The sequence below is a fragment of the Dyella monticola genome, from assembly GCF_003363155.1.
In the GTDB taxonomy this organism is placed as follows: domain Bacteria; phylum Pseudomonadota; class Gammaproteobacteria; order Xanthomonadales; family Rhodanobacteraceae; genus Dyella_B; species Dyella_B monticola.
Genome location: NZ_QRBE01000006.1, coordinates 172,683 through 229,086, shown reverse-complemented (window position 1 = coordinate 229,086; position 56,404 = coordinate 172,683). Strand labels below are relative to the sequence as shown.

Sequence of the window (56,404 nt, the reverse complement as noted above, 5' to 3'; positions counted from 1 at the left end):
CGTACTTGATCGAAGACGGCAAAGTGATAGCGCCGGTGAAAGGCGCCACGTTGGTAGGCAGTGGCCCGGATGTGCTCACGCGCGTGTCGATGATCGGCAACGATCTCGCGCTCGATGAGGGTATTGGCGTGTGTGGCAAGGACGGGCAGAGCGTGCCGGTTGGCGTGGGGCAGCCGACGCTGCGCGTGGAAAGCATGACGGTGGGTGGTACCGCTTCCTAAGGCTTCGGAGGACAAAGTGCGCCGAAGGGCTTGGTCTCGCTAAAAGCGTAAATCCTGCCTCGACGTTATCCGGTCTTCGCCGGAATAACGTCGAGGCAGGATGAGGCATTCTTGCGATCTCAGATGATTAGGCTCGCATCTTCTGAAAACGCGTGAGCGATTACGCTTCGTCTTCCGACAACGTTTTCAGCAATTGGAAAATTTCCCGATAGGCACGCGGCGGCTTATTGCCATCGCGCTCAATGCGCGCCTGGCGAATCAACGAGCGCAGATGCTGCCGATCGATATCGGGATGCTGATCGATCAGCTCATGCAGCGATTCATCGCTATCCATCAACTTCTCGCGCAGCGCTTCCAGTCGATGTAGCGCGGCGTTTTCCTTGCGCTGCTGATCGCGATTCTCACCGAGCAGTGTGCGTGCGCCGTCGAAGGCTTCGTCACCGTGGCGACGCATTACCTTGGCGAGAAAGCCAAGCTGGCGCTTGCGGGCGATGTGCGACGTGATGCGGCGCAGGTGGTCGATTTCCCGCAGCACATCCTCAGGCAGGTTCGCGCGTGTGAGTTTGGAGGGTGGCAGTTCCGCCAATTGCGAGGCGAACGACAGCGTAGCCAGTGCCTCGCGCCGTTGTTGCGTGCGCGTTGGGCCGTAGTCGTGATCGGGGTCGTCGGTGTAAGTGCGGTTCACGGTGATTTCCGGTCGGTGGTGCGGGCGAACTCGGCCGGCATGGCTTCGATCAGGGCAAAGCGGGGGATGGGTTCGCCGTCCAGTTCTACGTTTTGGGCAAACATGGCTAAGGGTCGTGCCCACAGGCCGTAGTCGCCGTAAAGCGCCTGATAAATGACCAGCTCTTCCATGGTTTCGCTATGCCGGGCGGTACCGATCACGCGATAACTCTGGCCTTTGTAGTGGCGGTAGATGCCAGTGGCTATGGACATGGGCCGCTCCTGTGGCAACCTTCGGGATCAACTATTGGCAACGGGTCTGGGCGGCCCCACTTGCGTCTATTGTACCCATCAGTCCTACAGGAAACCCACGTGAGCGACATCGCCATCAGCCAGGATGCCAGCCAGCGCGAACTCGACCGATTAACCGAGCTGGCCCAGGACGTAATTCGTCGTGCGCGTGAGGCCGGTGCTAGCCAGGCGGAGGTCTCCGCCAGCATCGATACGGGCCTGAGCGTCAATGTGCGCCTGGGCGAAGTGGAAACGGTGGAGCACACGCGTGATCGCGGCTTCGGGCTGACGGTGTACTTCGGCAAGCGCAAGGGCTCGGCCAGCACGGCCGATCTGAATGCCGATTCCATCCAGGCCACGCTGGACCAGGCCTGCGCCATCGCGCGCTACACGGAAGAAGATCCAGCTTCCGGCCTGGCCGATGCATCGCGCATGGCCAGAGAATTTCCCGATCTCGACCTCTGGCATCCATGGGCGATCGATACCGCCGATGCGATCGCGCTTGGCCAGGAGATCGAAGCGGCCGGCCGCGCACACTCGGGTATCACCAATTCGGAGGGCGCCAGCGTACAGGCAGGCGAGAGCCTTTCGGTCTACGCCAACTCGCACGGTTTCGTGGGACGCGAGCGTGGCACGCGGCATTCGTTGTCGCTGTCGCTCATCGCGGGCGACGAAGCGGGTATGCAGCGCGATTATTGGTACGACACCGCGCGCAGCGCCGACGATTTCATCAGCGCGCGGGTGCTTGGCGATAAAGCTGCCGAGCGTACGCTTGCGCGTGTTGGCGCGCGGCGCCTGTCTACGCGGCAATGTCCGGTGCTGTTCTCGCCAGACGTTGCACGCGGTTTGATCGGTCATCTGATTGGCGCGGTGAGTGGTGGCGCGCTGTACCGTCGCGCGAGTTTTCTGCTTGATCACGCCGGCAAATCAGTCATGCCTGCATGGCTCACGATCGTGGAGCGCCCCCTTCTCAAGCGTGGACAAGGCTCCGGCGCTTTCGATGCCGAAGGCGTTGCAACGCGCGACAGCGTCTTGGTGGAAAACGGTGTGCTGGCCCGCTATATCCTCGGCAGCTATTCGGCGCGCAAGCTCGGTCTGGAATCCACCGGCAACGCTGGCGGCATTCATAACCTGGTGGTCGAACCCGGCCATGGCGATGGCGGCGCGGCGGACGATTTCAGCGGCATGCTTCGCCGCCTGGGCACCGGCTTGCTAGTGACCGAAGTGATGGGCCAGGGCGTGAACACCATCACCGGCGATTACTCGCGTGGCGCGGCCGGTTTTTGGGTGGAGAACGGCCAGCTGGCCTATCCGGTGGAAGAAATCACCATTGCTGCCAATCTGCGCGACATGTTGCTGGGCATCGTTGCGGTGGGTAGCGATGTGGACCGGCGCTCGCATTTGCTGACCGGATCGATTCTGGTGGATCGCATGACGGTCGCGGGCGAATAAGCGCTTATCCGCGCACATAATCATTGACGGCAAGTTCCTGCGGACCCTGCTACGATGCTGTGCGTCCGGCATGGGCCGGCGTTTGCACGACTTGAAAGGAGATGCCTATGAGCGTTCCGCCCGAGTCCGTTGTACCGCCTCCACCGAGCGAACCCATCGGTAGCGAGGCGATTCCCGCCGAAGAGCGCACCTGGGCCATGCTGGCGCACTTATCCGCACTACTGGGCGGTTTGCTGACCGCTTCGTTCGGCAGGGGCTGGGGATGTTTCGTCGGCCCGCTGGTGATCTGGCTGGTGAAGAAAGACACCATGCCCTTCGTGAACGATCAGGCCAAGGAGGCGCTGAACTTCAACATCACCGTGGCGCTCGCCTCGCTGGTGTTGCTGGTGCTTTCGATCATTACCTTCGGTATCGGCCTGATCATTGCGATTCCGCTGTGGATCATCATTGGCGTGGCATGGCTGGTGCTCACCATCATTGCGGCGCTGAAGGCCAATGAAGGCGTGCGCTACCGTTATCCGTTTGCGCTGCGCTTGATCAAGTAAATCGCGCGAGACGGCAACGTCGTTACTCGATCGTCGCCCGGCGAAAGCCCGGCGACGAAGCGGTGTGAAGTGCTCAGGCTTCCGGTGCGAACGGTTCGGCCGTGTCCGGTGCATCCGGGTCGAGCAGCAGGCGAACGCGCAGCTCGGCCTGGTCGAGCGCCTGCTGGCAATGGCGATACAAGCCAATGCCACGCTCGAAGGCGCTGAGGGATTCATCCAGACTCATCTCGCCCCCTTCCATGCGTGCCACCAATTGCTCCAGTTCGTCGAGCGAGCGCTCGAAATCGGCGACGGGAGTGGTTTGAGCTGGGGCGGAAGTGGGCTTGACCATGGCGGGCAACGCTAGCGCAGCACACGGGCGGAATCAATTGGCACCGAGGCCCCAAGGCGCCTGATCGCCTTTCCAATCACGATCGTCGCAGCAAGACGTGGTGCGGGCAGGGCACTTGATTTCGATATATCTAAAATATATCTTTAAGTATCCCCGCATCCGCATGGCATTAGGCGGCGGTTCGCCTCAGGAGTCTTTGTGACCAATACGTTGTCGCATGCTGCAGAGCCCGGCAGCACGGGTTTTTCCGGCTATCAAAAATTCGTGGTGGCCGTGCTGGCCTTTCTGCAGCTCACCATCGTGCTGGATTTCATGCTGCTGGCGCCACTGGGTGCGCTGGTTGTGCCGGCCTTGCACATCACGCCAGGGCAATTTGGTGATGTGGTGTCGGCGTATGCCTTTGCGGCGGGCGTTTCCGGTATTTGCGCGGCGGGCTTTGCCGACCGCTTCGACCGGAAAAAGCTGCTGCTGGTTTTCTATAGCGGCTTCATGCTCGGCACCTTGCTCTGCGGATTGGCCCACAGCTACATCACCTTGTTGCTCGCGCGCATGGTCACCGGTATGTTCGCCGGCGTGGTAGGAGCAGCCTCCATGGCCATCGTCACCGACTTGTTTCCACTGTCGATGCGCGGACGCGTGATGGGTTTCATCCAAACCGCATTCGCGGCCAGTTCCGTGCTGGGTCTGCCGTTGAGCTTGTTCCTGTCCAGCAGATGGGGCTGGAATGCGCCGTTTTTCCTGATCGTGATTGTGTGCACCGTAGTGGGCGGCACGATCATCGGGCGGCTGCGTCCAGTGAATGCGCATCTGGCGCTGCGCCCAGACAAGAAGCCACTGCATCACTTGGTACACACCTTGACCACGCGGTCGTACCTGCTGGGTTTCATCACCACCGGTATGTTGTCCATTGGCGGTTTTCTGTTGATGCCTTATTCGACGATATTCCTGGTGCACAACGTTGGCATTTCAGTGGATCAATTGTCGGTGGTTTATCTGGCGACGGGCCTGATCTCTGCGGCGATGGGACCGCTGATCGGCCGCGCCAGCGACAAATTCGGCAAGTACCGCGTGTTCGCGTTCGGCTGCGTGATGACCATCGTGATGGTGGTGATCTACACGCGCTTGTCCAACGTGGGCTTGTGGCCGCTGATCGGTGTCAGCGCCTTGCTGCAGATCGGCATTTTCTCGCGCATCATTTCGTCGTCGGCGTTGATGTCGGGGCTACCCAAACCGCCTGATCGTGGCGCATACATGTCGATCAGCTCCTCCTTGCAGCAGGTGGCCGGCGGTGTTGCTGCGGTGCTGGGTGGGTTGGTGGTGGTGCAAGTGGGCAACGGCCCGCTGCAGCATTTCGACGAGCTGGGCGATGTGCTGGTGTGTACGACCACGGTGACGTTGGCGCTGATGTATTTCGTCAATCGCCGGGTAGCGGGCACTGCGCCTGCACCCACGCTGGAACACAAGGCGCGGCAGGAATCCTGACGCTTAGCGTCCAGGCCGCCAGCGCGGCAGCGCGCCGACCTGGTCAAACAGCGCTTGCGCGCGCGCGCTCAGCCAGCGATCCGCCACGGCGACAAGTTCGTCGCCTTCATACAGCAGCGGGCAGGCTTCTCGCCGCCATGGTGGGATGGCGCCGGTCTGAAACAGTGCGCGAAGTTCGCGGGTGTGTGCATCACCGGCTGGTTTGATCCGTTCGCCGCCACGACGCGATCGCACGGTTAACGTAATGGGAAGCGTTGCGGCTGGCTCGAGTGTCAGCCTGCCGCCATCGGGCAGGTCGAGCGTTTCGCCGTGCCATGGCGCGTCCATGGAGCTCTTGCGTGGCTTGGCAGGCGCCATCGCCCATAACCGGTTTTTCCACACGTGCACTTCGGCACCAGGCCATTGAATGCATGGCAGCTGGCCGTCCTGCGAGGTGCATTGGCGCTCGATTTGCTGGCGCTGTGCAGTGGTCGGTGCGGACAAACCTTGCGCGTGCAACCAGTGGGCGAGCAGTGGATCGCGTAGCGCGGACGGCAGCGCGAGCCAGCCGCGCGCATCCAGGCTGTTGGTCTCCATGTCGCGCAAGACTTCCAAGGCGACGAGCCAATCCTGTTGCAGCGTATCGGCCGCTGCGCGGCAGAGCATGGCGCTGTGCGTGACCGAGATCGCCGCATGTGGCCAATGGGTATTCAAGAGTGGAATGACGTCGTGACGCAGGTGATTGCGTGCGAGCTGCCGGTCGTCATTGGAAGGATCGTGAATGCAGGGCAGTTTGTGCGCTTGCACGTAATCGCGGATCGCATGCCGCGGCAAGGCAAGCAGCGGCCGCCATAGCGCACCGGCTCCCAACGGGCGCTCCGCACGCATGCCGCCGAGGCCCTCCGGACCGGCGCCGCGCAGCAGCTTCAGCAGTACCGTCTCCACTTGATCGTCTTGATGATGGCCCAGCACCAGACGCTCGCCTGCATGTAAGTGTTCCGTAAACACGGCATAGCGCGCGTGCCGTGCGGCAGCTTCAAGGCCGATGCCGCTGGCGCGATCCACGCTGGCGACATGCACATCACATGCAATCCCGATCGTTGCGCAGAAGGCACGACAATGCGCGGCCCAACGCGCGCTCTGCGCATGCAGGCCATGATCCACATGCATGGCGCGCAAGCCACGCGCGCGCGCTTCGGACATGTGCGCGAGCGCGTGCAAGAGCGCCGTGGAATCGGGGCCGCCGCTATAGGCTACACACAGCGAAGCTTGCGGGTGCGCGCGCAGCGCTTGTTGCAGGGTATCGATGAGCGCCGAATCAGGATTCACGTGCCACCGGTTTGCGCTTGTTGCGCACATAGATCGCTTTGGGACGACCTTCACCAGGGCTGCGCCGATCGAGCTCGAACCAGTCGATCGCGGCAATCAGATCGCTCAACTTGCCGTAACCATGGCTGCGCGAATCGAAGTTCGGACGCTGCTTGGTGATGATCGAGCCGACGCCGCCCAACCCCGCCCAGCCTTCGTCGTCAGAGGCCGCATCGATCGCGTTGCGCAGCAGATTGATCAAGCCGCTGTCTTTTTTCAGTTGAGAAGGCGCGCGTGGCTTGAGCGGTTGTTCTTCGTCCGGTTTCCCGGTGAGGATTTCGGTGTAGATGAATTTGTCGCAGGCCGCGACAAACGGTTCGGGTGTCTTGCGTTCGCCAAAGCCGTAAACGATCAGGCCCGATTCGCGAATACGCGCAGCCAGGCGCGTGAAGTCGCTGTCACTGGAGACGATGCAGAAGCCATCGAAGCGGCCGGCGTACAACAGATCCATCGCGTCGATGATCATGGCCGAGTCGGTTGCGTTCTTGCCACTGGTGTAGCTGAATTGCTGGATCGGCTGGATGGATTGCTTGAGCAGGTGTTCCTTCCAGGTTTTCAGCTGATTGCCCGTCCAATCGCCGTAGGCGCGCTTTACATGCGCCGTCCCGTACTTGGCGACCTCGGCCAACAGGCCATCGGCAATGGAAGGCTGCGTGTTGTCGGCATCGATCAGGACGGCGAGCTTGATGCTGTCGCTGGCCATGGCGGCCTCCTGCGTAATGGGCGGATCGATGATAGCGCCTTAATGTGTGCGCTCAGGTAGCGCCCAGAGCGGCCGGTGTTCGGAAATTCAATTCCACCCCGGTGCCTGCGGGGTCGTGAAGGAACAGTTGTACTTGCTCGGGCATGTCGACGATGTCGACGCGGTATGGAACGCCCGCGGCGTCGAGTCGAGCGCGGGTGCCGGGCAGGTCCGTGCAGGCAAAGGCGATGTGATCCAGCCAGCCTGTCGGTTTTGCACTGGCATCGCCGTCACCGCGGACGGTCAAATGCATGACCGCCTCTGTGCCGGCATACAGCCAATAACCGCGCGAGCCGGAGCGGAACGTGGGGCGAGGCCCTTCGACCAATCCGATGACGTCGATATAAAACCGACGCAGGTGCTCGAGCAGTGCGGAGGGGGCGCTGAGATTGACGTGATCGAGTCCCTGCACGCCGCTCATCATGCGCTTACTCGTTGTACGCCCCAAAGCTGCGCAGACGGTGGTAACGCTGCTCCAGCAACGCCGGCACGGGAATGCTTTCCAACTTGTCGAGCTCGTTCAGCAGCACAGCCTTGAGGCGCACCGCCATCGAGTGAGGATTGCGATGCGCGCCACCGAGCGGCTCGCGTACGACTTTGTCGACCAAACCCAGATCGAGCAAGCGCGGAGCAGTCATGCCCAGCGCTTCAGCGGCATCTTTGGCGCGCTCGGCGCTCTTCCACAGGATGGAAGCGCAACCTTCGGGCGTGATCACCGAATAGGTCGAATACTGCAGCATGACCGTGCGGTCGCCCACGCCGATCGCCAGCGCGCCACCGGAGCCGCCTTCGCCGATCACCGTGCAAATGATCGGTACTTTCAGTTCGGCCATTTCCAACAGGTTGGTGGCGATGGCTTCACTCTGGCCGCGCTCTTCGGCCCCGACGCCCGGATAGGCGCCGGCGGTGTCGATCAGCGTGAACAGCGGAAGTTTGAAACGCTCCGCCATCCTCATCAGGCGCAGCGCCTTGCGATAACCCTCCGGCCGGGGCATGCCGAAGTTGCGGCGAATCTTGCCCTTGGTATCGCGCGCCTTCTGATGGCCGATGATCATCACCGAGCGCCCATTGATGCGACCGATGCCGCCCACGATGGCCGCGTCGTCCGCGTAGGCGCGATCGCCGGCGAGCTCGTGGAATTCCTCGCACATCACGCCGATGTAATCGAGCGTGTAGGGGCGTGCCGGATGACGAGAGAGTTGCGTGACCTGCCAGGGCGTGAGCGTGCGGAAGATGTCCGCCGTCTTGAGCTTGAGCTTCTCGCGCAGGCGGGTGACTTCTTCGTCGATATTGAACGCTTGGCCGGAGCTGGCATGCCGCAGCTCCTCGATCTTGGCCTCCAGCTCGGCAATCGGTTGTTCAAAATCGAGGAAATTGGGATTCATTCGGTCACGTACGTGGCACAGAAGCGGGGCAGTATACCCGGGGCGCGTGGCGGGGCGGGAACGGCGGCGTATGGCAGCGCTACGGTTCCCTCTCCCCTCCAGGGCGAGGGCTGCGGTGAAGGGACACTCTTCGAGAATGCTTCATCGAAGCATTGCTCTGTTTGAGATGGGGCAAGCCTTGGCCCCTCACGCCAACGCTCTCCCTGCAGGGGAGCGGGGGCTGCTATTCGGCGGATTTGACGATCCGTAGACCTGCGCCCAGCACTCCCGGCATGCCGCGTACCGTGCGCAGCAGCTCCGGAATGGCGTGCACTTTCCACTCCTGTCCGAATTCGAAATCCGCCTGTGCCACCGCGTTGTGGTAACCGCTGAGCAGTACGGCGGCCGTGCCGCCGCGATGACCGGCGAGGGCCTGCCGGAACTGGCTGATGAAATCCGGCCCGATGCCGTTGACCTTCACGCGCAGCAGGCGGGCATAGCGTCGGCACGCGTCGGCCATGGAAATGGCGCTGCGGGCGCGCAGCTGAAAACCGCCGCCGGAGAAGTCGTCGATGCGCAGGCCGCCTTCGACCACCAGCAGCTCATCGCGGGTAAGCAACGGTGCGACCTGCTGGTAGAGCTCGCCGAAAAAGCTCACCTCGATGCTGCCGGTGCTGTCTTCCAGACGCACGAAGGCGTCGCTGTCGCCGCGTTTGCGCACGGCCACCACCATGCCGGCGACGGTCCACGGCGTGTCGGGGCCGCGGCGGAAGCGGTTACCGTCGTCGCCGTCGTTCTTGCGCGGGCGGGGCGGTTGGTAGCGGTCGGCGATCTCGCCCAGTGGGCAGGTGGAAAGCTGAGCCAGCTCCTCGCGCCAGGGGTCGGTGGGGTGACCGGAGAGGTAATGGCCGAGCGTATCGCGCTCACCCTGCAGCTTCTGCTCGAGTGGCCATTCCGGCGCGGTGGGGAGCTCGACCTGTACCACCGGCGCGACCGCCCCAATCATTGCGCCGAACATGTCGTTCTGGCCGGATTGGCGGTCGCGCAGGTGCTGTTCGGCGGCTTTGATCGCATTGGGCAGCTGCAGCATCAGGCTGGCGCGGGTGGGCGCCAGGGCGTCCAGCGCGCCAGAGAGGATCAGCGCTTCCAGCACGCGGCGGTTGAGCTTGGTGGGATCGACGCGGCGGCAGAAGTCAGCCAGATCTTTGTACGGGCCACCTTTCTTGCGTTCCTCGGCGATGGCCTCGCAGGCGCCCTGGCCCACCCCCTTGATGGCGCCCAGGCCGTAACGGATGACTTTCGGCTCGACCGCCTCGAACATGAACACCGACGCATTCACATCCGGTGCAAGAACGGTCAGAGCGATCGCGCGCGATTCGTCGAGAAAGGTCACCACCTTGTCGGTGTTGTCCATGTCCGAGGAAATCGTCGCGGCCATGAATTCGGCGGGGTAGTGTGCCTTCAGCCATGCGGTTTGATAGGACACCAGCGCGTACGCGGCAGCGTGTGACTTGTTGAAGCCGTAGCCTGCGAATTTTTCCATCAAGTCGAAGATGGCGTCGGATTTCTCCCCGCTGAGGCCGTCTTTGGCGGCGCCTTCGCGGAACTTGGCGCGCTCCTTCGCCATTTCCTCGATTTTTTTCTTGCCCATCGCGCGACGCAGCAGGTCGGCGCCGCCGAGCGAGTAGCCGCCGACGATCTGCGCCATCTGCATCACCTGCTCCTGATAGACCATGATGCCGTAGGTCTCTTTCAGGATGGGCTCGACGCGCGGATCGGGGTATTCCACGTCTTCGCGACCGTGTTTACGTGCAACGAAGCTGGGAATCAGATCCATCGGGCCCGGGCGATACAGCGCCACCAGCGCGATGATGTCTTCGAAGCGGTCAGGCTTTGCATCCTTGAGCATGCGCTGCATGCCGGAGGATTCGAGCTGGAACACCGCAACCGTTTGCGCGCGTTTCAGCAATTCATACGTCGGCACGTCATCGAGCGGGAGCGCCGCGATATCCAGTGGCTCTTCGTCACTGTTCGCGCGGCGCGCGTTGATCGCCTTCACCGCCCAATCGATGATGGTGAGTGTGCGCAGGCCAAGGAAGTCGAACTTCACCAGGCCGACGGCTTCCACGTCGTCCTTGTCGTATTGCGTCACCACGCCGGCGCCACCCGGTTCGCAGTACAGCGGCGCGAATTCGGTGAGCGGCCTGGGACCAATTACGACGCCGCCCGCGTGCTTGCCGGCGTTGCGTGTGAGGCTTTCCAGTTTCAACGCCAGATCGATCAGCGATTTGGCTTCTTCGTCCTGCGCGTAGAGATCGCAGAATTCCTTGACGACGCGATCAGTTTCTTTCTGCGATTTTTCGGAGCGACCCAGCGCGTCCGAAAGGGTGAGATCGAGCGGCCGCGGGGGAATCAATTTCGCGATCTTGTCGACCGCGTTGTAACCCATGCCCAGCACGCGGCCCGAATCGCGCAGCACCGCCTTGGCGGCCATCGAACCGTACGTAATGATCTGGCTGACGTGATCGCGACCGTATTTGCGTGCGACGTAATCGATCACTTCGTCGCGGCGATCCATGCAGAAGTCGATGTCGAAGTCCGGCATCGAAATACGTTCCGGATTCAGAAATCGCTCAAACAGCAGATTGAACTGCAGCGGATCCAGATCGGTGATCTTCAGCACCCACGCCACCAGCGAGCCCGCGCCCGAACCGCGACCGGGGCCGACCGGGATGCCGTTCTGCTTACCCCAGTTGATGAAGTCCGCCACGATCAGGAAGTAGCCCGGGAAGCCCATCTCGATGATGACGTCCAGCTCGCGTTCCAACCGCGCTTCGTAATCGGCCAGCGTGTGGCCGGGTGCCAGGGGTGCGGCGGCAAGGCGTTCTTTCAGGCCTTCGCGTGCGATTTCGCGGATGTAGCTGGCGAGATCGTGGCCTTCAGGCACCGGGAAGTCCGGCAGGTAGTAGGTGCCGAAGCTGAGTTCCAGGTTGCAGCGCTTGGCCAGTTCGACGGTATTTTCCAGGGCCTCGGGAATATCCGCGAACAGCTCGGCCATGTCCTGGGGCGTTTTCAGGTATTGCTGATCGCTGTAGTCGCGCGGGCGCTTGGGATCGGCCAGCACGCGGCCTTGATGAATGCACACGCGCGCTTCATGTGCTTCGAAATCGTCTTGCTTGAGGAAGCGCACATCGTTGCTGGCGATGACCGGCAGATTGCATTCCGCGGCCAGACTGAGCGCGGCGTTGTTCCAGGTTTCCTCGCCTTCGCGCCCGCAACGGGTGAGTTCCAGGTACAGGCGGTCCGGAAATAGCCGGCTGAGCGTGCGCAGGCGTGGCAAGGCGGCGGCCGTACCCTGGTTCACGGCCACGCGGCCGATCTCGCTTTCTCGACCCAGCAAGATAATCAGCCCGGCTGTCGCATCGGGCGTGAGCCATGCAGCATCGACCAGCGCACGGCCGCCTTGTTGACCTTCGCGCCAGGCGCGTGAGACCAGGCGTGACAGGTTGAGATAGCCATCGCGGTTCTGGCACAGCATGGTCATGCGCCAGGGGCGTGGATCGTCCGGCGCGCTGATCCACAGGTCACAACCACCAATCGGCTTGATGCCCGCCGCGCTACATGCCTTGTAGAACTTCACCAGGGCGAACATGTTGCACTCGTCAGTGAGCGCAACCGCCGGCGTGCCGGCCTGCACGCAGGCAGCCACCAGCGCCTTGATGCGGATGGTCGAGTCGACCAGCGAATACTCGCTGTGCAGATGCAGATGAGCGAAACGGACGGACATGGCTCGCACGCGCGAAGCAATGGCTCAGCCTAGCGAGCTGGTCCGGCGCGGGCAAGCATTGACAAGAGCAGGGAACGGGAGACGGCAAATCCCATGTTCACAGCAAGCGACGCATTCCCTGCTCCGATCCCGTGCCTTTGCTTTCAGTGCACCCTGAACCGCTCGTCTTCAACCGGCTCGACGTAGTGCGAAAGGCTCGCCACGCTCAAGGGCTGCAAGTTGTAGTCGAGGTGATGTAAGCGCAGCTCCGCGGCGGCTGGCGATGCCTTGGTAATGGATTCGTGCGCGTGCTTCTTGGCAGTGGGCGGGCGCGTTGGGCGGCGGGAAGAAAACAGCATGACACTCTCCTGAAAAGCCCGGCGTGTGAGTGTTTATGCGTTGGCGACGGACCGTGGTGGCGCATCCGTGCTTGGGAACCGCATGCCATCGTTTACTTATCTGCGCAGCGGCTTTCCGATTTCATTCCATATCTCGTCGGATGCGCGCGCACGCTGAAAGGTTGCACGGTAAAAACAGCGTCGCATAGCTTGGGAAAGCCGTCGCGCGGACGTTCAGCGCATTTTAGAAAAGCCGGCCCTGGTCCAGCAGCAGCTTGACTGGCGAAAAGCTGCGTCGGTGTTCATCGCACGGGCCCAGCCGCTGCAGCGCGGCCAGGTGGGCAGGTGTGGAATAGCCTTTGTGATCGGCAAATCCGTAGCCGGGATAACGCGCGTCCATCTGCACCATCAGGCGGTCGCGGCTGACTTTGGCGAGAATCGAAGCGGCGCTGATGGCGGGCTCCAGCGCGTCCCCGCCGATGATCGCACGAGCGGGGCAGGGCAGGCCGACCGGCAGGTGATTGCCATCGATCAACGCTTCCGTGGCCGCCGGCATCAGGCGGGTGACTGCGCGCGCCATGCCCACCATGGTGGCCTGGAAGATATTGATGCGATCGATTTCGTCGCGCTCGATCACGACGACGGTATAAGCCAGCGCGCGTCCCACGATGTGTGGATACAGTTGTTCGCGCCTGGCTTCGCTGAGCTTTTTTGAATCGTCCAGGCCCTCGATGGGGCGCGAGCTATCCAAGATCACCGCAGCCACGACCACCGGGCCGGCCAGCGGCCCGCGCCCGGCCTCGTCGACACCTGCAATACGGGTGAGCAACGCGCGGCCGCCTGCGCGCTTCTTTGGCGGGAAGAGAACGCTCAAGGAGTCGGGGCTTACCTCGGTTTTCATAGGGAAATGCGTTGGGTCCGCTATGGTGAGGTCGATCCCTCATGGCCAGTCTCATCCGGGCCAGGATGAGGACGATTACCGTTACAGTGTTACGTCATCGCTCGATCATTTCAATAATGGCGGCGGCGGCATGATCGCCCGCGTGCCCAAGCAGGTGGCCGCGCAGGATGTCATGCAATTGCTCGAAGGCCGCGACTACGGCGCCGCGGCGTTCGCTGTCGCGGAACAATTCCAGCGTGGCATGGGCGAGCTTCTCTGGGGTGAAATCGTCCTGCATCAACTCGGGCACCAGCATGGCGTCTTTGCCCATGCCGCATGCGCGGGCAAGGATGTTGGGCAGTGCGTACACATCGGTCTTGAGCATCTTGAACATGCGTGCGATGCGGTAGCTCAGCGGCGAAACGCGGTATCCAACCACCATGGGGCGCTTGGCCAGCATCGCTTCCAGCGTGGCGGTTCCCGAGGCCAGCATGACGACGTCGGCCGCGAGCATGGCTTCGTGCGCATGGCCGTCGAGCAGGATGGGCGCCGCTTCATCGTTCACGCTGCGCCCGAGCAATGATTTGAGCGTCGCCAGCGCACGCGTGTTTGCAGCAGGAATCACGATGCGCAAGCCAGGCATGTTGGCCGCTACGCGTCGCGCGGCATCCAGGTAGATCGCCCCCATGCGCTCCAGTTCGGAGTGGCGGCTGCCCGGCAAGAGCGCCAGCACCGGCGCATCCAGCGGTAGTTGCAAGGTGCGCCTGGCCGGCACGCGATCTGAGACAAGCGGAAAACGATCGGCCAAGGGGTGGCCCACGAAGCGCGCATCGATGCCGTGGCGTGCGTAGATCGGTGGTTCCATCGGAAACAAGCAAAGCACGCGATGCACGCTCTGGCCGATTTTTTCCGCACGGTTTTCGCGCCAGGCCCAAATCGATGGGCTGACGTAATGCACCGTGCGCAAACCGGCCTGCTTTAAGCGGCGTTCGACGCCGAGATTGAAATCGGGCGCATCAATGCCCACGACCACCGCAGGCTTTGCCGTGGTCAGTCGCGCGACCAATTCCTTGCGCAACCGCAGCAGTCGCGGCAGATGGCCGATGACTTCGGCAAAACCGAACAGCGACAGTTCGCGCATGTCGAACCACGATTCAAACCCATGCTGCTGCATGCGGTTGCCGCCGATGCCGGCGAATCGTGCGTTCGGATAATGCCGGCGCAGCGCGACGATGAGATCGGCACCGAGCTGATCGCCGGAATCTTCGCCGGCAATCAGGGCTATCAAGGGGCTTTGATCATTGTTAGACATGGTCGCATTCCCGGCAAAGGCCCGTAGTCGGTGGAACCACGTGCGAAACGCTCAGGGTCAGCGCGCCAACCCACGCTCGCTGCGGTCGAGAAAATCGAGCATGGCGCGCACATCCTCGCTGTCCTTGGCCTGCGCAACCAGTTGCTCGCGCGCCTCGGCCAGAGACAGGCCCGAGGTATACAGCGTGCGGTAGGCGCGTTTGATCGCCGTGATGCGGTCGGGTTCGAAACCGCGGCGCTTGAGGCCGGTGGTGTTCAGGCCGCGCGGCCGTCCGCCCTGGTCGTTGGCCATCATCAAGAACGGCGGGACGTCGGCACCCAGCAGGCAGCCCATGGCGATAAAGGCGTGTTCGCCGACCTTGCAGAACTGATGCGCCCCGGAATAACCCGCAAACACGGTCCAGTCGCCCACTTCCACATGCCCGGCCAATGCCGAGTAGTTGGAGAAGATCGTGTGGTTGCCGACCTGGCAATCGTGTGCGACGTGCACGTAAGCCAGCAGCCAATTGTCGTTACCGATGCGCGTGACACCGCCACCTTCGCCGGTACCACGATTGATGGTGACGAATTCGCGGATCAGGTTGTTGTCGCCGATGACCAGTTCGGTGCGTTCACCCTGGTATTTCATGTCCTGCGGGTCGCCGCCGATGGAAGCGAATTGCGCGATGCGATTATTGCGGCCGATCGTGGTGGGCCCGTGGATCACCACATGCGGTCCGATCACCGTGCCTTCGCCGATGTTCACGTCGGCGCCGATCACGGTAAATGCACCGATACTTACGTTGGCACCAATCACCGCCGATGGATCGATTTGCGCGGTGGGGTGGATCATTTTTCCGACCTCGCGGCGCACATCAGTTCGCAGCTCGCCACTTCCTTGCCGTCAACCAGCGAGCGCGCCTCAAACAGACCCATGCTGCGCAGCAAGCGCTTGAGGCGTACTTCCATGCGCAATTGGTCGCCGGGCACGACCGGTGCGTTGAAGCGCGCGTTGTCCACCTTGGCAAGGTAGAACAGCGGGCTGGCCGTAGCGCCTTTCAGGCGCGCGCTGATCTGCGTGAGCAGGCCGGCCGACTGCGCCATGGCCTCTACGATCAGTACACCTGGCATCACCGGGTGACCGGGAAAATGTCCGGTAAAAAAGGGCTCATTGATGGTGACGTTCTTCAGTGTCACCACGCTCTGTTCGGGCACGATCTCGATGACGCGATCCACCAACAGGAATGGATAGCGGTGCGGCAATAGTTGTTCAATCACGTCCACGCCGACAGGCAGCGTGATCTGGGTGGTGTTCTCAGTCATCACTCTTATCCTTCTCCAAAGCCGACAAGCGGCTTTCCAGCGCCGACAATCGGCGCGCGTACTCGTCCAAATGTTTGAAGCGGGCGGCATTGCGACGCCACTGCCGGTTTTCCTGCAGCGGTACTCCGGAGGAATACTCGCCAGCCTCCCGAATCGAATGCGTCACCAGGCTCTTGGCCGTAATGGTAACCCGGTCAGCCACTTCCAGATGGCCAAGCACGCCGGCGTTGCCGCCGATCATGCAATAACGGCCTATTTTCGCACTGCCGGCCACGGCGGCGCAGCCGGCCATGGCCGTGTGTGCGCCGATGGTGACGTTGTGGGCGATCTGGATCTGGTTATCCAGCCGGACGTCATCTTCCAGCACGGTATCGTCCAATGCACCGCGGTCGATGGTGGTGTTGGCGCCTATTTCACAATCGTCACCGATGCGCACGCCGCCCAGCTGCGGCAGCTTCACCCAGTGGTCGCGGTCGAAGGCGAGGCCGAAGCCGTCCGAGCCGATCACCGCGCCCGGATGCACCAGCACGCGCTTGCCGAGCGTTACGCGGATCACCAGCGTGACGCGACCGACGAGGCGCGATTGTGCACCCACCGTGCACTCCGGGCCGATGATGCAGTGAGGGCCGAGTACCACGCCATCTTCGATGACAGCACCGTCTTCGATCACGCAACACGGGCCGATGCTTGCGGATGCGCTGACGCGTGCACCCGGTGCCACCACGGCCGAGGGATGCACGCCGGCGGCTGCGGCCGGCAGCCGTTCGAACAAAGCGGCGATGCGCGCGTAGGCCACATAGGGGTCGCGCGCAATCAGTGCTGCCGTGGGGCAGCTTTCGGCGGCATCGCTGCTCAGTACGACCACGCCCGCACGGGTGCTGGTCAGCTGCGCGCTGTACTTGCTGTTGGATAAGAAGCTGAGCTGGGTAGGCCCCGCGCCCGCAAGCGTACCGACGCCATCAATGATGCGTGCGCCATCGCCGCGAAATTCCAGGGCGAAGCGTTCGGCGAGTTGGGCAACGCTGTATGAGGTCATCGGTAGCGCCTGTTAGGGGTCTCGCTTTGCCTGCGTCGTCGCACGGCGCGGCCGCATCATGGAGCCGCCGGGCGGCGAGTCTTGCGCATCGTGCAACCGCCGCATTGTAGGGGTTCGCTCGCCGCCGCGTGCAGCATGTTGCGGTTCGCAGGAATCCGCAGGCTGCAAAAGAAAGCGCGGCAGAGCCGCGCTTTCCGGGGAATCCTTGCGGACAGCCTTAGAACTGGCTGCCGAAGGTGAACTGAATGCGCTCGGTGTACTCGCTGTCGCCCGGCTGCATGCGGAACGGGAAGCCCAGGCTGATGATCAGCGGGCCGATCGGCGCCTGCCAATGCAGGGACACACCGGCCGACGCATCGAGCTGCTTGGCGCTGAAGGACTGGATGTTCTGATAGGCCTGGCCCACGTCCATGAAGAGCGACACGCGTGCGGTGTTGATGTCCTTCAGGAACGGCAGCGGCAGGTACACCTCGGCGGTACCCAGCACCTTGAACGCACCACCGATCGGCTGGGAGTAGGTGTACGTGCTGCCCGGGCAGTAACCGTTCGACTGCGGCACGATGGGCGCGCCATTGGTGGTCGAGCCGGCGCACGCGCGTGGACCGAGGGTGTTGTCCTGGAAGCCGCGCAGATCGGTCACGCCGCCCGCGTAGAAGTTCATCCAGAACGGGAAGGCGACGTTCTGGCCGGCTTTGTAGCCCGTGCCCGTGGCGGCGTCATAGTCGGCGGTGGTGGCGGTGTACGTCTGGTTGCCATAGGTGCTGCCGTAGCCCACCTTGCCGTCCAGGTACAGCACGAAACCCTTGCCGATCGGCCAGTAATGGTTGGCTTCGCCGTTGAAGGTCCAGTACTGCACGGTGGAGCCGGGCAGCGCCACGTTCACACCGGCGGTGATCTGGCCGCCGTGGGTGGGTGCCCAGTAGGAATTGCGCGTGTCGTGGACCCAGCTCAGCGAGCCGGTCCAGGTGTGGATGGTGTCCTTGCCCAGCGCGTTGATGTAGTCGACCAGTATCTGCGGGGTATAACCGGCGTACGTGTTGATCTTGGTGCTGCCGATGCCCAGGCTGCCGCTCAAGCGGTCGAAATCGGTGATCGGAATGCCCAGCGTGGTGGAGAACGACTTGGTGCTGTTGGAGTAGCTGGCGTACTGGCTACCGAGGTCGGCGTAGTCCGCGCGCGAGAACGTCGCGTTGTAGCCGATGCCAATACCGCTCTCGGTCAGATAGGGGTTGGAGTAGCCCGCGTTGATCGAGGTGAGGTAATCGCTGCGTTCGGCCCCGATGGTGAACTGATCGCCGGTGCCGAGGAAGTTCCTCTGCGATACCGAGCTGGACAGGATGATGCCCGAATACTGTGAATAACCCACGCCGAAGGTCAGGCTGCCGGCGGATTGCTCTTCCACCTTCACCGTCAGATCGACCTCGTCATCGCTGCCTGGCACCGTCTGCTTATCGATGGTGACGGTCTTGAAGTAGCCGAGCTGTTGCAGACGGATCTTCGAGCGGTCGATCGCCGCCTGCGAATACCACGCACCTTCCAGCTGACGCATTTCACGACGCAGCACATCGTCTTCGGTACGGGTGTTGCCCTGGAAGATCACGCGGCGCACGTAAACACGCACGCCGGGCTGGATATACCAGGTGACGTCGACGGTTTTCTTGTCTTTATCCAGCTTGGGAACCGAATTGACCTTGGCGAACGCGTAGCCAATGTTCGCCAGCAGCGCCTTGATGGCGTCGGAGGTGGCTTCGATCGCGCGGCGGTTGAACAGATCGCCATCCTTCACGAACACCAGCTTGCGCAGCGTGTCTTCCGGCAGGATCAGCTGGCCGAGCAGGTGCGTGCCGGAGATGTGGTAGATGTCGCCCTGGATGACGTCCGCGGCGATGTACATCTGGCGCTTGTCAGGCGAAATGGTGACCTGCGTGGAGTCGATGCCGAAATCGGCGTAACCGCGGTCCATATAGTAGGACTGCAGCTTTTTCAGATCGCCGGAGAGCTTGTCCTGCGAGTATTGGTCGTTCTTGGAATACCACGACAGCAAGTTGGTGGTGCCCGACTCGAAGCCCGATTCAATTTCCTTGTCGGTGAACGCCGTGTTGCCGACGATGTTCACTTCCTTGATCTTGGCGACCTTGCCTTCGCGGATCTCGATGTCGATGGACACGCGGTTGCGATCGAGCTCCGTGACGTGCGGAATGACCGACACGTTGTACTTGCCGCGGTTGTAGTACTGGCGGATCAGTTCCTGTTGCACGCGATCCATCGCCAGGCGGTCGAAGGTTTCGCCTTCGGTCAGGCCGATATCCTTCAGACCTTTCTTGAGGTCATCGGTCTTGATGTCGTTGTTGCCGCGGATGGTGAGCTTGGCGATCGACGGCCGCTCCGCCACTTTGATCACCAGGATGTTGCCATCGCGCTCCAGCTCCACATCGCTGAAGAACTTGGTGCTGTAAAGGGCGCGGATGGCCTGTTGGGCCTCTTCCGTGGTGAGGCGGTCACCCTTGTTGATCGGCAGGTAATTGAACACCGTGCCGGCGGAGATGCGGTTCAAGCCTTCGATGCGGATGTCGGAAACGACGAAGGGTTCCAGCGCGAATGCGCTGGTCGAAAGGGAGGCAAGCAGGATCAGGGCGGCGATACGCTTCATCGTCGATTCCGTTGTGTTATTCGGACGAGGCGGCCATGCGACCGCCTCGCTGCATTTTTTCCAAATCCGGCATCACTCTGGCCTCGTGCTGCACACATGCACTGGGCGGACCCGGCGGGAAGGTGCCGGACGCTGCGCAAGGCGCGAGGCTTGCCGCGCAATAGGACAATCGCGGCCAGCACCCAACCCGAGGTTGCAAGCGGCGCGCATCCGTCTCACGAGGGCAGGATGATGCGATGGATGTCGTTGTAGAACGTCAGCCCCACCAGCATGAACAGCAAGGCGATGCCCACGTACTGGCCCGCGATCATGGTCCGCTCGCTGACAGGGCTGCCTTTGATCAGCTCGATAAGGTAATACAGCAGATAGCCACCGTCCAAGACCGGAATGGGCATCAGGTTGATGATGGCCAGGCTAAGTGACACCAGACCGAGGAATTCCAGGAAACGATCCAGCCCCATCTGCGCGGCCGCATTGGCGACCTGCGCAATGCCGATGACGCCGGCAATGTTGCGGGTGGATGCCTCGCCAGTGATCATCTTGCCGACCATGCTGAAGGTATCGGTGGTGCGCTCCCAGGTCAGGCTGAGCGATTCGGTCAGCGACTTGAGCGGCCCGTAGCGCTGCATGGCGACTTCCGACGGCGGGGCGTTCACGTCGATCAGCCACTGCGGTGCGGCGCCTTCCACCGATTCCATGCGCGCGGTGACCGGAAGCGTCATCTGCTTGCCATTGCGCTCGATTTCCAGCGTCAGCGCGGGTGATTTCGCCGCCGCCGCCCTGATCTGCTCGCCGAGATCGACGAAATCTTTCACGGCTTTGCCATCGACGCTAAGAATCTTGTCCCCCGCGTGCATACCGGCCAGCTCAGCCGGTCCACCCGGCACGACCACGGCCGCGATGGCCGGCGCAGGTGCGAGCTCCAGACCCAGCTTGTCCATATACTGCGAAACGTCTTCGCCGGCCGGCAGGCGGTTGAGCGGCAACACCAGCGAGCGCTGCTTGCCATCAGTGCCGCGAACCGTCACGGCCAGCGGCGTGCGGCCCAGCAGCGCGTTGGCGATGACGTCGAACGAGCCACCCCAGGTGGAGACCTGCGTGCCGCCGATCGTAAGCAATCGATCGCCCGGCTGGATGCCGGCCTGCGCGGCCATGCTTTGCGGCGCGGCGGTCACGACGGGGGCAAAGTCCGTGCGGCCCAGCACGAACATCAGCCAGAACGCCACGACGGTAAAGAGGATATTGAACCCCGGGCCGGCGGCCACGATGGCAATGCGCTTCCAGATCGGCTGCGCGGTGAACTCCTGATGGCGCAAAGCAGGGTCGACGTCACCCTCGCGCGCATCGAGCATCTTGACGTAACCACCCAGCGGAATGGCGGCGATCTGGTATTCCGTACCGTCGCGCCCGATGCGCTTCCACACGGCGCGGCCGAAGCCGACCGAGAAGCGCAGCACCTTCACACCACAGCGGCGAGCGACCCAGTAGTGTCCGAATTCGTGAAAGGTTACCAGCACGCCGAGCGTGACCAGTAGCCAGAACACCGAGCCGAGAAAGGGATTCATCAAAGCAGGTTACGTCTCTTAGGAACTCGAAGCTTATCAGTAAGCGTTGCCAAGTACCCGTCGCGCAGCCTGACTGGCGGCGCGAAAGGGGACGCTCGGGGTTGGGATATCGACCACACCGGACGGTGGCAGTTCCGTTAGGCGCGAAGAGAAAGGGTTAAGACGGATACGGCCCCAAAAGCGGGCACTAGAGTGCGTCAAAGCCCCAGCAACAATTTTCCCAGTGCGAAGATCGGCAAGGCAGCGAAGATGCTGTCCAGGCGGTCCAGCAGGCCGCCATGACCAGGGAAAAGGGCGCCCGAATCCTTCACGTTCGCGTGGCGCTTCATCAGGCTTTCCAACAGATCGCCGACGATGGAGCTAGCTACAGTGAACAGGGTGACCATGATCAGGCCGATCAGGCGCGCATCCCGCACGCCCAGCAGCCAGCCGGCCACGGCGGCCACGATCGCGCTGGCGGCGAAGGCGCCGTACACGCCGGCCCAGGTCTTCCCCGGGCTGATCTGCGGCGCGAGCTTGCGCTTGCCGAGATAGCTGCCGGTGAAATACGCCCCGGTGTCGGCAGCCCACACCAGCAGCATTGCCAGGAACGTCCAGGCATGGCCGTGCGGCTCGCTGCCATGGATGTTCAGGGCGGCTATCCAGGCGGGAAACACCACGAACGCGCCTGCCACCAGCTTGATGGTGCGGTTCTCCGCCGTGGGGGCGGCGGCAAACGCGAAGTTTCGCAGCCACAGACACACCAAAACCCACCACGCCACGCCCGCCACAATGGTCACCGGCCACAGCCAGGCCCAAGCCCGCAGCGTCCACAGCGCGATAAAGGCCAGCAAAACGAATGCGAGCACGACGCTGCGAGAAACGCGACTCTTCATGCCCGCCAGTCGTGTCCATTCCCAGGCCGCGGCCAGGAAGGCGGCGCCCAACAGGCACGCGAACACGTTGGTCGGCACCAGCAGAATCAGCAGGATGACTAATGGCGCCAGAAGCAGGGCGGTCAGAACTCGCTGTCGCAGCATGATGTTCCCTAGGGCCTGTTTACGGTGACTGCGCGTTCGCGCCGCCATAGCGCGACAGGCAGGGAATAGGGGCGGCAAGCATGTGTGCGACACCTTGCGCAGGGCTTGCTGGAAACACAAGCGGACTCAACGGACCGCTGCCTGGGCGACCTGGTCGCCGGTGCGGCCGAAGCGACGCTCGCGACGGGCAAAGTCGTTGATGGCAAGTTGCAGCGAGGCCTGATTGAAGTCCGGCCACAGAGTCTCGGTGAAATACAGCTCCGCATAGGCGAGCTGCCATAACAAGAAGTTGCTGATGCGATGGTCGCCGCCGGTACGAATGAAAAGATCCAGCGGTGGCGACTCGGACAGGCTGGTCAAGCGGTCGAAGGTGTCTTCGTCGATGGCTTCTATGGTGAGCTCGCCGCGCGCCACGGCCATGGCCGCCTTGCGTGCGGCTTGCACGATGTCCCAGCGGCCGCCGTAATTCACCGCGATATTCAGGCAAAGCTTGGTATTGCCGGCGGTGCGCTTCATGGCTTCGAGCATGCGCTTTTGCAGCGTCGCGTCGAACGCGCTCAAGTCGCCGACGCAGCGCAGGCGTACGCCGTTCTCGTGCAGCTCGTCCACTTCCTTGTCGAGCGCGCGCATGAACAAATCCAGCAGCGCCCCGACCTCGTCCGGTGGCCGCTGCCAGTTCTCGCTGGAGAAGGCGAACAGCGTCAACGCTTCGACGCCATGGCGGATACAGCCTTCCACCACTTCGCGCACGGCCTTGCGCCCGGCGTTATGGCCGAAACTGCGAGGGCGGTGGCGGGCTTTCGCCCAGCGGCCATTGCCATCCATCACGATGCCGATATGACGCGGTACGAAATTTTGCGTGGTCATGGTCATGGATGGAGACTAACGGTGACGGCGAGGTTTGCGGCGCCGCAGAGCCTCGTGGAACTGCGTTCGCCATGGAAAGGCCATAGATCGGCCCCTTCCTGCCTCTTGGCAATGCGAAGGGTGGCGAATGCTTGGCTCGGATGGCATATCTGCCTGGAGCCCGGATGGGGACGGCGGTTGTGCAAGATGGACCCCTTAGCCTTCTTTGCCTCTCCGTCAAATGACATGGCAGCGCGAGCCAGCCGGTTGCGTTCTCCACGCAGGGTCGATGGCCTTACATGGCCATCAATTCGTCTTCCTTTACCTTGGCCAGTTTGTCGACTTCTTTTACGAACTGGTCGGTGAGCTTTTGGATCTCGTCATCCGCCCGGCGCTCCTCATCCTCAGTGATTTTCTTTTCCTTGAGGAGGTCCTTCACATGCTGCAGCGCATCGCGCCGCACGTTACGGATGGCGATCTTCGCATTCTCGCCTTCGTGCGACACGTGCTTGGCCAGTTCGCGGCGGCGCTCTTCGGTGAGCGGAGGCATGTTCAGACGGATAACGGTGCCGGCGGTGGTGGGCGTGATGCCAAGGTCGGAGGCAAGCAGGGCTTTCTCGATCGGGGCGACCATGTTCTTTTCGAACGGGGTGATAACGATCGAGCGGGCATCGGCCAGGGCGATCGACGCCACCTGATTCAACGGCATGTCCGAACCGTAGTAGGGCACCTTGATGCTATCGACCAGCGACGTGCTCGCGCGCCCGGTACGCAGGCGGGACAGGTCGTGCTTGAGGGCATCGATGCTCTTGCCCATACGGGTCTGGGCATCGCGTTTAATGTCGTTGAGCATGTGAAATCACCCGTTGGCGTGCAAGCCGGCAAGTATAGCAGTAACTTCGGTCCCCTCTCGCCCGCAGGCTGCTCCGCTTGCTGGGGAAGGGGGCGCTATGCCCGATCACGATCGAGCGTTCGGTAGGGACGGAACAGCGCGTCAGCTCGCGTCGACCAGCGTGCCGATCGCCTCGCCGTACATGATGCGCATAAGGTTGCCCGGTACGGTCATGTCGTAGATGCGAAGAGGCATGCGATGGTCGCGGCATAGCGCAATGGCGGCGGTGTCCATGACGGCGAGCTTGCGTTCGATCACCTGGTCGTAGGTGAGTTGTTCGAAGCGCACGGCATCGTGGTGCTTAGCCGGGTCTGCGCTGTAAACACCGTCGACCTTGGTGGCCTTCAGCAAGAGATCGGCACCCACTTCGATAGAGCGCAACGCGGCAGCCGAATCGGTTGTGAAAAAGGGGTTGCCGGTGCCCGCCGCAAACAGTGCGATGCGCCCTTTTTCGATATGCCGAATAGCGCGGCGACGGATGAAATCCTCGGCCACGTCATGAATCTGGATGGCGCTCATGACACGGGCGAAACCGCCGCGTTTTTCGATGGAGTCTTGCATGGCCAGTGCATTCATCACGGTAGCCAGCATGCCCATGTGATCGCCGGTGACACGGTCCATGCCTGCAGCCGCCAGGCCTGCACCGCGGAAGATGTTGCCGCCGCCGATCACCACGCCGATCTCCACGCCGACCTTTTGCACTTCGATAATCTCGTCGGCCAACCGGCCGATCACTTTCGGGTCGATGCCATAGTCGGCTTCACCCATCAATGCTTCGCCGGAGAGTTTGAGCAGAATGCGTCGGTACTTTGGCTGGTCGCTCATGAAGGCTCCGGATGTTGAGTGAAATACCGGAAACGGCTGGTCGGTCGTTCCCGGATCGCCGATCGGGCGCGTGCGTATAACCCGCAAGCGACGCGCCAGCCGCTACAGGGCACGGCATGCTGGATGCCCCGAGCAAAACGTTCGCATTGTAGCGGAGCCCGCTGCAGACGTCAGCGCGGCATACTTTTAGGGTTTTCACAGCGTAGTCACGTCGGGAGTCCGTCATGCAGCACACCATCGCAGCCATCGCCTTGCTGGTGCGCGACTACGACGAGGCGATTGCGTTCTACTGCGGCTGCCTGGATTTTCAGGTGATCGAAGATACGCCGCTCGACAAGGGCAAGCGCTGGGTCGTGCTGGCGCCACCGGGTTCGCGCGAGACGCGGTTATTACTGGCTCTGGCGAGCACCGCCGAACAGGATGCGTGCGTAGGAGAGCAGGGTGGTGGACGCGTGTTCCTGTTCCTGCACGTTGACGATTTCTATGCGCGCTACGACGTGATGCGTTCGCGCGGTGTGCGCTTTCTGGAGCGGCCGCGTACAGAGCCGTACGGTATCGTGGCGGTGTTCGAAGATTTGTACGGCAACAAGTGGGACTTGTTGGAGCCGCGCGAAAAGCCGGCGCTTGCGCCGCTTTAAAATGCCGAGGCCGCTTTCGATGCGCCTTCAGCGTTCCTCCCGGTCGTCATTCCCGCTTTCACGGGAATGACCTGCGCGAGGTTCGCGAAATGACGGCCGTGAGGCAGTAAATGCACAACAACAAAAAGGCCGCGGTTTTCCGCGGCCTTTTTGCGCAAACCAAGCGTGGCGATTTACGCCAAGCCTGCCTGTTTCATCACTTCGGCGGCAAAATCTTCTTCCACCTTCTCGATACCTTCGCCGACGGCCAGACGCACCACGGAGATCACATCGGCGCTTTCCTTTTTCAGCGCGTCAGCGACGGTGACGTTGGTGTCCAGCACGTAAGCCTGGCCGAGCAGGGTGATTTCGGAAATGATCTTGGCGACCTTCCCGCTGACGATCTTTTCCAGGATGTCGGCCGGCTTGTTCTTTTCCTTGTCGGACATCTGGCTCAGCGCGATGTCTTTTTCCTTGGCAAGGAAATCGGCCGGCACGTCATCGGCGCGCACAAACTGCGGATTCATCGCCGCCACGTGCATGGCGATGCCCTTGGCCAGCTCCTCGGAGCCACCCTTCAGGGCCACCAGTACGCCGATGCGACCACCGTGCAGATAGCTGGCGATGATGCCGTTGTTGGTCACATGCGCCATGCGGCGCACCTGGATGTTTTCGCCGATGGTGGCGACCAGGGACTTGGATGCGTCTTCCACCGTGCCACCGCCTGGATAGGCGGCCGCCTTCAGTGCGTCGACATCCTTCGCGCCGGACTTCAGGGCGATCTCGGCGACGTTGTCGCTGAATTTCACGAAGTCGGGGTTCTTGGTGACGAAGTCGGTTTCGCAGTTCACTTCGACCAGCACGGCGTTGCCGTTGGCCTGGGCGGCTACGATGCGGCCTTCGGCGGCCACACGGCCGGCCTTCTTGTCGGCCTTGGCCAGACCCGACTTGCGCAGCCACTCCATGGCGACTTCGATGTCACCGTTGTTTTCGACCAGCGCCTTCTTGCATTCCATCATGCCGGCGCCGGAACGCTCGCGGAGTTCCTTGACCAGTTGGGCGGAGATAGTGCTCATGGGATCCTCGGAAACTTGGGGCGCCGGACGCTGTGGCGTCCGGCTGTTTTAAGACTTAGTCGGTGTCGGCGGTGTCTTGCTGCACGCGGCCACCACGACCGCCGCGGTCACCACGACCGCCACGGCCGCCGTCACGGTCACCGCGACCGGCACCCTTCTTGGCCGGCGCGTTGCGGCGCGGCGGGGCGGCACGGCGGTCATCCGCTTCCTTGGCGACCGGGTTGCCTGCCTCGTCCAGCTCGACGAACTCGTTGGCGTCGCCCTGGGCGGCGGCCGGAGCGGCAGCCTTGCCTTCGAGGATCGAATCGGCGGCAGCGCGCGAGTACAGCTGGATGGCGCGGATGGCGTCGTCGTTGCCCGGGATGGGGTAGTCCACCAGCTCGGGGTTGTAGTTGGTATCAACCACGGCGATCACCGGGATGCCGAGCTTCTTGGCTTCCTGCACGGCGATGTTCTCGTGGCCGATGTCGATCACGAACAGCGCGTCGGGCAGGCGGTTCATGTTCTTGATGCCGCCCAGCGAATTTTCCAGCTTGGCGCGCTCGCGGCGACGGGCCAGCACTTCGTGCTTGACCAGCTTGTCGAAGCTGCCGTCGGTTTCGGCCGCTTCCAGCTCCTTCAGGCGTCCCACGGACTGTTTGACGGTGCGGAAGTTGGTGAGCATGCCGCCGAGCCAGCGGGCGGTCACGAAAGGCATGCCGGCGCGGGCGGCTTCTTCAGCCAGGGCCTCGCGGGCAGAGCGCTTGGTACCCACGAACAGCACGGTGCCGCGCTTCTGGGCCAGACCCGACAGGAAGTTCATCGCGTCGGTGAACAGCGGCAGGGTCTTCTCAAGGTTGATGATGTGGATCTTGCCGCGGGCGCCAAAGATGTAGGGGGCCATCTTCGGGTTCCAGTAGCGGGTCTGGTGACCGAAATGCACGCCAGCTTCCAGCATCTGGCGCATGGTGACTTGAGCCATGGTAGTACTCCTGCAGTGGGCCTTTTTTTAGTGGCCCGGGGGGTTGGGACCTCCACGTATCCCCAGCTTCGACCGTAGCGCCCATGGCTTGGAGAAGGGCGGCTACAGCACCCCGAAGACGGTGCCGATACGTGTGTGGCATTGGTTGGGGTTGTACCGCCTGACGGTTACAATCCCGCTTCGCTTTGCGCCGTAAAGGCCATCTGGTGGCCGGAAGCGGTCTGCAAAACCCGCAAATTATAGCCGGGACCACCGCTTCGCGGCAAGTTGGGCTAGTTTTTGGCCGTCTTGCCGCCACATTCATTACGGACTATGGCCATTACCCTCAAATCCGCTCAAGACCTCGAAAGCATGCGCGTGGCTGGCCAGCTGGCGGCCGAAGTGCTGGCCATGCTCAAGGAACACGTCAAGCCGGGAGTCACCACGGAGGACCTGGACCGCCTGGCCTACGAGCACATCGTGAACGTGCAGAAGGCGATCCCCGCCAACGTGGGCTACCACGGCTTTCCCAAGACCCTGTGCACGTCGGTCAACCACGTGATCTGCCACGGCATTCCCAGCCCTGGCAAAGTGCTCAAGGAAGGCGACATCATCAATCTGGATGTCACCGTCATCAAGGATGGATGGCACGGCGATACCAGCCGCATGTATTACGTTGGCACGCCTGGCGTGCTGGCCAAGCGCCTGGTGGAAACCACGTACGAGGCGATGATGCGCGGCATCGAGGCCGTGCGCCCCGGCGCCACATTGGGCGATGTGGGCCATGCGATCCAAAAGCATGCGGAGGCCGCTGGCTTCTCCGTGGTGCGCGAATACTGTGGCCACGGCATCGGCAAGGTCTACCACGATGAGCCGCAGGTGCTGCACTACGGCAAGCCCGGTACGGGCGTGGTGCTGCAGAAAGGCATGACCTTCACGGTCGAGCCGATGATCAACGCCGGCAAGCCGCAGACCAAGCAACTGCCCGATGGCTGGACGGTGGTCACCAAGGATCACTCGCTGTCGGCGCAGTGGGAGCACACCATCGCCGTGACGGACGACGGCTTTGAAATTCTGACCCCCTGGCCGGATGAGTGAGCGGCGGCCAGTCGTCGTTCCGGCCTGCGCCGGAATGACGATGGGGCAACGGCCAGCGCTGCGGATATCGACCCAATTCCATGACCCCATCCGCCGTTACCCTGCCACCTTTACCCCGCCTTCCGGTTGCTGTTCCGCGCTCGGGCGTCTCATCGGAAGCACGCGTCGCACTGCGCCAACTGCTGGGCGATCTGGATCGCGCCATTGCCGTCGCATTTCGCGATGGCGCCGATGCCAGTGATCTGGCGCGACGGCGCGGCGATTCGGTCACGCGCATCGTCGCGCACGTGTGGACCGCCTGCCTGGGCGAAGTGAATGATGCGGCCCTGTTCGCCATCGGCGGCTTCGGGCGCGGCCTGCTATTTCCCTATTCGGATATCGATCTGCTTGCGCTGGTGCAGCATGCCGATGCGTCGCGCTTGCGCGCGCTGGAGCAATGCTTCGCAACCTTGTGGGATATCGGCCTCAAAGTCGGCCATGCGGTTCGTGATGCCAAGCAATGCCAAGCACTCGCCGCCTCCGAGGCCAGCGTATTCACCAGCCTGCTCGATGCGCGGCGTCTGGCTGGCGATGCCATGCTCGATGCCAACTTGCGCGCCATTGTCGAAGCGCCGGACATGTGGCCGCCGCACGCCTATCTGCAAGCGCGCGTGGCCGAACGTACAGCGCGCCACGCGCGCTTCGACGACACGGCCTACAACCTCGAGCCTAATCTCAAGGATGGTCCTGGCGGAATGCGCACGCTCGATTCATTGCGCTGGCTCGGCAAGCGCTTGGCACACGCACCCGACTTTCCGGACATGGTGACCGAAGGCCTGCTCGATCCGGCCGAATGCGACACCTTGCTGCAAGCGGAAGCGACGTTGCGGCGTTATCGCTTCGCCTTGCACCTGGAGGCGGGGCGTGCGGAAGAACGCCTGCTGTTCGATTACCAGCGCGCACTCGCCGCGCAGCTCGGATTCGAAGACGAGCATGAAAAAAATCTCGGCGTCGAACAGTTCATGCAAGGGTATTACCGTGCCGCCAGCCAAGTGGAACGCTTGGGGATGCAGATCACTGAGCGTTTCGTGGAAATGCTCGAACCCCCCAGCGATGCGCAACCTGTTGGCGCAGATTTCCTGCGCTATGGCGCGCGCATTGCCGTGCGCGATCCGGAGTTGTTCGCGCGACGCCCTGCTGCACTGGTGGATATCTTCATCGCGCGCCTGGATCAGCAGGGCGTGATCGGTTTCACCGCCGACACCATGCGTCGCATTCACCAGGCCACGGCGGTCATGGGGACGCAGCTTGCCGATGATCGCCAGGTGCTCGCGTCCTTCCTGCAATTGCTTCGGCGCGGCGCCCCAGCGGTGGATGCATTGTGGCGCATGAATCGCCATGGCCTGCTGGCTGCCATCCTGCCCGCGTTTGGCAGGGTATTCGGTCGCATGCAGTACGACCTGTTCCACGTGTACACGGTGGATGAACACACGCTGCGCGTCTTGCGCAATGTTGCGCGCTTCGCCGATCCGGCCACGCAGGCCGAATTTCCGCTCGGCTGCGAAGTCTGGTCCACCTTACCCAAACCCGAAGTGTTGTTGCTGGCGGCGTTGTTTCACGACATCGCCAAAGGGCGCGGCGGCGATCACTCCGTGCTCGGCGAAGAGGACGCGCAAGCGTTCGGCCACAAGCTTGGCTTGCCGAAGGAAGACATCGACCGCGTGGCATGGCTGGTGCGCTGGCATCTGCTCATGAGTACCACCGCGCAGCGGCAAGACATCACCGATCCGGACGTAGTGCATCGTTTTGCCGAGACGGTGGGAGGTCGCGAACGTCTGGGGCAACTCTATCTGCTCACCGTCGCCGACATCATCGGCACCAGTCCGCGCCTGTGGAACGCGTGGAAGGACCGTTTGCTCGCGGACCTCTATACGGCCACACGCTACGCTCTGCGCCGCGATGCCAAGCCCTCGCCTGGCACGGCAACCCGCGCCCAGGTGTGCCGCGAGCGAGCGTTGGCCCTGTTGAGTGAGCAGGGCAACGATCCGGTCGCCGTCGCGAAGCTCTGGGACAGCTTCCCGATGGTCAGCTTCCTGCGTCACCGCCCGGAACAGATCGCCTGGCAGACCACGGAAATCCTGCGTGGGCAGGGTAATCTGCCGCTGATCGCGGTCAACCCGCTATCCGTGCGTGGTGGCACCGAATTGTTTGTGTACGCGCCCGATCGCGACGGTCTGTTTGCGAATGTCACGGCGATGCTCGATCGCCTGCATTTCTCGGTCATGGAGGCGCGCGTACTCAGCTCGCCAGATGGCAGGGCGATGGATACCTTCCTGCTGCTGGAAGCGGAAACGCAAAAACCTGCCGGTGCGGAACGCGCGGACGAATTGCAGCAGCGCTTGCACCGCGCCTTGTCGCAATCGGCCCCCATCATGCCGCCCCGACGCAGCATGTCGCGGCACCTGAAACACTTTCAGATGACGCCGCGCATCGATTTCCAGCAATCGAACGGACGCACGCAGATGGCACTTGTCTGCAGCGACCGCCCGGGCCTGCTTGCGGCCGTCACCCAGGTGATGATGGCCTGCGAAGTGCGCGTGCACGATGCGCGTATCGCCACCTTTGGGGAGCGGGTGGAGGACTTCTTCCAGCTCACCGACCGTCGCAATGCGCCTTTGAGCGAGACACAGCAACAGCGTTTGTGGCACGCTTTGGTGGAGCGGATCGGACCACAGAGCTTGTCCGCATAGCCCAGGCAGGGATCAGAGCATCCTCCACCCAGCGGCCATGCGAAGCTCGCAAGGGATGATTTCCCGCGAGGCCGCCTCAGCGGCTTGTCATCGTCAACCACCTTTCTTCGTTCTGGCTGAAAAACTGCCCGTAAGGCCGTGCAACCATGTCCGCATCGCATTCCTTTCTCAAACTGGCTCGACATATCCACCTGTACATCGGCGTATTCATTGCGCCGGCCGTGTTGTTCTTCGCATTCACGGGCGGCTTGCAGGTGTTCAGCCTGCATGAAACGTCCCGCGGCAGTGATTACAAGCCTCCGGCATGGCTGATGGTTGCCTCACAGTTGCACAAGAAGCAGACGGACGTGATGCCGGTACACAAACCGCGTCCGGCGGAAGCAGACCATCGTCCGTCCGCGGCGCCGATGCAGGTGCCTTCGGCCAATCCGCAGGTGAGTGCATCACCGGAACCTGCCGCGCCTGTGCGACATCCGTTACCGCTGAAGATTTTCTGCGCGTTCGTGTCGTTTGGATTGTTCGTATCGACCTTGCTGGGCCTCTATATGGCCTATCGCTATACGCGCAAGCATGTTTTGATCAGCGTGTTGCTGGCGGCAGGCACGATCGTGCCTGTCGTGCTGGCGCTCATTTGATGGCCTGCACGAATCGTTGCGGTATTCGCACGATGCATGCGTGATGCGTGTTAGGGCCTCGCCGTCATTCCGGCCTTCGCCGGGATGACGATGGGGCGACGTCAACCATGTTGGGATGATGCGGCTTGTGCGCTATCTTTCCCTGATCCAAACGTGAGTCCTCCCCATGCAGTCCATCGAAACCCTCATCAACGACGCCTTCGAACGTCGCAACGAACTCCTCCAAAGCGAGATCGAAACCCATCTGCGCCCGGCGCTGCATCAGGTGATGGATTTGTTGGAGTCCGGTGAGCAACGGGTTGCGGTGCCGGATGGCAATGGTGGTTGGGCAGTCAATCAGTGGCTGAAAAAAGCGGTGCTGTTGTATTTCCGCATCAATGGTAACCGCGTGGTGGATGGCGGCCCGGCATTGGCGTTCGACAAGGTGCCGCTGCGTTTCGCACCTGGCAACGACACGGAACTGCAAAACCTTGGCGCGCGCGTGGTACCGGGTGCGCTGGTTCGCCGTGGTGCGCACATCGCCAAAGATGCCGTGCTGATGCCCAGCTACGTGAACATTGGCGCGTATGTCGGCCCCGGCACAATGGTCGATACCTGGGCAACGGTCGGCTCGTGTGCGCAGATCGGCGCGGGCGTGCATCTGTCCGGCGGCGTGGGCATCGGCGGCGTGCTGGAGCCCTTGCAAGCCAATCCCACCATCATCGAAGACAACTGCTTCATCGGTGCACGTTCCGAAGTGGTGGAAGGCGTGGTGGTGGAGAAGGGCAGCGTGATCGGCATGGGCGTGTTCCTCGGCCAGTCCACACGCATTTACAACCGTGCTACGGGTGAAGTCAGCTATGGGCGCATACCCGCGGGCAGCGTCGTTGTCGCGGGCAACCTGCCGGCGAAGGACGGCACCCACAGTCTTTACGCCGCCATCATCGTCAAGCAGGTCGACGAGAAGACGCGCAGCAAGACCGGCATCAACGAGCTCTTGCGCATGGGTGAGTGAGATGACGCAAAGCGCTGCCACCCTCTACGGGTTGCCCAATTGCGATACGTGCAAGAAAGCGCGCAACTGGCTCGCGCGTTTCGATATTGCGCACGCGTTTGTCGACTATCGCGCCAATCCCGTGCCGCCTGCCACGCTCAAACAATGGGCGCAGCAGCTGGGCGGCTGGGAAAAACTCGTCAACAAATCGAGCACCACGTGGCGCACGCTGCTGCCGCAGCGCAAGAATCCAGGCAGCGATCCGGAGTGGACGTTGCTGTTGAAGGAGTATCCAGCCCTGATTCGTCGTCCTGTTGTCATACAACAGGACGGTGCCGTGAGCGTGGGGTTTACCGATAACGGCTTCAAAAAGCTCTTTGGGTAAGCATCTCGCTCGTGCGAATGGAGCGGGAGCATTTGTAGTAGCGATCGCGATCGACAGAGGCACATCCTTGTGCCATCCGGTGATGCGCATTTATTAGTTGTGCGCAGATTCGATGATGCGACGATCGATCGCTTGCACTACTGAGTTGGATTCGCCACGTTCGCAGCCTCGAATGTGGTGGAAAGATTGGCTGCAAGTGTAACGGTGGCATTTAAGGTAGCTAAGCCGACAAAACCGCTTAGCAGCGCATATTCGATGAGGTCGCCATCCTGCAGACTTACCGTCATGCTGGTAAGCGGAAGGCCGACGCACGTCAAGGTTCCACTCAACGCAACAGGTGCGGACGTAATCGTTCCAGTGTCGCCGCTTTGCTGTTGTGACGTAGAGTCAACCGTCAGGCTGCCGGTAAATAACGCAAGGCCTGTGCAATAGCTGGGTATCGTCACTTGGGCGGCGATGGCATTGAACGTTGTGGGTTGCGTATACGTTCCTGTGATGGGTTGGCCGGCAAAAACCAGGTTTTGAATTTGTGTGCTGTCCTGGCAATTGATGGTGGCCGTATTGCCCGATGCCGAGGCTCCGCAAAGGTCGTACTCCACTTTCGCCTGGTAGGTTAATAAACCTCCCAACAGGCTCACCTGTTGGATGCCGTCGCCGCCATTGCCAACATCCGAGCTGCCGGTATCGCTGGTGTAGGCGGCATCTTGTGCCGATTCAATGGAGTAGAGCGGCAATCCACAATCGGTCGCACTGAGATAGGTTGCGGTGACATCACTGAGACCGCCGTTGAGGTCAGACGTCGATGCGTCGACAGGCGTGATAGCGGTCGGCTGGCCACCGTTGCAAGCTACCGTGCCAGTGAGCGCGCTATTAGTGGCATCGAAGGCAACCGGCCCGGTCCCCTGGGCATGGATCGCTCCGGTTGTAAGGCTTGCCAACAAGGTTGAAAGTAGCGTTGGAACGAACATCTTTGTGCGCATGACACACCTCCGGTTCGAGAACGCATGAGTGACGTTGCGCTCCGCTGCAAGCTGCAACGGTTGTGGATGGTCGCGGCGTGGTAACGAAAGCCGACTACCCGTCGGCAGCGGTGAAAAGAAAAAACCTGAAGGAACCCGTCCCTCTTCGGGCATGGCCTGACTGGCCAAGAGGCGAAGTGTCAGGTGGTCGACATTAGGCGCCCATTAAAACGAAGTGCAGTACGTATGAAAATCTGCACAAGTGCTCCCGATGATTTTCTGCCGACGCCGTGCTTCCATGGACATGGCCGCTGCCGGGTCGAAAGCCGTCGGATGAGGAGGGTGCTCGATCGGGCGCATTTCGCTCCACGTGTCCCCATTATGCGATCATGAAGACCTGTGCCCATGGCGTTTCCTTCCGCAAAGGATCCGGTATTCATGTCCGATGTTTTAGAGCTCGCTCGTGACCTTATTCGCCGCCGCTCCCTGACACCGGAAGATGCCGGTTGTCTACCTGAAATCGGCGCGCGGCTGGCGCGCCTGGGTTTTCGCATCGAACATCTTCGTTACGGTGAAGTGGATAATTTTTGGGCGACACACGGCGCGAATAACGAGCCGGGTCACGGGCCGTTGCTGATCTTTCTCGGCCACACCGATGTCGTGCCAAGCGGACCTGAAGAGACCTGGCAGAGTCCACCCTTCGAGCCGGTGGTGCGCGATGGACGTCTATACGGCCGCGGCGCGGCGGACATGAAAGGTTCCGTGGCGGCGATGACCGTGGCGCTGGAGCGCTTCGTCGCCATGCACCCGGATCACTCCGGTCGCGTGGGTCTGCTGCTTACCAGTGACGAAGAAGGCCCCACCAATCTCGACGGCGTGCGACGTATCGCGGCGTATTTGCGCGAAGTCGGTGAGCATATCGATTGGTGCGTGGTGGGTGAGCCATCGTCCAAGGAAAAGCTCGGCGACCTGATTCGTGTCGGCCGTCGTGGTTCGCTGTCGGGTACCTTGACGGTGCGCGGTGTGCAGGGACACGTGGCGTATCCGGACAAGGCGCTCAATCCGATCCATGCGTTCGCGCCCGCGCTGGCGGAACTGGCGGCGGAGCGTTGGGACGAGGGCAATGCGGATTTTCCGCCGACGTCGTTTCAGGTTTCCAATCTCAATGCAGGCACCGGCGCCACCAACGTGATTCCCGGTTCGCTGCTTGCGCTGATCAACTTCCGTTACAGCACGGCAAGTACAGCCGAGAACTTGCGCAAGCGCACGGAGGCGATCCTTGCGAAACATAGCCTGGATTACGCCTTGGATTGGACGCTTTCTGGCGAACCTTTCCTGTGTCCATCTGGCGGTCGCTTGCGCGATACGGTGGTAGCGGTGTGCCGGGAGCTATGCGGTATGGAGCCGGAGCAGAGCACCGGTGGCGGTACGTCCGATGGCCGCTTTATTGCGCCGATGGGTGCGGAAGTGGTGGAGCTGGGGCCGGTCAACGCCACCATCCATAAGGTGGACGAGTGTATCGACGTGGCGGAGCTGGAGCGCTTGCCGGATGTGTATCAGGCGATTTGTGAGCGGATGTTGTTGAAGCCATTGTGCTGACCTGTCCCCTGCAAGCTGGCGAAACACACTCGCCATTGCGCATCGTCGCCCCGGCAAAAGCCGGGGCCTGGTGGCTTCGATCACGTAAACGTCGCTAGGCCCCGGCGTTCGCCGGGGCGACGGTGCTGGGCAACCTTGGTAGGTACGGACATCCCATCCTCAACGCGGCGAGGGCTGAAGCACCAACGTGTGCAGATCCTTTCCAGGCATCAGCGGCGTCGGGTGTCCATGCACCCAGTCCTCATGCCCTGCGGCATAGAACGGCGACAACGGGTTATCGCTTTGGCCGCCAGGCATTTCAAGAATACCCTCGCTTTCATGGCCCGGCGAAACATCCAGCCGCTCCGAAGCCCCGAACCCGGGTCCCGCCACGCGCGGCATATTGTGATCACCGGGCAATTCGTCGTCGGGCATATCCAGCCATCGGCCGACAAACGCGGGCAGGGCACGCGAAAGCGGATGGCGAATATCGGCATGATTCACCTCGCCCCACGTACGTGCCGCTAATCCGCCCGGTTGCTTGCCCAGTGTATCGGCAACGTTGCGTGCCGCCTGCAGCAACAAGGCGTGCCAATCGTGGTAAACGGGATCGAGCAGGTAAGTCGGTTGTTGCTGAATCAGCATCCACACGGCCGCTTCCTGGTTGCCGGGTCCCGGCCATTGGAAATCGGGAAAGCGTTGCTGGATGCGCGCGGTGAACGGCGCGAGCACCCGCTTATGCACTTCGTCGCGAAATGCATGCACCAGGCGATAGTCCACGCTGTCGGGCGCCGCTTCATTGCGCCACGCCGCGGTAAGCCCGCGCAGTTGCGCGAGCGACGGATCCTGCGTGTTGGCAACTGTGGTTTGCAGCAACTGTTGCCAGCGGGTGAGGAACACGGCGTGATCATCGAGCTGGATGTCCAGCAGGTTGGCAGGGCCGAAATCGGCGCGTGCGCGCAAGTCATCGCGAATCTGCTGTGCGCGCGCGCCAATGTCATGTCCACCTTCGCCGAGCAAAGCCAGTTCATCGCTGCCTACGGTGCGATTGTTGGCGGTCCAGAGCCGGCCGTCTGCGGGATTTTCGATGCGTGGGTATTGCGACGGTGCCGCCCAGCCCACCCAGCCGGTATTCGGTTGCGACCAATCAGCCGGCAGCACTGGATCGAAACCTGCGCGTAGCGGAATGCTGTTGCCGGCAATCGTCCAGCCGATGTGGCCCGCGCTGTCGGCGACCAGAAAATTCTGCGGCGGGATACCGAACGTCGGGCCAAGGTCCAAGGCTGCCGAGACCGCGCTGACGTGTTCGAGCTGCATCAACGCCATGTTGTAGGCGCGCGGCAGATCGCCGATCCATGCAAGCGCGAGCGGCGTGCCATCGGTATCCTTGCTGAGAATTGGGCCCCAGCGCGTGTCTTCGACGTGTAGCGTGTGCGGCGCCGCGCCTTTCACGCCAATGATTTCATCATGCTGTTCGATCGTGGCCCAGCCCTCCGGCACTTTGTAGCGCTGCGGGTTGTGCGGGTCGCGCTGGATGCGTACCCAATCCATCCAATCGCCGTAGCTGTTGGTGAAACCCCAGGCGATCTGTCCGTTCGAACCCACCACCAGCGCGGGTGTCCCAGGCAGCGTTACGCCCATCACGTCGCGCCCGCCCTTGGGCGCGGTGGGATCGGGGTAACGCAAGCGTGCGCGAAACCAGATATCCGGCACGCGCAAATCCAGATGCATGTCGTTGGCGAGAATGGCCGAACCGCTGCGCGAAATCGTGCCTGCCACGGCAAAGCTGTTGCTGCCTGGGTACGCACGATCCACCGACTCTATCGTCGCTGCGGCGACGGTCGTGCTCGCAGCTGGCGTGTTGGTGTGGCGAAGGTCGTACACATCCTCGGCCGGAATCACCGGCGAGGGCGAGGTACCGTCTTTCAGCGGCGCTTCCCAGTTCGGATCGGGCGAAATCAGGAAGGTCACCAGCGCTGCAGGGAGTACGGCGCGCATTTGTGCGATGTGCGTTTCCCGCGGGTTGTTGCCGTCGTCGTTGAGGTCCAGATACATCGCCGCGATCACCAGCATGCTGTCTTCCGAACGCCAAGGCTCGGGCCTGGCTTTGAGCAGCATGTATTCCCACGGTTTTTCACGCAGATTGGCCAGGCCCGCGTTCACGCCGTCGCGATAGATATCCAGCGTGTGTTTCTGTGCGGGTGAAAGCGCGGCATAGGCCGCCTGGGCCACCGCGCGCAGTCGATGGCGGCGGTGTGCGATATCGACATCCAGCGCCGCCGGGCCTACCAGTTCGGACAATTCGCCAGCGGCCGCACGGCGCATGAGGTCCATGGGGAAAAAGCGCTCCTGCGCATGCACGTGACCGAGCGCGTAGGTGACGTCATCGCGGGACTGGCCGGTGATCGTCGCCGTACCGAGCGCATCGCGGGTGATGGTGACCGCATGCTGCGGGCCGATCACACGCTGTGTTCCATCCAGCTGCGCACGGCTGCCTGCCAGCCGCCACCAGCCGGCCGCAAACAGGCCGATCAGCACGGTGAGCAGCACTATCGCGAGTGCCAGGAACCCACGGCCCCCCCGTTTCGTCGTCATTGATCGGCAAACACCGTAAAGATGCCCGCATAGGGCTTGACCATGAAGGTGGGAGCGCCGGCATAGCCGGCGCCATCGACGTAGAACTGGGAAATACTGCCGTCCAGGTAAAGCGCATCGCGGCAATCAAGCTTGTCGCGGAACAACTGCGCGAAGGTGTGAAAGTTCACCGGCGCATCGCTTACCGCGAAGACGACCTGATAAGGCGTGCGCGCACAAACACCGCTGCGCCATTTGGTACTGGCGGAATCGTGCACGAACTGTTCGTTGATCTTGCCGTCGATCACCAGCATAGGGCCCGATTGCGTGGCCCAGTCCACCGGCTTGCTGTCCGCCTTGAAATCCGTGCTGGTGCGCACTGCGGCGTGGCCATCGCGGTAAATCGCAAACACGCCATTGGGACGGATTGAAAAATTGCCCGCGGCCGGGTTGCCATGAAACAGGTTCAACGGCACCAGCGTCTTGCCGTTTTCCACGTACATGCCCAGTGGTGCATACGATTGATCATAGATGCCGGCATTGGCCGCGAACATCAGCCGCTTGCCATTGGCCGCGCCCCATTCGCGCAGAGTCTGGATATCGCCGAATGGCTGGCCGGTATCGGGATTCTTCCAGTGCAGCGTCAGCGCTTCGCGATGCAGATCCAGGCTGACCACGGTGAAATCCTGGCCCTGGAACGTGATCTCGCGGCTCTCCATCGGCTGCAGCTGACTGTTGCAACTGGCCAATGACACCAGCGCCCCCGCCAACGCAAGCAGGCAAACGGGCAGGCCGCGCAGAGATCGTGGACAGGCTCTTGGGGAGGGCGCTCGCATGCACAGATGGTCGCCGCCCAGGCGTGATCGATGCAAGAGCATGGTTGCCCGCATAGGTCTTAAACTTCAGCTTTGCGACCCGCGCAGCATCCATCAGAGCATCCCTTATGCCCTATATGCCCATCGTTGCCACGCTCGGCTATGTGCTCTCATCCGATCGACGCAAGGTGTTGATGATCCACCGCAATGCGCGGCCGGATGATCAGCATCTGGGCAAATACAACGGCCTGGGCGGCAAGATGGAGCCTGGTGAGGACATTGCCGCCTGCATGCGTCGCGAAATCCAGGAAGAGGCCGGCATCGAATGCGAGTCGATGCATTTGCGTGGCACGCTCAATTGGCCTGGCTTCGGCAAGCAGGGCGAGGATTGGCTGGGCTTCATCTTCGTGATCGACAGCTTCAGCGGCGAGCCGTACACGCAAAACCCCGAAGGCACGTTGGAATGGATCGACGTGGACCACCTCATGGACTTGCCGATGTGGGAAGGCGATCGCCACTTCCTGCCGTTGGTGTTCGATCGCGACCCGCGTCCGTTCCACGGCGTGATGCCGTATAAGGATGGCCGCATGCAATCGTGGTCGTACACGCGGCTGTGATGCAGGAACCGCACGCCGATCAGGGCGCCTGACGCACCGCCACCACGGCATTCAAACCGCCGAACGCGAACGAATTGTTCAGCGCGGCGCGTACCGGCATGGCACGTGCCTCGTGCGGCACGTAGTCCAGATCACACACCGGATCGGGTCCAAGGTAATTGAGCGTCGGCGGCACGATGCCGTGGCGCAGTGCTCCGATGGCCGCGATCATTTCCAGTGCACCGGCGGCGCCAAGTGCGTGACCGTGCATGGGCTTGGTGGAACTTACCGCCAACTGGCGCGCATGATCGCCAAACACGCGGTGGATGGCGCGCGTTTCGGTGGAGTCGTTCGCGGCGGTGCCGGTGCCGTGGGCGTTGATGTAGTCGAACGCGTCGGGCTGCATGCCGGCATCCTGCAGCGCGGCCTGCATGGCCGCGGCGGCACCGGTTTCGGAAGGCGCGGCGATATCGCCAGCATCCGCGCTCATACCAATACCGGCCAGTTCGGCCAGGATGGTGGCGCCGCGTGCCTGCGCGCTTTCCAGCGTTTCCAGCACGAACATTGCCGAACCTTCGCCGAGCACAAGTCCGCGCCGGTTGATGCTGAAGGGCCGGCAGGTATCGGGCGCCAGTACGCGCATCGCATCCCATGCGCGTACCACGCCGACCGTGACACAGGCTTCGCTACCACCGGCGACGGCTGCATCGACCATGCCCGCGCGAATCATCATTGCCGCCTGTGCAAACGCATGATTGGACGATGCGCAAGCGCTGGACACCGAGAACGTAGGACCGGTGATGCCGTGCGCCATGCTGATCTGGCTGGCCGGGGCATTGCTCATGATGCGCACGATGCCCAGCGGATGAAAACGCGTCGCGTGCTCGACGTAGAGCTTGTGGTAGAGCGCCTCGCGTGTCTCTTCGCCAGCCGCGCCGACACCAATCACCACGGCAGTGCGGGAAGCGCGTTCATGGCGAAAATCCAGACCCGACTGACGAATCGCTTCGCCAGCGGCAACCAGCGCGTATTGGCTCAGCGGATCGCACAGTGCCAGGCGGGCCTCGTCGATATAGGCACGGGGTTCGAAATCCGAGATTTGAGCGGCGATAACATCATTGCGCAACCAGTTGCGATCAAGGCGCTGAATGGGACCGATGCCGCTGCGGCCCTCGCTCATGGCCTGCCAGATATCCGGGGCATTGTGGCCGAGCGCGCAGATGCCGCCCATGCCGGTAATTACGATACGACGCATGCTTGAACCTACATGATGCGCGGGCGTGGCCCGCGTTGCCTTGCTGCGAACGGTGCTCAGCCGTTTGCGGGCTTCAGCGCAATCTGGCGCTCGACCGCCGCAACCAGATGACCGACCGTGCCGCTTTCGAAGTCGACGTCTTCGTTCGGCAGGTTGATGTTGAAATGTTCTTCGATATCGAAAATCACTTCGATGGCATCGAGCGAAGCGACACCAAGATCCTTGAGCGTGGATTCACTCTTGACGGTGTTGATATCGATCTTCGCTTGCTTGCTGACGATGTCGAAAATTTCCTGTTGTACGTCGCTCATGAGCTTCCCCGTTGTTCCCCTGATCCAAAAGCGTGACGAAGAGCGCGTGCGTTGTCCATATGAAACGGAAAGCGCAACTTCTTGTGCCCGGGAGTCATGTGTCCCGAGGCATGATTTCCACCCATTAAAGCGTGCTGCCGTTCGGCGCGCACATCCTCGCCTGTCATAGGTAAACCGGGCAGTTCGCCAATGACTCAATCATCGGCCGGTGCCCCTAGGGGGCCATGGGCCTGCGCAAGCTTATCCTGCCCGCCATGCGTGCGGCTTTCGGCAAACGCCAGGCACGTGATGCCCATCATGATCACGCCGGCGCCCAGCAGGCGCATCGGTGTGAGGGCGTCATGAAACAGCCAAGCGGAAGCTAACATCACGCTGACAACGTCCAGGTGCGAGGCGGCGAACGCAGGGCCAATGGGCGCGTGCTTGAGCAGGCTCATCCAGGTGAAAAAGTTGCCGACATAGCCGATCAAGGCAACGTAGATCCACGGCTGGCCAATGATGCGACTCACCCATGCCCCGCTCGCTTGCGGCGGAAACGCATGTGCTCCGGTGAGCTTGAAGCTCACTTGCACGATGGTGTCGAACACCAGCAGCAAGGCGAAGCCACATAGATAAAAGCGCCATGTACGCGCGTTCATCCCGAGGCTCCGACGATGGCAACGCCCGTGCTGACCAGCAAGATGCCGGCAATGCGCAAGGGCGTGAGCGCCTCCCGGAACAGCACGCGGCCGCCCAGCATGATGGCGACGATATTGATCGACGCCAGCAGCATGCCCTGTGAAAGCTCCACCAGCGACAGAAACGCGATCCACGTCAGGAGATGCAGCGCATAGGCCAGCAAACCCAGCCACAGCCATGGACGGCTGGCCATATAACGCCAGCGCGCCAGCCCATCGCCGGCGCGTGGATCACCTGCGGCAGCCTTGAAGGCGAGCTGACCGCCGGTATCGAGCGTGACGTTGACCAGCCACAGCGTGGCGACGAGGGGAGACACGGACAGATCGCTCAGGCGGCAGCAAGCGCGCTGGGCGTGCAACTGGCAGCGACCTTGGAGAAGAAGTCGGCCGAGCGGTCGATCAGGATGCGTCGCTCCTGATCGATCGTGATCATGTGATAGCTGTTTTCCAGCAGCAGCGTTTCCACCGGCCCCGACACGCCACGCGCCACCAGATGAGCGTTTTCCAGGCTGGCGATGTCATCTTCCGTGGCATGCGCAATCAGGCATGGCGCGGTCACCCTGGGCAGCTCGCGGCGGACGATCGCGGCCATGTCATACATTTCGGCCAGTGATGGCCACGGGTTTCCCGGCAGGCCGGCGGCAGTGCTGTCGCCGCTCTGCATCAGCGCGCTGATCTGCGCGCGCAGGCGCTCATCGCGCAGGCCGTAAGGCTCACTCTCATGCAGCATCCAGTTCTTGCCGATGCCTGCGCGCTGCAGCCACGGCAGCATGAAGGCAAACTTGGCGTACCACGGAATCGCCCAGCCGTCGTAGCGGAACGTGGCGCCGTAGACCCCCACGCCGCGCACCCACTCCGGACGTTCCGCGGCCAGCTTCAGCGCGAGAATCGCCCCCATCGACAGGCCTGCCACGAACAGATGGTCGACTTCGCGCCGGAACGTATCTGCCGCGGCTTCCACGCTCGTGTACCAATCCTTCCAGCCGGTAGCCAGCAAATCAGGCACGTCGCCACAATGGCCTGCGAGCTGCATGCCGTAAACGCTGAAGCCGGCGCGATTCAAACCCTTGCCCAGCAGACGCATTTCCATGGGCGTGCCGGTGAGACCGTGAATGAGCAGGACGCCGCAACGGCCACCTTCGAAGCGGAACTCGACGTTTTGAATCACTAGGATCTCGACTGCGGACTAAGGGGTTCTTGAGTCCAGCAGTGTGTGAGGAATGGCTTTCCAGGCGCTTTCTTCGGGTGCCATGCAGAGCGGGAAAGGGGCTTTGGGCTCCTTTTCAGTGCCCATTGAGCTCAGTGCCCATTGAGGCCGCCAAAGCGGCTCACGCCGATGGAAATGCCCATTGAGCCGGTCGGGTGTTCGCAGCTGCCCGTGTTCTGGACCACGTTGACGTTGCCCGATTGATAGCTGCCCGTACCGATATGGCTGCCGCTGACCACGCCCATACCGACGGAGCCGTGCACTTGCGGCTGGTTGTACGTGGAGTCGTCGCACGCTGGCGCGGACGCCTGTTCATTGCCGGCTCTGCCGCTGGTGTCGCCGTAGTAAACACCAGGCGCGGCGCTCATGGCGGCGGAGTGGCCGTTCACGGTTACTGCACCATTGCCGGCGCTGGCGGACGGAGCCGGTTGTGCGCTGGTCGAAGCAGATGCCGGATAGCTCTGGTACCCACCGGCGGGCAACTTGAGATTCAGCGGCTGATTGCCGCCCGTTTGCGCCCAAGCGGCGGTAACCAGCAGGCTGGCGGCCAGGGCGGTGATGGCACGGCGTTTCATGCAGATGCTCCGTAGTTCCTTACGCACATAACGCACGACCGGTTCCGACCGTGCACAGTGTCATTGGATGACTTGCGGGCGGATGAAGTTCCATTCAACGCCTCGACCCGATGTTTATTCCGTCGCCCGCCACATGCGGTGGGCGACGGGAAGGTTGAGTACCTTCGCTTTGCAGCGTTAACCGGTTGTCTCGATCCGCTCCACACGGCGCAGCCCGCGCGGTAGCAGGCCGCCGCGCGTGGCGCGGTTGCCGCCGTACTCGACCAGATCGGACCAGCGCAGGGTGAGCTTGCGCTGACCGGCGAACAGCGTGACCTCGCCTTTGCCTTCGGTGACGAGCGCAATGCCGGCCACGCGTTCCTCGCCGTTGCTCAGCTTGGTTTTCGGGATTTCGATCAGCTTGTTGCCCTTGCCCTTGTCGAGCTCAGGCAATTCGGCCACCGAGAACATCAGCAAGTGACCATCCGTGGTAACCACCACGATGCGATCGCGCGCTGGGTCTGCGCTTGTCTGCGGTGCCAACACGCGTGCGCCGTCACCCAGCGTGATGATCTGCTTGCCGGCCTTGTTGCGCCCGGTCAGCGCTTCGAAACGCGTGACGAAGCCGTAGCCGAAATCGGTGGCGAGCACCAGTCGCGTATCGTTGTCGCCCGCAGCCACGGCATCGAAGCGTGCGCCGGCTGGCGGCGTGAAACGGCCGGTGAGCGGTTCGCCATTGCCGCGTGCGGAGGGCAGGGTGTGCGCCGGCGTGGAGTAGCTACGGCCGGTGGAATCGATCACGGCAATCTGCTGCGTGGTGCGCGCCTTCACCGTGGCGAGCAGGCTGTCGCCTTCGCGGTAGGACAGGCTTTCGCCGTCGATATCGTGGCCCTTGGCGGCGCGGATCCAACCCTTCTGGCTGAGTACCACCGTGACCGGTTCGCTGGCGACCAGCGCGCTTTCGTCCAGCGCCTGCGCGGCCTCGCGCTGCACCAGTGGCGAGCGACGCTCGTCGCCGAATTTTGCGGCGTCGGCGCGCAGTTCTTCCTTGATCAGACCTTTGAGCTTGGCCGGCGATTTCAGCAGCACGTTGATCTTGGCGCGCTCTTCCTCAAGCTGGTCGCGCTCGGCGTTGATCTTCATCTCTTCCAGGCGTGCCAACTGGCGCAGCTTGGTTTCGAGGATGTAGTCGGTCTGTTCTTCACTGAGCTTGAAGCGTGCCATCAGCACGGGCTTGGGCTCGTCCTCGGTGCGGACGATGCGGATCACTTCATCCAGGTTGAGGTAGGCGATGCGCAAGCCTTCCAGCAAGTGCAGGCGGCGCTCGACCTTGGCCAGCCGGTGATTGAGGCGACGGGTGACGGTATCGACACGGAAATTCAGCCATTCGGTGAGGATGCGCCTGAGATCCTTCACCTGCGGCCGGCCGTCCAGGCCAATCATGTTGAGATTGACGCGGAAGCTCTTTTCCAGATCAGTGGTGGCGAACAGGTGCTGCATCACCTCGTCCAGGTCGACGCGGTTGGAGCGCGGCACGATCACCAGGCGGATGGGGTTTTCGTGATCGGATTCGTCGCGCAGGTCCTCGATCATCGGCAGCTTTTTCGCGCGCATCTGTGCGGCGATCTGCTCGAGGATCTTCGACGGGCTCACTTGATGCGGCAGCGCGGTGATGACGATGTTGCCGTCTTCCTGTGCATACACGGCGCGTGCGCGTACGGAGCCGCCGCCGGTCTGATACATCGCGATCAATTCGTTGCGCGGGGTGATGATCTCCGCTTTGGTCGGATAATCCGGGCCGCGTACGTGTTCGCACAAATCCGCGACGGTGGCGTCGGGGTCATCCAGCAGGCGAATGCAGGCGCTGGTGATTTCGCGCAAGTTGTGCGGCGGAATATCGGTGGCCATGCCCACGGCGATGCCCATCGAACCGTTCAATAGCACGTGCGGCAGGCGTGCAGGCAGCCAGCTTGGCTCTTCCAGCGTGCCGTCGAAGTTAGGCACGAAATCCACCGTGCCCTGGCCGATCTCGCTCAGTAATACTTCGGCGATCGGATTGAGCTTCGATTCGGTATAACGCATCGCCGCGAAGCTTTTCGGGTCGTCGGGCGAGCCGAAGTTACCTTGGCCATCGATCAGCCGATAGCGATAGGAGAACGGCTGCGCCATCAGCACCATTGCTTCGTAGCAGGCGCTGTCGCCATGCGGATGGAATTTACCGATCACGTCGCCGACGGTGCGCGCCGATTTCTTCGGTTTGGAACTGGCCGCCAAACCCAGTTCGCTCATTGCGTAGATGATGCGCCGCTGCACGGGCTTGAGGCCGTCACCCACGAAGGGCAGGGCGCGGTCCAGCACCACGTACATCGAATAATCGAGATAGGCCCGCTCGGCATACTCCTTGAGCGGGATCTGTTCGTAATTGGCTTGCAGGTTCATGGGGATAGCACTGCCAGGGCGGGCCGATCAGGCCCAGGTGATGAGATCCGAGATGGTGCCAGATGCCGAGGCGCTTGGGCTAGAATCTGTCGCTGACTAGGTATTTCCGGGTGACTCATGCGCTTTCCACGCCGTGCCGCCGTTGTCCTGACCTGCATGCTGGTGGCGGGCTGTTCGCATTTTGCGGGCCGGAGGCCGTTGCTCGGGTACTCGGACAAGGGTGTTCAGCATGCGGACACCGCCATCGTCGCATGCGCCGAACAGCTGCAATACGTGTGCGGTATCACCGGCGTGAACCAGATTTCCACCTGGGAAAAATTCAATGGCGGCAAGACGCCATGGGTGCGCGTGCTGCCGGGCAGGCAGGTGATCAGGATGACGCTGTCCAATTCGCGCCAGCTCAATCGTCAGGACGTCATCATCGATAACGTGCAGGCGGGGCATGTTTATCGCATCGACGTGGGTTCCAGCGGGACATTGCTGACCGCCACGTACACGGATCTGGGCAAGCTGGATTCCTACACCATCCATATGCCACGCTTTCCGCTTGAGCCGAAGGCGATTACGGCTTCGTTTTAATTAAGCGCGGAGTATTTGCGTGTCGCCATTCCGGCCTCCGCCGGGATGACGTCCGGGGCAGGTGCAGTCTTAAGGAATGGAGCCTCAATCCTGCTGCGCTGTAACGCCCAGCTTCGCCAATTGCGCCTGCACACTGTCCGGACCTGCAAGATGCGCGGCACCCACCGCGACAAACACGGTGCCCGGCTGCTTGAGCATGTCCTTGATCTTTGCCGCCCAGTTGGCATTCCGCTGCACCAGCAATGTCTGATATAGCGCAGGCTCCTGGGTTTTCAGTTCGTCGTTCTCCAGCTTTGTGATGGCGGCGACGTCGCCTTGCTTCCATGCATCAATCAGGGTTAGCAGTTCCTGCTTGTCCTTTTCCACATCACGCAAGGTGTCGCGCAGGAAGGCGATCTGCATCGGCATGGGCAGATCGGCGAGAAACAGGATCTGCTGCTGCGCCGTTTCCAGGCCATAGACGGGTTTGCCGGCCTGGATCATTTGCGCCTTCAGTTGCTTGTCCACGCCTTCGGCCGGATCGAGGCCGGCTTTCATCAACGGTGCGATGGAAAGCGTTATGGCGGCGAGCCATGGCTTCATCGGCTGCAACGTTGCAGTGCCGCCAGGCAGGCCAGCCAGTTGCGCTGCCTTGGCCAGTGCGACGTTGTCTTGTTGAGTCAGCTCAGTGGAGAGCGGATGCGCGGTATCCACGCCGTAACGCAGCACCAGTGAGGTCATGCTGGCTTGATCGTCATCCGTCAGTTCGATGTAAAGCGCGCTGCTATGGGCGAGGGCCTGATTGAGCGCTGGAAAGTGCCAATCCGTATCGTTGGGCAACAAGTGCACGGTGCCAAACAGGTACACCGTGCTGTTGCCGCTTTTTACCTGCCAAAGTGCGGGGTGCGCCAGCGCATGGCCGCACGTGAGGAAAAGCAGCGCAAGCGCCAGGAGTGATCGTTGAACGATGGGCATAAATCCTCAGCGCGGAACGCGATAACCGCCGGGCACGCCGTGCGGGCTCAACGTAAGTTGCCACAGCTGATCGCGCCGGCTGCGAAACACCGCGGCCGATACCGCCAGGTAAAAATGCCACATGCGGCGGAAACGCTCGTCATAGCTGGCACTAAGCGTGGCCCACGCTGCGTCGAAATTCGCGCGCCACGCGGTGAGCGTGCGATCGTAGTCCGCACCGAAATTGTGCCAATCCTCCACCACCCATAATCCTTCCAGCGCGGCAGCCACCTGGCTGGCGGCGGGAATCATGGAATTGGGAAAAATGTACTTTTCGATCCACGGATCGGGCTGACCGGGTGCTTGGTTGGTACCGATGTTGTGGAGCAAGAAGAGTCCGTCGTCCTTCAGGCAGCGACGCGAGACTTCAAAGAATTCGCGATAATTTTTCGCGCCCACATGTTCGAACATGCCGATGGACATGATCGCATCAAAGGGTTCGTCCAATTCGCGGTAATCCTGCAGGCGGATTTCCACATCAAAATCGCGGCAAAGTTCGCCCGCCAGCTCCGCTTGATGTTGGGAAACGGTGATGCCCACGCCGGTGATGCCGTAGCGTTCGGCCGCAAATTTCAAGGCTTCGCCCCAGCCGCAGCCGATGTCCAGTACGCGCATGCCGGGTTTGAGTTGCAGTTTGCGGCAGACCAGATCCAGCTTGGCTGCCTGCGCGTCGTCCAGGTTAGTGGCCTGTGCCCAATAACCGCAGGAATACACCATACGCTTGCCGAGCATGGCTTTGAACAGATCATTGCCCAGATCGTAATGCACCTTGCCGATTTCGAACGCATGCTGGCCGCGTTGCATGTTGACGAAGCGTGCTCTCAGATGCGCGAGCAGCGTATCAAGCGTCTTGAGGTGTTCGTCCATGTGGCTGCACAGGATATTGGTGAACATGCCAGATAGATCCTGCGCATCCCACCAGCCATCCATATACGCTTCGCCCAGGCCGAGCGAGCCGTGCGCAAACACGCGCGCGTAGAGTTGATCATCGTGGACTTGCATGTCCGTAGGCGCCGAACCGTTGATCTGGATGCCGGCCAGTTCAAGCAACTCGGCGGCGCGCTGACGCAATGAATCCTGACTCATGTGCCCCCTTCCTTGCCCAGTATCCCGAAATGTACTGGCGACCATGCATACACCACATCAACGCCCGCCTCGCGCACCAGCCTCAGCAAGGTCTGCGCATTCGCTTCGCTGAGCAGGAATTCCACTTTCAGTGGAAGGTCGTCGGCAAGCTCGAAGAAGGCTTCATGATGCAGCACGCCGTGCCGCCCGAACCCCGCTGTGGCGCGAAACTCCGAACCGCCGCCGAGCTTATTGCGCTTGGCCAGCTCCAGCAGCCATTCCGAGAGCAGCAATCCGTCATGCCTGGCATGCACATGGGTATAGAAGCGCAGAAAGATGCCGTTGGCCGGGGTGCCATGGAACGAGGTATCGATGCTCATGACGTTCGACTCCGTATCAGTGGCGTAACAGCCCGCGCGTGAGGAAGATGCCGAGGAGCGTCATCGCCAGGCTGCCGATCAGATGCAGGGCGATATGTACGCCGAACCACGTCAATTGTCCGCGCAGCAGCAATGTGTCCGCTTCGGCGGAAAAAGTGGAGAACGTGGTCAGCCCGCCAAGAAAGCCGGTCATCACCAACAGCCGGACTTCCGGGGGAAGCACCTGAAAATGTTCGATGATGCCCAGCATGCAGCCCATCATCAGTCCGCCACCGAGGTTGGCGGCCAGCGTGCCCAGCGGCAGGGTAGGGAAGATGGGATTGAGCAGAACGCCGAGTATCCAGCGCAGCCAGCATCCGATTGCGCCGCCGATGCCGACGGCAAAAAAACCACTCCAACTCATACTGTGTTGTCTCCTGGCAAAGGGGCGACACAGGCACGCCTGCGCCGCCGGAATCCGGTGGTGCAGGCATCATCAACCTTGCGGTGGTTCGTTACGCCGGAGCCGGTCCGAGGCAACGGGAGGCATGCCATCTCCCACATGCCGGCATGCTAGCCGATGCCATGATGGGTTGGTAGGTTGCCGTGGAGCTCGGCTTGCCACGGCGCCGTCGTGCCCGCGAAGGCGGCCTTTTGTGCTCCAAAGCCACATGGAAGCCCACCCTCGCGGGCATGGCGGCTCTGCAGGCCCTGATTAGGGATTGAACTCGGGCATCGCCGCGATGGCGTGCGCCACCTCTTCGGGCTCTTTGCCTTGCCCGGGAATCACATGCCTTCCAGGGCCATACGGACCCCATTCGGCGGTATTTGTGACGGTGAAGATACCCATGGTGGGTACGTCCGAGGCGCAGGCCAGGTGCATGATGCCGCAGTCGGCGCTGATATAGACGTCCAGACCCGATAGCACGCTGGCAAGTTTGCGCAGATCGCTGGAGTAATACGCAGGATAACGCGAGCCCAGCATCGAACTGCCGGAATGCGGCAGGATTTCCACGATGCGGTGTTCCGGATGTGCCGCTTCCAGTACCGTGATCAGGCGCATCCACCACGCTTCGCTGAGCTGCTTGGGACCGGTGGCGTTGGCAAAAATGCCGATGATGCCGCGACCGGGCGTGGTGATGCCGCTACCGGCGAGAGAGCGCATCAGCGCGGCTCTGCCGTGCTCGTGCTCGACGGCGCTTAGGCGAATGTCCGGCACCGGGTAATCGGCCGCCGTGTCGCGCCCCATCGCGCGACGCAACAAGTACACCGGACGCCGTCCTTTGCTTTCCAGGTCCGTTGGAAGCGGTACGGGATGGGTGATTTCGCCGTGCTTTTTCGGGCTGCTGAAGCCGAGCGTGTAGGTTGAATTCGACAAGAGCATCAGCAGGCGGCCGGTCTGCGACAACGGATCGGCATCGATCGCCAGGTCGTAGCGGATCTTGCGCATGCGCCGCAGCGTGCCGAAGAACTGAAACGGATGCCCCACGCCATGCGCGGGCATGCGAAAAATGCGCTGCACGTTGAAGAATCGACCGTAGACGTCGTCTGCGATCGAGCTGCGCGTAAGGATGTCGATCTCCGCGGCCGGATAGATTTTTTCCAGCTCCGAGAGCAGTGGTGTCAGCAGCAGCGTATTGCCCAGGCTGTGGCTGACATGGCAGACCAGGATGCGATAAATGCCCTTGGCCGGCAGTGCTTCGGACGTTGGCTGCCCGTGGCTGCCGAACATCATGCGCATGAGACGGCGTGCGACACGGCGGCGCAAATCGTTGATCGGATCGTAGTAACGCGTGTTCTTCAGCACGGTGAGCATCCCATGGGCGAGGGCGACTATACCGGTTCGCCGGCAGCTGTCAGCAATTGCTGGTCGATCAGCCATGCCTTGGCGTTTTCTGCGTCGTGCTCGAACCAGGCGCGGGCCGAACCGAGGCGGAAGCTGTAGCCCCAGGCATCCATGTCTTTCATGATGCGCTCGTGACCTACGCCGGGAAGTGCATCGCCCAGCACGATCTGCAGGTAGCAGACGGCGTCTTCTTCTTCGATCGAATCGGTGGCGTCCGTGTGCACGTCGGCGCGGCGTTCCGGCGGCAGCACGATCAAGTGACCTGCTTCGTGCAGGATCGAGTGCACGGGCGTGTCGCCGCGCGCGTAAACGGTGTGGCCGATGATGCCGGCTTCATCGTCGCCCCAGAAGCTACCAGGAATCGGTTCGCCATCGGCGACAAGCATCAGGATCAAGTCATAGCGGGCGAGCAGGATGTCGACGGCGTTTCGGTCGATGTCGGTGAGGCGCAGGATGGGTGGCATCATAAAGCTGATGAGCTACTTCCTCCCCTGCATGCAGGGGAGGGAATGGATCATTGGATTGTGCGGCTCAGGTCGCCGGGTTGCCCGCCGGTTTGCCATCAGGCAACGCCACCGAAAGCTCCAGCACCTCATGTCCGCTGTCGCGCTCAACATTGATGTTGATCGCTTCCAGGTCGACATTGACGTACTTCTTGATGACCTCGAGCAACTCGTTGCGCAGCAGCGGCAGGTAGTCTGGCGCTCCACGGGTGGAGCGTTCCTGCGCCACGATGATGCGCAGGCGCTCCTTCGCCACGTGTGCCGTTGGTTCCGGCTTGCGCTTTAGAAAATCGAGGATACCCATCACGGTCAACCTCCGAATACCCGCTGGAAGAAGCCCTTCTTGGGCGCCTCGAGAAAGCGCATGGGGCGGGTTTCGCCAAGGATGCGCGCCACGGTGTCGCGATACGCCTGTCCGGCGAGAGAGTTTTCGTCCAGGATCACCGGCACACCTGAGTTGGAGGCGGCCAGCACGTTTTCCGATTCGGGAATCACGCCCACGACGTTGATGCCTAGAATGTCTTCCACGTCTTTTACGCTCAGCATTTCGCCTTGTTCGACACGCGAGGGGTTGTAGCGCGTCAATAACAAATGCTGGGTGATCGCACCGTCACCACGCTCGGCGCGTCGCGTTTTGCTGGCCAGAAGGCCCAGGATGCGGTCGGAGTCGCGCACCGAGGAGACTTCCGGGTTCACCACCACCACGGCGTGGTCGGCGAAGTACATGGCCAGGTGCGCGCCTTTTTCAATGCCGGCGGGCGAGTCGCAGACGATGTAATCGAAGTCGTCCTTGGCCAGGTCATCGAGCACTTTCTCCACGCCTTCTTGCGTGAGTGCGTCCTTGTCGCGTGTCTGGCTGGCGGCGAGCACGTAAAGATTTTCGTGGCGTTTGTCCTTGATCAGCGCCTGCTTGATGCCCGCTTCGCCCTGAATGACGTTGACGAAGTCGTACACCACGCGCCGCTCGCAACCCATGATCAGGTCGAGGTTGCGCAGGCCTACGTCGAAGTCGATCACGGCCACCCTCTTGCCGGCCATCGCCAAGCCCGTGGCAAGTGATGCGCTGGTGGTGGTTTTGCCCACACCACCCTTGCCGGACGTCACAACGATAATCTCAGCACTCAAGGCTCATCTCCGGATATGTTTTTTTCTAATAGTGTGGGATGTTCTGAACGAGTCAGGACATCCTTCTTATTTCAAGGGTGCGATCAGCAACTTCTCGCCTTCGAGCCAGCATTGCACAGACTGGCCCTCCAGGTCTTTGGGTATCTGTTCGAACACGCGGTAGTGGCCGGCGATGGCGACAAGTTCGGCGCGGAAGTCCGCAATGAAAATGCGCGCCTTGGCGTCGCCTTGCGCACCGGCCATCGCGCGACCCTTGAGGCTGCCATAGACATGGATGCTGCCATCGGCGATGACTTCGGCGCCGTTGGCGATGGTGCCGACGACGACCAGATCCCGATCACGCGCATACACCTGCTGCCCGGAACGCACCGTGCCGTCGTGGCGCTGCGCGCCGACCGAGCCCTCCGGTTGGGACAGCACCGGCTCGCGTACGGGTGCAGGAGCAGGAGCAGGTGTTGGCGCTGATGTGGTACTGGGAGCGGGTGGCGCAATACTGCCGCCATCGGCGGGCTCGTAAGCGGCGCGAAATTTGGCGATCAACGGCAGCCCCATGCGCTGTGCCAGTGCCTCAATGGCGCTGGTGCCATAGGCAAGGCCTACCGGCAGCATGCCGGCGCTGCGCACCGCTTCGAGCAGCGCATCGACCGTACCGTCGTCCGGCACGTTGAGGAGGTGGCTTAAATCCAACACCACCGCGGCACGCGAGAACAATTGAGGCGCCGAGCGCACGCGGCGCTCCAGCTCCTCGCACAACGCTGCCGCGTCGACCCTTTTTACACGTACGCAGGCAATCCCGACCTGCCCGAAACGCAGATCGCAGGCGTCACTTGTTTCCATTTTTGCATTCATGAACGCCGCTCTCCGGCGAGGCGTGGTTTGGCGTCTCGATTGGCCAAGGGGAGGTCGCGGCCCGCCAGCCAAGGCAGGTCGGGCAGGCCGCCATGTTCGAGATAGGTGTCGCGCACGTAGGTGTAACTGGGCAGGTCCTTGGCGAGCAGGCTCACCTGTGGCCCGCGCTCGCCCATGCGTTGCTGGCCCACTTCCTGGAATCCGTAGGTGCCATGAAACAGCACCACGACATCGTCGGCCGGCTCCAGGAACACCTCGCAGGTCAACAGCGGTACGCGTACTTCGGCGTAGCTGTTCACGTCGCAATAGAAGATGCGCCCCAGGCCGTGGCGGCGGTAGGCGTTGGCGATGACGATGCGGTCGATGTAGACGAACGACGGATAGTGTTCACTGAACCAACAGTAGTTCGTGCTGCTGTAATCGCGGCCGTCGCGCAGTGCGATCAGGAATCCGGCCAACTGGCCGTCGATTTCGGCGACGCGAAAATAATCGGCTTGCTCGTAGAAGTAGCGCAACTGCGCAGCGTCCAGGACCAGAATGGAGCGACCGGCAGTGTTATTGAGTGCCAGTACGGCATCCAGGTCGTGCTCGCGCACGTCGCGGATGGCAAGGGCCATGCGTTGCTCCGCAGTGAGAGGTTGCTAGTTAAGACCGACTGACGGCCCAGCTCATGGGGCATTATGGCATGCGACTCTTAGCGGCACATCCCGTATTGCGGCATGACCGCGCATGTAAAACCTTTGTAAAACCAAAGGCTAGCACCGGCCGGCTGGGAACAGGGTACGGAGGGCGTACGATAATGCGCATGACTTCCCGCGCATTCCGTCTTCCCGAGGCGGTCCTATGATGCAGGCATGGTGATGACCAACTTCAACCACAAGCGACTGCTGCGTATTACCGGGTTGTTCGCCTATCTGTGCGATGGCACGCCGCTGTTCACCGAATGGGCCACGCACCGGCTGGATTTGCTGCATCGCGCGAATTTCGCCCTGTTGCTGTGCATGCAGTTCTACCTGGTGTTCGGGGTGGTGTATCTGCTGGTCACCAACAATCTGGGTTCGCGCACGCGGGTCGGCGCGCGCTTGTTCGGCCTGCTATTGATGACCGCGGCGGCTCTGCTGGTGGGCTGGTACACCCACAGCGGCTTGTCGGCGATCCTGCTGGTGGTGGCCTCCTTGATTCTGCCGTGGGTGGTTCCCTTCTGGATAGGCATCGCATGGATGGTGCTGCAGGCCGTGTGCCTGACGGCGCTGTTCTCCACCTTCCCCGACTACAACCTTATCCAGGCGTTCCTGCAGGCGTGTCTGTACACCGCCTTCTCCGGACTGGTCTTCGTGGTCTCCACCGTGGCCAGCCAGCAGGCGGAAGAGCGTGAGGCGCAGCGGCGGCTCAATTCCGAATTGCGTGCCACCCGCGCTCTGCTCGCCGAATCCACACGTATTGCCGAACGCATGCGCATTGCACGCGAGCTGCATGACTTGATCGGTCATCATCTGACTGCGCTGAGCCTCAATCTTGAGGTGGCCAGCCATCTCAGCAACGAATCGGCCGGCGTACACGTGCGCAAGGCGCAAAGCACGGCGCGCCTGCTGCTGACCGACGTGCGTGAGGCAGTCAGCGAACTGCGCCAGGACGACGCCATCGACCTGACCCAGGCCTTGCACAGCCTGGTCGACGGCGTGCCGAGCCTGCACGTTCACCTCAACATACCGCCGCGTTTCAGCGTGGAAGACCCGCGCCGGGCGCAGGTGCTGCTGCGCTGCGTACAGGAAATCATCACCAATACGGCGCGACACGCCGAGGCGCGCAATCTGTGGCTGAGCTTCACCTACGAAGACGAAACGCTGCTCAGCCTGAGCGCGCGGGACGATGGTCGCGGCGCGTCCGACATTACGCCCGGCAATGGCCTCTCGGGTATGCGCGAGCGACTGGCCGAATTCGGCGGCAACGTGACGATGGAGAGTGAAGCAGGGCAGGGTTTTGCACTCACCATCCGTCTTCCATTGGGCGAACCGTCGGTGCTGGCGCATACGCCGTCACGTTTCGAACCGCCCGCATTGAGCCTGACCTGATGACTTGCCAGAATGCCCCGACAAGCTCCGTCCAACGCCTTCGCATGGGTCGCGGCGGAGTTTGCCTGTGCGCAACACGCCACGGAACCCGGGCGCGTGCGGGCATCAGCATCAGGCACGTATTTTTAAGCATGGCTGTCTTACGCCATTTTTGTTGCGAGGATCCGCGATGATTTCCGTTTGTCTCGTCGACGACCAGAACCTGGTTCGCCAGGGTGTACGTTCCCTGCTCGATCTGGCGGAGGACATTCGCGTGGTGGCTGAGTGCGCCGATGGCGTGCAGGCGGTGGCGGATATTCCGCGCATCAAGCCCGACGTGGTGTTGCTTGATCTGCGCATGCCCAATATGAGTGGCCTGGAAGTGCTGCAGGCACTTTCGGCGCGCAACGAATTGCCGCCCACCATCATTCTTACGACCTTCGACGACGATCAGCTCGTGCTGCAAGGCCTCAAGGCTGGCGCGCGCGGTTATCTGCTCAAGGATGTGTCGCTGGAACAGCTCGTTGAAGCCGTGCGCACCGTCGCCAGCGGCGGATCACTGGTCGCGCCGATGGTGACGCAACGCCTGCTGGCCGGCGTAAGCCGCATCCATAATCAGTTCACCAGCCTGGAGCAGCCCGATCCGCTGACCGAGCGTGAGACCGAGATCCTGCGTCTGCTCTCCGGTGGCTACAGTAATAAGGAAATTGCCAATTCGCTGAAGGTGGCCGAGGGCACCGTCAAGAAC

Annotated in this window: 57 protein-coding genes and 1 riboswitch (2 of these 58 only partly in view); of the genes, 15 read left to right on the top strand and 42 right to left on the bottom strand. The window is 62.0% G+C overall.

Translation table 11 applies throughout. From position 1 onward, the window contains the following. Positions 1-221: the 3' portion of a metalloprotease TldD gene (gene tldD, locus DWU98_RS12100; protein ID WP_115495812.1), read on the top strand. 1,219 nt of this gene lie to the left of the window's left edge; the window shows 221 of its 1,440 coding nt (coding positions 1,220-1,440); its start codon lies beyond the left edge, outside the window; the stop codon is at positions 219-221. A 160-nt stretch (positions 222-381) separates the two neighbouring features. Here the strand turns inward: tldD and yjgA are convergent, their stop codons facing one another. Together yjgA and DWU98_RS12090 are read right to left on the bottom strand one after the other, a co-directional pair. Further along, a complete protein-coding gene (yjgA, locus tag DWU98_RS12095; RefSeq protein ID WP_115495811.1) occupies positions 382-906 on the bottom strand; it encodes a ribosome biogenesis factor YjgA in 525 nt (174 codons plus the stop codon). Then, positions 903-1,157, bottom strand: coding sequence for a DUF1653 domain-containing protein (locus DWU98_RS12090; protein WP_115495810.1), 255 nt, complete (start codon positions 1,155-1,157; stop codon positions 903-905). Before DWU98_RS12090 ends, yjgA begins: the two co-directional genes overlap by 4 nt. A gap of 99 nt (positions 1,158-1,256) precedes the next feature. Here DWU98_RS12090 and pmbA point away from each other — a divergent pair, with 99 nt between their 5' ends. Then, positions 1,257-2,627, top strand: a complete 1,371-nt coding sequence (gene pmbA / locus DWU98_RS12085; RefSeq protein WP_115495809.1) for a metalloprotease PmbA — start codon at positions 1,257-1,259, stop codon at positions 2,625-2,627. 107 nt (positions 2,628-2,734) lie between these two features. Next, on the top strand, positions 2,735-3,172 hold the full coding sequence (locus tag DWU98_RS12080; protein ID WP_115495808.1) for a DUF4870 domain-containing protein: 438 nt from the start codon (positions 2,735-2,737) through the stop codon (positions 3,170-3,172). A gap of 73 nt (positions 3,173-3,245) precedes the next feature. Here DWU98_RS12080 and DWU98_RS12075 read toward each other — a convergent pair whose 3' ends face one another. Then, entirely contained in the window at positions 3,246-3,503 is a 258-nt protein-coding gene (locus DWU98_RS12075; protein ID WP_115495807.1) for an exodeoxyribonuclease VII small subunit, read from the bottom strand. A 198-nt stretch (positions 3,504-3,701) separates the two neighbouring features. Between DWU98_RS12075 and DWU98_RS12070 the strand changes: the two genes are divergently transcribed. Beyond that, on the top strand, positions 3,702-4,985 hold the full coding sequence (locus DWU98_RS12070) for an MFS transporter (protein WP_230474821.1): 1,284 nt from the start codon (positions 3,702-3,704) through the stop codon (positions 4,983-4,985). 3 nt (positions 4,986-4,988) lie between these two features. Here the strand turns inward: DWU98_RS12070 and tilS are convergent, their stop codons facing one another. The 17 genes from tilS to pyrH all read right to left on the bottom strand — a co-directional run bounded on the left by tilS (position 4,989) and on the right by pyrH (position 24,868). Further along, a complete protein-coding gene (gene tilS / locus DWU98_RS12065) occupies positions 4,989-6,293 on the bottom strand; it encodes a tRNA lysidine(34) synthetase TilS (RefSeq protein ID WP_230474820.1) in 1,305 nt (434 codons plus the stop codon). Next, positions 6,283-7,035 carry an NYN domain-containing protein gene (locus DWU98_RS12060; protein ID WP_115495805.1) on the bottom strand — a complete coding sequence of 251 codons (753 nt, stop codon included), beginning with the start codon at positions 7,033-7,035 and terminating at the stop codon, positions 6,283-6,285. The genes tilS and DWU98_RS12060 overlap by 11 nt, the downstream gene beginning before the upstream one ends. 52 nt (positions 7,036-7,087) lie before the next feature. Beyond that, entirely contained in the window at positions 7,088-7,498 is a 411-nt protein-coding gene (locus tag DWU98_RS12055; protein WP_230474819.1) for a VOC family protein, read from the bottom strand. A 4-nt stretch (positions 7,499-7,502) separates the two neighbouring features. Continuing rightward, positions 7,503-8,459, bottom strand: a complete 957-nt coding sequence (locus DWU98_RS12050) for an acetyl-CoA carboxylase carboxyltransferase subunit alpha (RefSeq protein ID WP_115495804.1) — start codon at positions 8,457-8,459, stop codon at positions 7,503-7,505. 223 nt (positions 8,460-8,682) lie between these two features. Further along, positions 8,683-12,225, bottom strand: coding sequence for a DNA polymerase III subunit alpha (gene dnaE, locus DWU98_RS12045; RefSeq protein WP_115495803.1), 3,543 nt, complete (start codon positions 12,223-12,225; stop codon positions 8,683-8,685). A 143-nt stretch (positions 12,226-12,368) separates the two neighbouring features. Further along, complete coding sequence (locus DWU98_RS12040; protein ID WP_115495802.1) at positions 12,369-12,563, bottom strand: hypothetical protein; 195 nt, start codon at positions 12,561-12,563, stop codon at positions 12,369-12,371. A 223-nt stretch (positions 12,564-12,786) separates the two neighbouring features. Continuing rightward, the gene (rnhB, locus tag DWU98_RS12035) at positions 12,787-13,443 is read right to left on the bottom strand and encodes a ribonuclease HII (protein WP_115495801.1); all 657 of its coding nucleotides are present in this window, start codon (positions 13,441-13,443) and stop codon (positions 12,787-12,789) included. 94 nt (positions 13,444-13,537) lie between these two features. Then, positions 13,538-14,734: a lipid-A-disaccharide synthase gene (lpxB, locus tag DWU98_RS12030; RefSeq protein WP_115495800.1), complete on the bottom strand. Its 1,197-nt coding sequence runs from the start codon at positions 14,732-14,734 to the stop codon at positions 13,538-13,540. 57 nt (positions 14,735-14,791) lie between these two features. Beyond that, positions 14,792-15,565, bottom strand: a complete 774-nt coding sequence (lpxA, locus tag DWU98_RS12025) for an acyl-ACP--UDP-N-acetylglucosamine O-acyltransferase (RefSeq protein WP_115495799.1) — start codon at positions 15,563-15,565, stop codon at positions 14,792-14,794. Beyond that, positions 15,562-16,035, bottom strand: coding sequence for a 3-hydroxyacyl-ACP dehydratase FabZ (gene fabZ, locus DWU98_RS12020; RefSeq protein ID WP_115495798.1), 474 nt, complete (start codon positions 16,033-16,035; stop codon positions 15,562-15,564). The genes lpxA and fabZ overlap by 4 nt, the downstream gene beginning before the upstream one ends. Then, positions 16,028-17,071, bottom strand: a complete 1,044-nt coding sequence (gene lpxD / locus DWU98_RS12015; RefSeq protein ID WP_115495797.1) for a UDP-3-O-(3-hydroxymyristoyl)glucosamine N-acyltransferase — start codon at positions 17,069-17,071, stop codon at positions 16,028-16,030. The genes fabZ and lpxD overlap by 8 nt, the downstream gene beginning before the upstream one ends. A 217-nt stretch (positions 17,072-17,288) precedes the next feature. Beyond that, positions 17,289-19,721 (bottom strand): outer membrane protein assembly factor BamA, encoded by a 2,433-nt coding sequence (gene bamA / locus DWU98_RS12010; RefSeq protein ID WP_115495796.1) that lies wholly within the window; start codon positions 19,719-19,721, stop codon positions 17,289-17,291. A gap of 215 nt (positions 19,722-19,936) precedes the next feature. Further along, positions 19,937-21,286, bottom strand: a complete 1,350-nt coding sequence (rseP, locus tag DWU98_RS12005; RefSeq protein WP_115495795.1) for an RIP metalloprotease RseP — start codon at positions 21,284-21,286, stop codon at positions 19,937-19,939. 197 nt (positions 21,287-21,483) lie between these two features. Further along, positions 21,484-22,305, bottom strand: a complete 822-nt coding sequence (locus DWU98_RS12000; protein ID WP_115495794.1) for a phosphatidate cytidylyltransferase — start codon at positions 22,303-22,305, stop codon at positions 21,484-21,486. Between the two features lie 126 nt (positions 22,306-22,431). Beyond that, complete coding sequence (gene uppS, locus DWU98_RS11995; protein ID WP_115495864.1) at positions 22,432-23,172, bottom strand: polyprenyl diphosphate synthase; 741 nt, start codon at positions 23,170-23,172, stop codon at positions 22,432-22,434. Positions 23,173-23,446: 274 nt separating this feature from the next. Then, positions 23,447-24,004 (bottom strand): ribosome recycling factor, encoded by a 558-nt coding sequence (gene frr / locus DWU98_RS11990; protein ID WP_115495793.1) that lies wholly within the window; start codon positions 24,002-24,004, stop codon positions 23,447-23,449. 141 nt (positions 24,005-24,145) lie between these two features. Further along, positions 24,146-24,868: a UMP kinase gene (gene pyrH / locus DWU98_RS11985; RefSeq protein ID WP_115495792.1), complete on the bottom strand. Its 723-nt coding sequence runs from the start codon at positions 24,866-24,868 to the stop codon at positions 24,146-24,148. A gap of 224 nt (positions 24,869-25,092) precedes the next feature. Between pyrH and DWU98_RS11980 the strand changes: the two genes are divergently transcribed. Continuing rightward, on the top strand, positions 25,093-25,506 hold the full coding sequence (locus DWU98_RS11980) for a VOC family protein (RefSeq protein ID WP_115495791.1): 414 nt from the start codon (positions 25,093-25,095) through the stop codon (positions 25,504-25,506). A gap of 173 nt (positions 25,507-25,679) precedes the next feature. Here DWU98_RS11980 and tsf read toward each other — a convergent pair whose 3' ends face one another. Together tsf and rpsB are read right to left on the bottom strand one after the other, a co-directional pair. Beyond that, on the bottom strand, positions 25,680-26,561 hold the full coding sequence (gene tsf / locus DWU98_RS11975; protein ID WP_115495790.1) for a translation elongation factor Ts: 882 nt from the start codon (positions 26,559-26,561) through the stop codon (positions 25,680-25,682). 55 nt (positions 26,562-26,616) lie between these two features. Continuing rightward, entirely contained in the window at positions 26,617-27,522 is a 906-nt protein-coding gene (rpsB, locus tag DWU98_RS11970; RefSeq protein WP_115495789.1) for a 30S ribosomal protein S2, read from the bottom strand. Between the two features lie 312 nt (positions 27,523-27,834). On the opposite strand from rpsB, the gene map reads away from it, so the two are divergent. The 5 genes from map (at position 27,835) to DWU98_RS11945 (ending at position 33,321) form a co-directional block, all read left to right on the top strand. Beyond that, the gene (gene map, locus DWU98_RS11965; RefSeq protein ID WP_115495788.1) at positions 27,835-28,599 is read left to right on the top strand and encodes a type I methionyl aminopeptidase; all 765 of its coding nucleotides are present in this window, start codon (positions 27,835-27,837) and stop codon (positions 28,597-28,599) included. A gap of 80 nt (positions 28,600-28,679) precedes the next feature. Beyond that, positions 28,680-31,328: a [protein-PII] uridylyltransferase gene (gene glnD, locus DWU98_RS11960; protein WP_115495787.1), complete on the top strand. Its 2,649-nt coding sequence runs from the start codon at positions 28,680-28,682 to the stop codon at positions 31,326-31,328. Between the two features lie 146 nt (positions 31,329-31,474). Next, positions 31,475-31,963: a PepSY domain-containing protein gene (locus DWU98_RS11955; RefSeq protein ID WP_115495786.1), complete on the top strand. Its 489-nt coding sequence runs from the start codon at positions 31,475-31,477 to the stop codon at positions 31,961-31,963. Between the two features lie 166 nt (positions 31,964-32,129). Beyond that, entirely contained in the window at positions 32,130-32,957 is an 828-nt protein-coding gene (gene dapD, locus DWU98_RS11950; protein ID WP_115495785.1) for a 2,3,4,5-tetrahydropyridine-2,6-dicarboxylate N-succinyltransferase, read from the top strand. Between the two features lies 1 nt (position 32,958). Then, on the top strand, positions 32,959-33,321 hold the full coding sequence (locus tag DWU98_RS11945; protein ID WP_115495784.1) for a Spx/MgsR family RNA polymerase-binding regulatory protein: 363 nt from the start codon (positions 32,959-32,961) through the stop codon (positions 33,319-33,321). Between the two features lie 137 nt (positions 33,322-33,458). Here the strand turns inward: DWU98_RS11945 and DWU98_RS11940 are convergent, their stop codons facing one another. Continuing rightward, the gene (locus DWU98_RS11940; RefSeq protein ID WP_115495783.1) at positions 33,459-34,301 is read right to left on the bottom strand and encodes a hypothetical protein; all 843 of its coding nucleotides are present in this window, start codon (positions 34,299-34,301) and stop codon (positions 33,459-33,461) included. Between the two features lie 417 nt (positions 34,302-34,718). Between DWU98_RS11940 and dapE the strand changes: the two genes are divergently transcribed. Further along, entirely contained in the window at positions 34,719-35,879 is a 1,161-nt protein-coding gene (gene dapE, locus DWU98_RS11935; RefSeq protein ID WP_115495863.1) for a succinyl-diaminopimelate desuccinylase, read from the top strand. 159 nt (positions 35,880-36,038) lie between these two features. Here dapE and DWU98_RS11930 read toward each other — a convergent pair whose 3' ends face one another. Together DWU98_RS11930 and DWU98_RS11925 are read right to left on the bottom strand one after the other, a co-directional pair. Continuing rightward, positions 36,039-38,453 (bottom strand): penicillin acylase family protein, encoded by a 2,415-nt coding sequence (locus DWU98_RS11930; protein WP_115495782.1) that lies wholly within the window; start codon positions 38,451-38,453, stop codon positions 36,039-36,041. After that, positions 38,450-39,268, bottom strand: a complete 819-nt coding sequence (locus DWU98_RS11925) for a phosphodiester glycosidase family protein (protein ID WP_115495862.1) — start codon at positions 39,266-39,268, stop codon at positions 38,450-38,452. The genes DWU98_RS11930 and DWU98_RS11925 overlap by 4 nt, the downstream gene beginning before the upstream one ends. Positions 39,269-39,375: 107 nt before the next feature. Between DWU98_RS11925 and DWU98_RS11920 the strand changes: the two genes are divergently transcribed. Then, positions 39,376-39,864 carry an NUDIX hydrolase gene (locus tag DWU98_RS11920; protein WP_115495781.1) on the top strand — a complete coding sequence of 163 codons (489 nt, stop codon included), beginning with the start codon at positions 39,376-39,378 and terminating at the stop codon, positions 39,862-39,864. A gap of 19 nt (positions 39,865-39,883) precedes the next feature. On the opposite strand, the gene DWU98_RS11915 is transcribed toward DWU98_RS11920, so the two are convergent. The 7 genes from DWU98_RS11915 to parC all read right to left on the bottom strand — a co-directional run bounded on the left by DWU98_RS11915 (position 39,884) and on the right by parC (position 46,286). Continuing rightward, positions 39,884-41,098: a beta-ketoacyl-[acyl-carrier-protein] synthase family protein gene (locus tag DWU98_RS11915; protein WP_115495780.1), complete on the bottom strand. Its 1,215-nt coding sequence runs from the start codon at positions 41,096-41,098 to the stop codon at positions 39,884-39,886. A 56-nt stretch (positions 41,099-41,154) separates the two neighbouring features. Next, complete coding sequence (locus DWU98_RS11910; protein WP_115495779.1) at positions 41,155-41,409, bottom strand: acyl carrier protein; 255 nt, start codon at positions 41,407-41,409, stop codon at positions 41,155-41,157. A gap of 194 nt (positions 41,410-41,603) precedes the next feature. Beyond that, on the bottom strand, positions 41,604-42,047 hold the full coding sequence (locus DWU98_RS11905) for a DMT family transporter (protein ID WP_115495778.1): 444 nt from the start codon (positions 42,045-42,047) through the stop codon (positions 41,604-41,606). Continuing rightward, the gene (locus tag DWU98_RS11900) at positions 42,044-42,403 is read right to left on the bottom strand and encodes a hypothetical protein (RefSeq protein WP_196239504.1); all 360 of its coding nucleotides are present in this window, start codon (positions 42,401-42,403) and stop codon (positions 42,044-42,046) included. Before DWU98_RS11900 ends, DWU98_RS11905 begins: the two co-directional genes overlap by 4 nt. Before the next feature lie 11 nt (positions 42,404-42,414). Then, entirely contained in the window at positions 42,415-43,254 is an 840-nt protein-coding gene (locus tag DWU98_RS11895; RefSeq protein WP_115495777.1) for an alpha/beta hydrolase, read from the bottom strand. 131 nt (positions 43,255-43,385) lie between these two features. Further along, entirely contained in the window at positions 43,386-43,868 is a 483-nt protein-coding gene (locus DWU98_RS11890) for a hypothetical protein (RefSeq protein ID WP_115495776.1), read from the bottom strand. A gap of 177 nt (positions 43,869-44,045) precedes the next feature. After that, complete coding sequence (gene parC, locus DWU98_RS11885; RefSeq protein ID WP_115495775.1) at positions 44,046-46,286, bottom strand: DNA topoisomerase IV subunit A; 2,241 nt, start codon at positions 46,284-46,286, stop codon at positions 44,046-44,048. 117 nt (positions 46,287-46,403) lie between these two features. Between parC and DWU98_RS11880 the strand changes: the two genes are divergently transcribed. After that, positions 46,404-46,865 (top strand): hypothetical protein, encoded by a 462-nt coding sequence (locus DWU98_RS11880; protein ID WP_147293310.1) that lies wholly within the window; start codon positions 46,404-46,406, stop codon positions 46,863-46,865. Between the two features lie 84 nt (positions 46,866-46,949). Here the strand turns inward: DWU98_RS11880 and DWU98_RS11875 are convergent, their stop codons facing one another. From DWU98_RS11875 to DWU98_RS11830, 10 genes are all read right to left on the bottom strand, one after another. Then, entirely contained in the window at positions 46,950-47,819 is an 870-nt protein-coding gene (locus DWU98_RS11875; protein WP_115495773.1) for a TraB/GumN family protein, read from the bottom strand. Between the two features lie 6 nt (positions 47,820-47,825). Further along, the gene (gene cfa / locus DWU98_RS11870; protein WP_115495772.1) at positions 47,826-48,944 is read right to left on the bottom strand and encodes a cyclopropane fatty acyl phospholipid synthase; all 1,119 of its coding nucleotides are present in this window, start codon (positions 48,942-48,944) and stop codon (positions 47,826-47,828) included. Further along, positions 48,941-49,303 (bottom strand): DUF190 domain-containing protein, encoded by a 363-nt coding sequence (locus DWU98_RS11865; RefSeq protein ID WP_115495771.1) that lies wholly within the window; start codon positions 49,301-49,303, stop codon positions 48,941-48,943. The genes cfa and DWU98_RS11865 overlap by 4 nt, the downstream gene beginning before the upstream one ends. A 16-nt stretch (positions 49,304-49,319) precedes the next feature. Beyond that, on the bottom strand, positions 49,320-49,706 hold the full coding sequence (gene crcB, locus DWU98_RS11860) for a fluoride efflux transporter CrcB (RefSeq protein WP_115495770.1): 387 nt from the start codon (positions 49,704-49,706) through the stop codon (positions 49,320-49,322). A gap of 56 nt (positions 49,707-49,762) precedes the next feature. Next, a riboswitch (Fluoride riboswitch) is annotated at positions 49,763-49,850 on the bottom strand. Positions 49,851-49,997: 147 nt separating this feature from the next. Next, positions 49,998-51,089: a glycosyltransferase family 9 protein gene (locus DWU98_RS11855; protein WP_158545042.1), complete on the bottom strand. Its 1,092-nt coding sequence runs from the start codon at positions 51,087-51,089 to the stop codon at positions 49,998-50,000. A gap of 26 nt (positions 51,090-51,115) precedes the next feature. Continuing rightward, a complete protein-coding gene (locus DWU98_RS11850; protein WP_115495860.1) occupies positions 51,116-51,595 on the bottom strand; it encodes a hypothetical protein in 480 nt (159 codons plus the stop codon). Between the two features lie 64 nt (positions 51,596-51,659). Next, on the bottom strand, positions 51,660-51,935 hold the full coding sequence (gene minE / locus DWU98_RS11845) for a cell division topological specificity factor MinE (RefSeq protein WP_115495768.1): 276 nt from the start codon (positions 51,933-51,935) through the stop codon (positions 51,660-51,662). A 5-nt stretch (positions 51,936-51,940) separates the two neighbouring features. Beyond that, a complete protein-coding gene (gene minD / locus DWU98_RS11840; RefSeq protein ID WP_115495767.1) occupies positions 51,941-52,756 on the bottom strand; it encodes a septum site-determining protein MinD in 816 nt (271 codons plus the stop codon). A gap of 66 nt (positions 52,757-52,822) precedes the next feature. Then, a complete protein-coding gene (gene minC / locus DWU98_RS11835; protein ID WP_115495766.1) occupies positions 52,823-53,605 on the bottom strand; it encodes a septum site-determining protein MinC in 783 nt (260 codons plus the stop codon). Then, positions 53,602-54,222, bottom strand: a complete 621-nt coding sequence (locus DWU98_RS11830) for a GNAT family N-acetyltransferase (protein WP_115495765.1) — start codon at positions 54,220-54,222, stop codon at positions 53,602-53,604. The genes minC and DWU98_RS11830 overlap by 4 nt, the downstream gene beginning before the upstream one ends. A gap of 237 nt (positions 54,223-54,459) precedes the next feature. Here DWU98_RS11830 and DWU98_RS11825 point away from each other — a divergent pair, with 237 nt between their 5' ends. Further along, the gene (locus DWU98_RS11825) at positions 54,460-55,677 is read left to right on the top strand and encodes a sensor histidine kinase (RefSeq protein WP_115495764.1); all 1,218 of its coding nucleotides are present in this window, start codon (positions 54,460-54,462) and stop codon (positions 55,675-55,677) included. A gap of 169 nt (positions 55,678-55,846) precedes the next feature. Further along, a protein-coding gene (locus DWU98_RS11820) for a response regulator (RefSeq protein ID WP_115495763.1) crosses the window boundary here: on the top strand, positions 55,847-56,404 show its 5' portion. The gene runs 84 nt beyond the window's last position; 558 of the gene's 642 nt are visible here — the first part of the coding sequence; it begins with the start codon at positions 55,847-55,849; the stop codon falls past the right edge of the window.

Excerpts from the sequence above, each read along its gene's own strand:
- dapE (WP_115495863.1), top strand. The coding sequence starts at position 34,719 with ATGTCCGATGTTTTAGAGCTCGCTCGTGACCTTATTCGCCGCCGCTCC.
- DWU98_RS11890 (WP_115495776.1), bottom strand. The coding sequence starts at position 43,868 with ATGAAACGCCGTGCCATCACCGCCCTGGCCGCCAGCCTGCTGGTTACC.
- DWU98_RS11915 (WP_115495780.1), bottom strand. The coding sequence starts at position 41,098 with ATGCGTCGTATCGTAATTACCGGCATGGGCGGCATCTGCGCGCTCGGC.
- DWU98_RS11875 (WP_115495773.1), bottom strand. The coding sequence starts at position 47,819 with ATGCCCATCGTTCAACGATCACTCCTGGCGCTTGCGCTGCTTTTCCTC.
- rpsB (WP_115495789.1), bottom strand. The coding sequence starts at position 27,522 with ATGGCTCAAGTCACCATGCGCCAGATGCTGGAAGCTGGCGTGCATTTC.
- DWU98_RS12080 (WP_115495808.1), top strand. The coding sequence starts at position 2,735 with ATGAGCGTTCCGCCCGAGTCCGTTGTACCGCCTCCACCGAGCGAACCC.
- lpxD (WP_115495797.1), bottom strand. The coding sequence starts at position 17,071 with ATGACCTCATACAGCGTTGCCCAACTCGCCGAACGCTTCGCCCTGGAA.
- DWU98_RS11850 (WP_115495860.1), bottom strand. The coding sequence starts at position 51,595 with ATGATGCCACCCATCCTGCGCCTCACCGACATCGACCGAAACGCCGTC.
- map (WP_115495788.1), top strand. The coding sequence starts at position 27,835 with ATGGCCATTACCCTCAAATCCGCTCAAGACCTCGAAAGCATGCGCGTG.
- DWU98_RS11830 (WP_115495765.1), bottom strand. The coding sequence starts at position 54,222 with ATGGCCCTTGCCATCCGCGACGTGCGCGAGCACGACCTGGATGCCGTA.
- DWU98_RS12090 (WP_115495810.1), bottom strand. The coding sequence starts at position 1,157 with ATGTCCATAGCCACTGGCATCTACCGCCACTACAAAGGCCAGAGTTAT.
- glnD (WP_115495787.1), top strand. The coding sequence starts at position 28,680 with ATGACCCCATCCGCCGTTACCCTGCCACCTTTACCCCGCCTTCCGGTT.
- DWU98_RS12050 (WP_115495804.1), bottom strand. The coding sequence starts at position 8,459 with ATGAATCCCAATTTCCTCGATTTTGAACAACCGATTGCCGAGCTGGAG.
- lpxA (WP_115495799.1), bottom strand. The coding sequence starts at position 15,565 with ATGATCCACCCCACCGCGCAAATCGATCCATCGGCGGTGATTGGTGCC.
- DWU98_RS11980 (WP_115495791.1), top strand. The coding sequence starts at position 25,093 with ATGCAGCACACCATCGCAGCCATCGCCTTGCTGGTGCGCGACTACGAC.
- DWU98_RS11880 (WP_147293310.1), top strand. The coding sequence starts at position 46,404 with ATGCGCTTTCCACGCCGTGCCGCCGTTGTCCTGACCTGCATGCTGGTG.
- minE (WP_115495768.1), bottom strand. The coding sequence starts at position 51,935 with ATGGGTATCCTCGATTTTCTAAAGCGCAAGCCGGAACCAACGGCACAC.
- frr (WP_115495793.1), bottom strand. The coding sequence starts at position 24,004 with ATGCTCAACGACATTAAACGCGATGCCCAGACCCGTATGGGCAAGAGC.
- rnhB (WP_115495801.1), bottom strand. The coding sequence starts at position 13,443 with ATGAAAACCGAGGTAAGCCCCGACTCCTTGAGCGTTCTCTTCCCGCCA.
- dnaE (WP_115495803.1), bottom strand. The coding sequence starts at position 12,225 with ATGTCCGTCCGTTTCGCTCATCTGCATCTGCACAGCGAGTATTCGCTG.
- rseP (WP_115495795.1), bottom strand. The coding sequence starts at position 21,286 with ATGAATCCCTTTCTCGGCTCGGTGTTCTGGCTACTGGTCACGCTCGGC.
- crcB (WP_115495770.1), bottom strand. The coding sequence starts at position 49,706 with ATGAGTTGGAGTGGTTTTTTTGCCGTCGGCATCGGCGGCGCAATCGGA.
- tsf (WP_115495790.1), bottom strand. The coding sequence starts at position 26,561 with ATGAGCACTATCTCCGCCCAACTGGTCAAGGAACTCCGCGAGCGTTCC.
- dapD (WP_115495785.1), top strand. The coding sequence starts at position 32,130 with ATGCAGTCCATCGAAACCCTCATCAACGACGCCTTCGAACGTCGCAAC.
- DWU98_RS12040 (WP_115495802.1), bottom strand. The coding sequence starts at position 12,563 with ATGCTGTTTTCTTCCCGCCGCCCAACGCGCCCGCCCACTGCCAAGAAG.
- DWU98_RS11955 (WP_115495786.1), top strand. The coding sequence starts at position 31,475 with ATGTCCGCATCGCATTCCTTTCTCAAACTGGCTCGACATATCCACCTG.
- cfa (WP_115495772.1), bottom strand. The coding sequence starts at position 48,944 with ATGAGTCAGGATTCATTGCGTCAGCGCGCCGCCGAGTTGCTTGAACTG.
- uppS (WP_115495864.1), bottom strand. The coding sequence starts at position 23,172 with ATGACCACGCAAAATTTCGTACCGCGTCATATCGGCATCGTGATGGAT.
- DWU98_RS11905 (WP_115495778.1), bottom strand. The coding sequence starts at position 42,047 with ATGAACGCGCGTACATGGCGCTTTTATCTATGTGGCTTCGCCTTGCTG.
- bamA (WP_115495796.1), bottom strand. The coding sequence starts at position 19,721 with ATGAAGCGTATCGCCGCCCTGATCCTGCTTGCCTCCCTTTCGACCAGC.
- DWU98_RS12075 (WP_115495807.1), bottom strand. The coding sequence starts at position 3,503 with ATGGTCAAGCCCACTTCCGCCCCAGCTCAAACCACTCCCGTCGCCGAT.
- DWU98_RS11910 (WP_115495779.1), bottom strand. The coding sequence starts at position 41,409 with ATGAGCGACGTACAACAGGAAATTTTCGACATCGTCAGCAAGCAAGCG.
- minC (WP_115495766.1), bottom strand. The coding sequence starts at position 53,605 with ATGAATGCAAAAATGGAAACAAGTGACGCCTGCGATCTGCGTTTCGGG.
- DWU98_RS11925 (WP_115495862.1), bottom strand. The coding sequence starts at position 39,268 with ATGCGAGCGCCCTCCCCAAGAGCCTGTCCACGATCTCTGCGCGGCCTG.
- DWU98_RS12055 (WP_230474819.1), bottom strand. The coding sequence starts at position 7,498 with ATGATGAGCGGCGTGCAGGGACTCGATCACGTCAATCTCAGCGCCCCC.
- lpxB (WP_115495800.1), bottom strand. The coding sequence starts at position 14,734 with ATGTCTAACAATGATCAAAGCCCCTTGATAGCCCTGATTGCCGGCGAA.
- DWU98_RS11945 (WP_115495784.1), top strand. The coding sequence starts at position 32,959 with ATGACGCAAAGCGCTGCCACCCTCTACGGGTTGCCCAATTGCGATACG.
- DWU98_RS11930 (WP_115495782.1), bottom strand. The coding sequence starts at position 38,453 with ATGACGACGAAACGGGGGGGCCGTGGGTTCCTGGCACTCGCGATAGTG.
- DWU98_RS11920 (WP_115495781.1), top strand. The coding sequence starts at position 39,376 with ATGCCCTATATGCCCATCGTTGCCACGCTCGGCTATGTGCTCTCATCC.
- DWU98_RS11825 (WP_115495764.1), top strand. The coding sequence starts at position 54,460 with ATGGTGATGACCAACTTCAACCACAAGCGACTGCTGCGTATTACCGGG.
- DWU98_RS12000 (WP_115495794.1), bottom strand. The coding sequence starts at position 22,305 with ATGCTGCGACAGCGAGTTCTGACCGCCCTGCTTCTGGCGCCATTAGTC.
- DWU98_RS11940 (WP_115495783.1), bottom strand. The coding sequence starts at position 34,301 with ATGCGCACAAAGATGTTCGTTCCAACGCTACTTTCAACCTTGTTGGCA.
- pyrH (WP_115495792.1), bottom strand. The coding sequence starts at position 24,868 with ATGAGCGACCAGCCAAAGTACCGACGCATTCTGCTCAAACTCTCCGGC.
- DWU98_RS12060 (WP_115495805.1), bottom strand. The coding sequence starts at position 7,035 with ATGGCCAGCGACAGCATCAAGCTCGCCGTCCTGATCGATGCCGACAAC.
- fabZ (WP_115495798.1), bottom strand. The coding sequence starts at position 16,035 with ATGACTGAGAACACCACCCAGATCACGCTGCCTGTCGGCGTGGACGTG.
- DWU98_RS11865 (WP_115495771.1), bottom strand. The coding sequence starts at position 49,303 with ATGAGCATCGATACCTCGTTCCATGGCACCCCGGCCAACGGCATCTTT.
- parC (WP_115495775.1), bottom strand. The coding sequence starts at position 46,286 with ATGAACCTGCAAGCCAATTACGAACAGATCCCGCTCAAGGAGTATGCC.